This window comes from Pseudomonas sp. D1-1 (assembly GCF_051132225.1).
GTDB lineage: Bacteria > Pseudomonadota > Gammaproteobacteria > Pseudomonadales > Pseudomonadaceae > Aquipseudomonas.
The window spans coordinates 1925488-1983158 of record NZ_CP071676.1 but is presented as its reverse complement, the minus strand read 5'-3'; the positions used below and the strand labels follow the sequence as shown (position 1 = coordinate 1983158).

The 57671-nt window shown below is 62.6% G+C and carries 43 protein-coding genes and 1 pseudogene (2 of these 44 only partly in view); 20 read left to right on the top strand and 24 right to left on the bottom strand.

The window, feature by feature from the left end; translation table 11 throughout:
• From J3P86_RS08930 to J3P86_RS08905, 6 genes are all read right to left on the bottom strand, one after another.
• Positions 1 to 1206 carry the 5' portion of a methyl-accepting chemotaxis protein gene (locus tag J3P86_RS08930; RefSeq protein WP_305495854.1) on the bottom strand. The gene continues 474 nt to the left of window position 1, outside the view, so 1206 of the gene's 1680 nt are visible here — the first part of the coding sequence; it begins with the start codon at positions 1204 to 1206; its stop codon lies beyond the left edge, outside the window.
• Between the two features lie 228 nt (positions 1207 to 1434).
• Complete coding sequence (locus J3P86_RS08925; protein WP_434631417.1) at positions 1435 to 2751, bottom strand: Na+/H+ antiporter family protein; 1317 nt, start codon at positions 2749 to 2751, stop codon at positions 1435 to 1437.
• Positions 2752 to 2994: 243 nt separating this feature from the next.
• On the bottom strand, positions 2995 to 4308 hold the full coding sequence (locus J3P86_RS08920) for an ATP-binding protein (RefSeq protein WP_434569224.1): 1314 nt from the start codon (positions 4306 to 4308) through the stop codon (positions 2995 to 2997).
• Positions 4305 to 4973: a response regulator transcription factor gene (locus J3P86_RS08915; protein WP_305495857.1), complete on the bottom strand. Its 669-nt coding sequence runs from the start codon at positions 4971 to 4973 to the stop codon at positions 4305 to 4307. Before J3P86_RS08915 ends, J3P86_RS08920 begins: the two co-directional genes overlap by 4 nt.
• Positions 4973 to 5284, bottom strand: a complete 312-nt coding sequence (locus J3P86_RS08910; RefSeq protein ID WP_434624945.1) for a PepSY domain-containing protein — start codon at positions 5282 to 5284, stop codon at positions 4973 to 4975. Before J3P86_RS08910 ends, J3P86_RS08915 begins: the two co-directional genes overlap by 1 nt.
• Entirely contained in the window at positions 5284 to 5592 is a 309-nt protein-coding gene (locus tag J3P86_RS08905) for a PepSY domain-containing protein (protein WP_434569227.1), read from the bottom strand. The genes J3P86_RS08910 and J3P86_RS08905 overlap by 1 nt, the downstream gene beginning before the upstream one ends.
• A gap of 217 nt (positions 5593 to 5809) precedes the next feature.
• Here J3P86_RS08905 and J3P86_RS08900 point away from each other — a divergent pair, with 217 nt between their 5' ends.
• From J3P86_RS08900 to J3P86_RS08865, 8 genes are all read left to right on the top strand, one after another.
• Positions 5810 to 6889, top strand: a complete 1080-nt coding sequence (locus J3P86_RS08900; RefSeq protein ID WP_434624947.1) for a patatin-like phospholipase family protein — start codon at positions 5810 to 5812, stop codon at positions 6887 to 6889.
• Between the two features lie 85 nt (positions 6890 to 6974).
• Entirely contained in the window at positions 6975 to 7262 is a 288-nt protein-coding gene (locus tag J3P86_RS08895; RefSeq protein ID WP_434624949.1) for a type II toxin-antitoxin system Phd/YefM family antitoxin, read from the top strand.
• Positions 7252 to 7539 (top strand): type II toxin-antitoxin system RelE family toxin, encoded by a 288-nt coding sequence (locus J3P86_RS08890; protein WP_434699977.1) that lies wholly within the window; start codon positions 7252 to 7254, stop codon positions 7537 to 7539. The genes J3P86_RS08895 and J3P86_RS08890 overlap by 11 nt, the downstream gene beginning before the upstream one ends.
• Before the next feature lie 108 nt (positions 7540 to 7647).
• Positions 7648 to 8004 (top strand): 6-carboxytetrahydropterin synthase QueD, encoded by a 357-nt coding sequence (queD, locus tag J3P86_RS08885; protein ID WP_025212792.1) that lies wholly within the window; start codon positions 7648 to 7650, stop codon positions 8002 to 8004.
• A gap of 57 nt (positions 8005 to 8061) precedes the next feature.
• Positions 8062 to 8892, top strand: a complete 831-nt coding sequence (locus J3P86_RS08880; RefSeq protein WP_434699975.1) for an alpha/beta fold hydrolase — start codon at positions 8062 to 8064, stop codon at positions 8890 to 8892.
• A gap of 277 nt (positions 8893 to 9169) precedes the next feature.
• The gene (gene codB, locus J3P86_RS08875) at positions 9170 to 10441 is read left to right on the top strand and encodes a cytosine permease (protein WP_305495863.1); all 1272 of its coding nucleotides are present in this window, start codon (positions 9170 to 9172) and stop codon (positions 10439 to 10441) included.
• 12 nt (positions 10442 to 10453) lie between these two features.
• The gene (gene codA / locus J3P86_RS08870) at positions 10454 to 11701 is read left to right on the top strand and encodes a cytosine deaminase (protein WP_434624956.1); all 1248 of its coding nucleotides are present in this window, start codon (positions 10454 to 10456) and stop codon (positions 11699 to 11701) included.
• A 120-nt stretch (positions 11702 to 11821) separates the two neighbouring features.
• Positions 11822 to 13387 carry a glucan 1,4-alpha-maltotetraohydrolase domain-containing protein gene (locus J3P86_RS08865; protein WP_434624958.1) on the top strand — a complete coding sequence of 522 codons (1566 nt, stop codon included), beginning with the start codon at positions 11822 to 11824 and terminating at the stop codon, positions 13385 to 13387.
• Positions 13388 to 13439: 52 nt separating this feature from the next.
• On the opposite strand, the gene J3P86_RS08860 is transcribed toward J3P86_RS08865, so the two are convergent.
• Both J3P86_RS08860 and J3P86_RS08855 read right to left on the bottom strand, forming a co-directional pair.
• Positions 13440 to 14432, bottom strand: a complete 993-nt coding sequence (locus tag J3P86_RS08860) for a diaminopimelate epimerase (protein WP_434699974.1) — start codon at positions 14430 to 14432, stop codon at positions 13440 to 13442.
• Positions 14433 to 14536: 104 nt separating this feature from the next.
• Entirely contained in the window at positions 14537 to 15700 is a 1164-nt protein-coding gene (locus tag J3P86_RS08855; RefSeq protein ID WP_434699973.1) for an aromatic ring-hydroxylating oxygenase subunit alpha, read from the bottom strand.
• A 235-nt stretch (positions 15701 to 15935) separates the two neighbouring features.
• On the opposite strand from J3P86_RS08855, the gene J3P86_RS08850 reads away from it, so the two are divergent.
• Positions 15936 to 17087: an MFS transporter gene (locus tag J3P86_RS08850; RefSeq protein ID WP_434699972.1), complete on the top strand. Its 1152-nt coding sequence runs from the start codon at positions 15936 to 15938 to the stop codon at positions 17085 to 17087.
• A gap of 198 nt (positions 17088 to 17285) precedes the next feature.
• On the opposite strand, the gene J3P86_RS08845 is transcribed toward J3P86_RS08850, so the two are convergent.
• The 6 genes from J3P86_RS08845 to J3P86_RS08820 all read right to left on the bottom strand — a co-directional run bounded on the left by J3P86_RS08845 (position 17286) and on the right by J3P86_RS08820 (position 24375).
• Positions 17286 to 19724: a TonB-dependent siderophore receptor gene (locus J3P86_RS08845; RefSeq protein WP_434699971.1), complete on the bottom strand. Its 2439-nt coding sequence runs from the start codon at positions 19722 to 19724 to the stop codon at positions 17286 to 17288.
• A gap of 98 nt (positions 19725 to 19822) precedes the next feature.
• Entirely contained in the window at positions 19823 to 20794 is a 972-nt protein-coding gene (locus J3P86_RS08840; protein WP_434624964.1) for a FecR family protein, read from the bottom strand.
• A 38-nt stretch (positions 20795 to 20832) separates the two neighbouring features.
• Positions 20833 to 21333, bottom strand: coding sequence for a sigma-70 family RNA polymerase sigma factor (locus tag J3P86_RS08835; RefSeq protein ID WP_434624966.1), 501 nt, complete (start codon positions 21331 to 21333; stop codon positions 20833 to 20835).
• A 208-nt stretch (positions 21334 to 21541) separates the two neighbouring features.
• Positions 21542 to 22717: a hypothetical protein gene (locus J3P86_RS08830; RefSeq protein ID WP_434624968.1), complete on the bottom strand. Its 1176-nt coding sequence runs from the start codon at positions 22715 to 22717 to the stop codon at positions 21542 to 21544.
• A 12-nt stretch (positions 22718 to 22729) separates the two neighbouring features.
• Positions 22730 to 23152, bottom strand: coding sequence for an HPF/RaiA family ribosome-associated protein (locus tag J3P86_RS08825; protein ID WP_434569238.1), 423 nt, complete (start codon positions 23150 to 23152; stop codon positions 22730 to 22732).
• 65 nt (positions 23153 to 23217) lie between these two features.
• Positions 23218 to 24375, bottom strand: a complete 1158-nt coding sequence (locus tag J3P86_RS08820; RefSeq protein WP_434624970.1) for an MFS transporter — start codon at positions 24373 to 24375, stop codon at positions 23218 to 23220.
• A 98-nt stretch (positions 24376 to 24473) separates the two neighbouring features.
• On the opposite strand from J3P86_RS08820, the gene J3P86_RS08815 reads away from it, so the two are divergent.
• A complete protein-coding gene (locus J3P86_RS08815) occupies positions 24474 to 25238 on the top strand; it encodes an AraC family transcriptional regulator (protein ID WP_434624972.1) in 765 nt (254 codons plus the stop codon).
• Positions 25239 to 25250: 12 nt separating this feature from the next.
• Here J3P86_RS08815 and J3P86_RS08810 read toward each other — a convergent pair whose 3' ends face one another.
• The 3 genes from J3P86_RS08810 to J3P86_RS08800 all read right to left on the bottom strand — a co-directional run bounded on the left by J3P86_RS08810 (position 25251) and on the right by J3P86_RS08800 (position 28504).
• Positions 25251 to 25691, bottom strand: a complete 441-nt coding sequence (locus J3P86_RS08810; protein WP_434569239.1) for a carboxymuconolactone decarboxylase family protein — start codon at positions 25689 to 25691, stop codon at positions 25251 to 25253.
• A gap of 153 nt (positions 25692 to 25844) precedes the next feature.
• Positions 25845 to 27287: a mechanosensitive ion channel domain-containing protein gene (locus J3P86_RS08805; protein WP_434624975.1), complete on the bottom strand. Its 1443-nt coding sequence runs from the start codon at positions 27285 to 27287 to the stop codon at positions 25845 to 25847.
• Positions 27288 to 27637: 350 nt separating this feature from the next.
• Positions 27638 to 28504: a pirin family protein gene (locus tag J3P86_RS08800; RefSeq protein ID WP_434699969.1), complete on the bottom strand. Its 867-nt coding sequence runs from the start codon at positions 28502 to 28504 to the stop codon at positions 27638 to 27640.
• Between the two features lie 108 nt (positions 28505 to 28612).
• Here J3P86_RS08800 and J3P86_RS08795 point away from each other — a divergent pair, with 108 nt between their 5' ends.
• Entirely contained in the window at positions 28613 to 29518 is a 906-nt protein-coding gene (locus J3P86_RS08795) for a LysR family transcriptional regulator (protein ID WP_434631419.1), read from the top strand.
• Between the two features lie 30 nt (positions 29519 to 29548).
• On the opposite strand, the gene J3P86_RS08790 is transcribed toward J3P86_RS08795, so the two are convergent.
• The 5 genes from J3P86_RS08790 to J3P86_RS08770 form a co-directional block, all read right to left on the bottom strand.
• Positions 29549 to 30163 carry a response regulator gene (locus J3P86_RS08790; RefSeq protein ID WP_434603435.1) on the bottom strand — a complete coding sequence of 205 codons (615 nt, stop codon included), beginning with the start codon at positions 30161 to 30163 and terminating at the stop codon, positions 29549 to 29551.
• Positions 30164 to 30297: 134 nt separating this feature from the next.
• The gene (locus J3P86_RS08785) at positions 30298 to 30702 is read right to left on the bottom strand and encodes a response regulator (RefSeq protein ID WP_434699968.1); all 405 of its coding nucleotides are present in this window, start codon (positions 30700 to 30702) and stop codon (positions 30298 to 30300) included.
• 170 nt (positions 30703 to 30872) lie between these two features.
• Positions 30873 to 34517, bottom strand: a complete 3645-nt coding sequence (locus J3P86_RS08780; RefSeq protein WP_434699967.1) for a transporter substrate-binding domain-containing protein — start codon at positions 34515 to 34517, stop codon at positions 30873 to 30875.
• Positions 34518 to 34781: 264 nt separating this feature from the next.
• A complete protein-coding gene (locus J3P86_RS08775; RefSeq protein WP_434569245.1) occupies positions 34782 to 36116 on the bottom strand; it encodes a lysine N(6)-hydroxylase/L-ornithine N(5)-oxygenase family protein in 1335 nt (444 codons plus the stop codon).
• A gap of 142 nt (positions 36117 to 36258) precedes the next feature.
• The gene (locus tag J3P86_RS08770; protein ID WP_305495896.1) at positions 36259 to 36741 is read right to left on the bottom strand and encodes a sigma-70 family RNA polymerase sigma factor; all 483 of its coding nucleotides are present in this window, start codon (positions 36739 to 36741) and stop codon (positions 36259 to 36261) included.
• Positions 36742 to 37207: 466 nt separating this feature from the next.
• Between J3P86_RS08770 and J3P86_RS08765 the strand changes: the two genes are divergently transcribed.
• From J3P86_RS08765 to J3P86_RS08750, 4 genes and pseudogenes are all read left to right on the top strand, one after another.
• Positions 37208 to 38356, top strand: coding sequence for an efflux RND transporter periplasmic adaptor subunit (locus J3P86_RS08765; RefSeq protein ID WP_434624985.1), 1149 nt, complete (start codon positions 37208 to 37210; stop codon positions 38354 to 38356).
• Positions 38357 to 40327: a MacB family efflux pump subunit gene (locus J3P86_RS08760; RefSeq protein ID WP_434699966.1), complete on the top strand. Its 1971-nt coding sequence runs from the start codon at positions 38357 to 38359 to the stop codon at positions 40325 to 40327. It abuts the gene before it with no gap.
• 10 nt (positions 40328 to 40337) lie between these two features.
• Entirely contained in the window at positions 40338 to 41732 is a 1395-nt protein-coding gene (locus J3P86_RS08755) for an efflux transporter outer membrane subunit (protein ID WP_434699965.1), read from the top strand.
• Positions 41733 to 42323: 591 nt separating this feature from the next.
• Positions 42324 to 42530, top strand: a pseudogene (locus J3P86_RS08750) (DUF6124 family protein); the annotation flags it as partial.
• Between the two features lie 71 nt (positions 42531 to 42601).
• On the opposite strand, the gene pvdP reads toward J3P86_RS08750, so the two are convergent.
• Positions 42602 to 44218 (bottom strand): pyoverdine maturation tyrosinase PvdP, encoded by a 1617-nt coding sequence (pvdP, locus tag J3P86_RS08745; RefSeq protein ID WP_434699963.1) that lies wholly within the window; start codon positions 44216 to 44218, stop codon positions 42602 to 42604.
• A 471-nt stretch (positions 44219 to 44689) separates the two neighbouring features.
• Between pvdP and pvdM the strand changes: the two genes are divergently transcribed.
• The 5 genes from pvdM (at position 44690) to J3P86_RS08720 (ending at position 54375) form a co-directional block, all read left to right on the top strand.
• Positions 44690 to 46060 (top strand): pyoverdine-tailoring dipeptidase-like protein PvdM, encoded by a 1371-nt coding sequence (pvdM, locus tag J3P86_RS08740; protein WP_434699962.1) that lies wholly within the window; start codon positions 44690 to 44692, stop codon positions 46058 to 46060.
• Positions 46057 to 47337 carry a pyoverdine-tailoring periplasmic protein PvdN gene (gene pvdN / locus J3P86_RS08735; protein WP_434699961.1) on the top strand — a complete coding sequence of 427 codons (1281 nt, stop codon included), beginning with the start codon at positions 46057 to 46059 and terminating at the stop codon, positions 47335 to 47337. Before pvdM ends, pvdN begins: the two co-directional genes overlap by 4 nt.
• A gap of 20 nt (positions 47338 to 47357) precedes the next feature.
• Positions 47358 to 48233, top strand: a complete 876-nt coding sequence (locus tag J3P86_RS08730; protein ID WP_434699960.1) for a formylglycine-generating enzyme family protein — start codon at positions 47358 to 47360, stop codon at positions 48231 to 48233.
• A 324-nt stretch (positions 48234 to 48557) separates the two neighbouring features.
• Positions 48558 to 50216, top strand: a complete 1659-nt coding sequence (locus J3P86_RS08725; protein WP_434699959.1) for a cyclic peptide export ABC transporter — start codon at positions 48558 to 48560, stop codon at positions 50214 to 50216.
• Positions 50217 to 50253: 37 nt separating this feature from the next.
• Positions 50254 to 54375 (top strand): amino acid adenylation domain-containing protein, encoded by a 4122-nt coding sequence (locus J3P86_RS08720; RefSeq protein WP_434699958.1) that lies wholly within the window; start codon positions 50254 to 50256, stop codon positions 54373 to 54375.
• A gap of 1655 nt (positions 54376 to 56030) precedes the next feature.
• Here the strand turns inward: J3P86_RS08720 and J3P86_RS08715 are convergent.
• A protein-coding gene (locus tag J3P86_RS08715; RefSeq protein WP_434625004.1) for a TonB-dependent siderophore receptor crosses the window boundary here: on the bottom strand, positions 56031 to 57671 show its 3' portion. Its footprint extends 822 nt past the window's final position; the window shows 1641 of its 2463 coding nt (coding positions 823-2463); its start codon lies off the right edge, out of view — the gene reads right to left on this strand; the stop codon is at positions 56031 to 56033.

Below are 57671 nucleotides of genomic sequence, written 5' to 3'. Positions count from 1 at the left end.
CTGCTCGGCAATCGAACGGATCACACCGAGCACGCTGACAATCGAGGCCACATCCTGTTGCAGGCTGTCCAGGGACACGCCGCTGCTGCGGATATCGTTCACCAGCGCATGAATCTGCTGGATGCTGCCGGCCACCACGCGCTTGGCGGACTGGCCTTCTTCATCGGTCTGCTGGGCCGCGACGGCTGCGCCCTGGGCACTGCGGGCGACTTCCTGGGCGGCGGAGGACATTTCGTTGATCGCCGTGGCGACCTGGTCGGTCTCGTGGCGCTGGCGCTCCATGGCCTGCTCGGAACGCTGGGCCTGCTCGGACACCTGCGTCACCAGGCCGGTCAGTTGCGACGTCATGTCGGTGATCTGCCTTACCAGGCCGTGGATCTTGTCGACGAAGCGGTTGAAGGAACCGGCCAGTTGGCCCAGTTCGTCCTGGCTGGTAATCGCCAGGCGCCGGGTCAGGTCGCCCTCGCCCGCGGCGATGTCATCGAGGTTGTCCTTCATCAGGTGCAGCGGACGCAGGATGGTATTGGCGAGCACCAGGCCCACCACCGCGATCACCAGCAGTACCACCGCGGCGATCCCGACGATGCTCAGGATCACGCCTTGCAGGCGATCGTGGACCTTGGCTTCCACCAGCGCCACCTGACCTTCAATGCCGTCGAGGTTGACCGAGCTGCCGACCGCCAGGTCCCACTTGGCCAGGTATTCGGTGTAGCCGAGCTTGGGCACCAGGTCCTTGCTGCCGGGCAGCGGCGAGCTGTATTCCAGATAATGCGTGCCGTCCTTGGCGACCTTCACCAGGTCACGGTTGACGTAGACGCCGTTCGGGTCGCGGTTGTCCTTGAAACTCTTGCCCACGCCGTCGGGGCTGTTGGCCTTGAACAGGCGAATGGTCTCGGAGTCGTAGCCGAAGAAGTAGCCGTCCTTGCCGTAGCTGATGTTCGACAGCAACTTGATTGCCTGGGCGCGCGCCTCGTTATCGCCAGGCGCGGCGGCATCGTAGAGCGGCTTGATGGCGGTAAGGCCGACCGCGACGTAATTCTGCAGCGTGGCCTTGGCCTCGCTGAGCAGACGTTCGCGGGTTTGCTGGACTTCCTTGCTGGCCTGTTCCTTCAAGATGAACGCCGTGGTCAGGCTGATGATCACCGCGGACAGCAATACCGGCAGGATTGCCAGGGACAGGACTTTAGCCTTCAGGCTCAGGCGCATGCTGTTCACTCTTGTTGGTTTTATGGCGTGGTTAACTGGGTTAACGGCAGCGCACGATAAAACTGTAGGACAAGGTGGACAGTCGGTTGGCAGGGTCGGTGGACTCAAGGGTCCCATCGCGAGCAGGCTCGCTCCCGCAGGGTTTGGTGGTGTCCACAACTGCTGTGTTCACACCGATCCCCTGTGGGAGCGAGCCTGCTCGCGAAGAAAACAACCCGGTCTCTGAAGCTACAACACCATCGCCGCCACCCAACCAAACGCCAGCAATGGCAGGTTGTAGTGCAGGAAGGTCGGGACCACGGTGTCCCAGATGTGGTGATGCTGGCCGTCGATGTTCAGGCCGGAGGTCGGGCCGAGTGTCGAATCCGAGGCAGGCGAGCCGGCATCGCCCAGGGCGCCGGCGGTGCCGACGATGCAGACGATCGCCAGCGGGCTGAAGCCCAGTTGCAGGCACAGCGGCACAAAAATGGTCGCCAGGATCGGCACCGTGGAAAACGACGAGCCGATCCCCATCGTCACCAGCAGCCCGACCAGCAACATCAACAGCGCACCGATGCCCTTGTTGTGGCCGATCCAGGCCGCCGAGGTTTCCACCAGGCTTTGCACCTCACCGGTGGCCTTCATCACTTCGGCGAAGCCCGAGGCGGCGATCATGATGAAGCCGATCATCGCCATCATCTTCATGCCTTCGGTGAACAGGTCGTCCGTCTCGCGCCAGCGCACCACGCCCGACACCGAGAAAATCAGGAAACCGGCCAGGGCGCCGATGATCATCGAATCGAGCAGGAGCTGGATGGCGAATGCCGCTGCGATTGCCAACCCGGCGACCAACAGGCTGAGCGGGTTGTAGCGCACGGCCACCTGCTCGGCCCTGGCGATCTTTTTCAGATCGTAGACGCGTTTCTTCCGATAGCTGATAAACGACAGCACCAGCCCGAACACCATGCCCAGCGCCGGGATGCCCATCGCATGGGTGACGTTGATGCCACTGACATCGACACCGCTGCGGGCGATGTTGGCGAGCAGGATTTCGTTGAGGAAGATATTGCCGAAGCCCACCGGCAGGAACATGTAGGGGGTGATCAGGCCGAAAGTCATGACGCAAGCGATCAGCCGACGGTCCAGTTGCAGCTTGGTCAGCACATAAAGCAGTGGCGGCACCAGCAGCGGAATGAAGGCGATATGGATCGGCAGGATATTCTGCGAGGCCACCGCGACCGTACCCAGCAGGCCGATAAGCAGCCATTTGACGCCCGTGCCGCCGGCGGTGTCCTGGCGGTCGACCATGGCCAGGACCTTGTCGGCCAAGGCATGGGCCATGCCGGATTTGGCGATCGCGACCGCAAAGGCGCCCAGCAGAGCGTAGGACAACGCCACCGTCGCGCCGCCGCCAAGGCCCGCATTGAAGGCCTTGAGCGTTGCCTCGATCCCCAGGCCACCTACCAAGCCACCCACCAGCGCGCCGATAATCAGCGCGATCACCACATGCACGCGGGACAGGCTGAGTACCAGCATGACGCCAACCGCGGCAATTACTGCATTTATCATCGTTACCTCAAAGCACAGCGATGGAAAGCCACCGGACAAAAAGGTCGCGACTTTGCAGCAAGCGGCGGCAAGCTGCAAGGGTCATGCGGCGGGATTTGCAGTCACTCGCAGCGTTTGAGTCCACCACATTGCCCCTGTGGGAGCGAGCTTGCTCGCGATAGCGTCGGGTCAGTTACGAAAGTGTCGACTGACAAGCCGCTATCGCGAGCGAGCTCGCTCCCACAGGGGTTCGTGCGGATTTCAGCGCTTGGGCAGCTCAATCATTACTTTCAACCCGCCCCACTCGCTGTCGCCCAACGCTAATGTCCCGCCCCAGGTGTCGACGATGTCGCGCACGATGCCCAGCCCCAGGCCATGGCCATCGGTCTGCTCATCCAGGCGCGTGCCGCGGCTGAAGACCTGGTCGCGGCGATCCGGCGGGATGCCGGGGCCATCGTCTTCCACTGCCAGGTGGAAACCCACGAGCGTCTCGCTCACGGTCAGGCGCACTTCGGCGTCGGCCCATTTGCAAGCGTTGTCCAGCAGGTTGCCCAGCAGTTCCAGCAAGTCTTCGCGATCCCAGGGCAGGTGCAAGCCGGGCGGCGCGACATAAGCCAGGTGCAGATGCTCGCCGTGGATCATGTTCAGCGTCGCCAACAAACCCGGCAGTTCGGCGTCGCAATCCAGGTGCGCGCCGGGCAAGGCATCGCCGGACAGGCGCGCACGGTTGAGTTCGCGGTTCAGGCGCTGGCGAACCTGCTCGAGTTGATCCAGCAGCAACTTGCGCAACTCAGGATAAGGGTCGAGCTTTTCGTTCGACGCCAGGCTTTGCAGCACCGCCAGAGGCGTCTTCAAGGCATGGCCAAGGTTACCCAGGGCGTTGCGCGAACGCTTGAGGCTGTCTTCGGTATGGGCCAGCAAATGGTTGATCTGCGCTACCAGCGGCTCCAGTTCCCTGGGCACTTGTTCGTCGAGTTGTGAACGCTGGCCGCGTTGCAGCTGGGCAATCTGCTCCCGGGCCTTCTCCAACGGCCGCAAGGCGCGCTGCACCGTGAGCCGCTGCAACAGCAGGATCAGCAGCAACCCCGCCAACCCGAGGCCAAGGCCGACCTGCTGCATCCGCAGGAAACTGTCGCGCACCGGCGTGTAGTCCTGCGCCACGCTGATGGAAATTGCCTGGCCCAGGCGCCGGTAGTCCGTGCGCAGCACCAGCAGTTTCTGGCCTTCGGGGCCCAGTTGCAGGTTGCTGTGCAGCCCCGGATGGTCGAGCCGCGGCAGTTCCTGGTCCCAGAGGGAACGGGAGCGCCAATGCTCGTCGGCAAAATCGATGCGGAAATAATGCCCGGAGAACGGTCGCAGGTAAGCCGGCGACAAGCGTCGCTCGTCCAGTTGCAACCCTTGCGGGCCACGGACCAGGGCCACCAGCAGGTTCTCGCTGTCATTGCGCAACCCCGCTTCGAGGTAGCGCTGCAAACCCAACTCGAACAACCACAGGCTGGTCTGCGCGAGGACCAGGCCGACCACCACCATCACACCGATCAGGCCCAGGCTCAGGCGCCGCTGGATGGATCTCACTGCGCCTGTCCGCCGAACAGGTAGCCCTGGCCGCGACGGGTTTCGATCACGCTGCGTCCGAGCTTGCGCCGCAGGTGATTGACGTGGACTTCCAGCACATTCGAATCGCGCTCGGTTTCACCATCATAGAGGTGCTCGGCGAGGTGGCTTTTGGAAAGGATTTGCTCGGGGTGGAGCATGAAATAGCGCAGCAGCCTGAATTCGGCGGCGGTCAGCTGGATCTCGGCGCCGTCGCGAATCACGCATTGCCGGCCTTCGTCCAGGTGCAACCCCGCCGCTTGCAGCGTCGGCTGGTTGACCTGGCCGTGGGAGCGTCGCAACAGCGCCTGGATGCGCAGGTGCAGTTCTTCAGGGTGAAAGGGTTTGGTCAGGTAATCATCGGCCCCGGCCTTGAGTCCTTCGATGCGCTCGGCCCAGGAGCCACGCGCGGTGAGGATCAGTACCGGGGTGGTCAAGCCGCCAGCGCGCCATTGCGCCAGCACCTCGAGCCCCGGCACTCCTGGCAGCCCAAGGTCGAGAATGATCAGGTCGTAGGGCTCGCTGCTGCCCTGATACACCGCGTCGCGCCCGTCGGCGAGCCAATCGACCGCGTAGCCCTGCCGGGCGAGCCCGGCCATCAGTTCGTCGGCCAGGGGAACATGGTCTTCCACCAGTAGCAGGCGCATCAGTCTTCCTTATCTTTGAGTAAACGGCCGGTCGCGGCCTCGAGGTCCAGTTCGCGCACGACGCCGTCGGTGTCCAGCAGCTCGACTTCGTAGATGTAGACGCCGTGCTTTTCTTCCAGCTCGGCTTCCAGTAACTTGGCGCCGGGATGGCGATCCAGGGCCTGTTGCAGCAGGTGTTCCAAGGGCAGGATCACGCCCTGCTGACGCAGTTGCAGGGCCTCGTCCTGGTCCAGGTCGCGGGCCACGGCCACCGAACAACACACCAGCAGCGCCAGCGCCCAACGATTGCGGGCGCGCAGATTAAGCTTCATTACGTATCCTGATGATTCTTGAGCACCTCGCCAGTGACGGCGTCGAGTTCCAGATCCCACTCGATGCCCTTGGCATCACGCAGATCCACTTTGTAGCGGTACTTGCCGTATTCCTCTTCCAGCTCGGTATCGGTCACCGTGGCGCCAGTGTGTTTGGCCAGGGCAGCGGCGTTGAGCTGATCAAAAGGCAGGATGGTACCAGCGTCCAGTAATTTTTGGGCTTCAGTGGCATCGAGATCCCTGGCTTGAGCCGGACCTGTACCGATGACCATGAGCGCCGCGATGAAAAAGGCAGTGAGGCGGTTCACGGGTTATCTCCTTTTTATAATCTTCAGCGGGGAACTGTATCGGGACGAACTTAACTGAAACTGAATTGCCATCATTGAATCCAGGTCAATTTTGCTCGCGCCAGCGTCAGGTCAGTCATCAAAACTGACAACTGACACAGCGTCATCGCGAGCAAGCTCGCTCCCACAGGGTTTCTGTGTCGCTATAATCAGCCGCTTGCACGTATTCGAGACCGGTATGACCGCCATTCACATCAAGTTCCCCGCGCTGACTCTGAAGGCCGGCCCTCGCGCCTTCAAGCGCATCCGCCAGGCAGGCCTTCAGGCCGCCGATGTCGGCATCCTGCCGGGTGCCGCCGGAGGGCCGAAAGCCTTGGGTATCCAAGGGCTGGACCTGGCGCTGTTCGGCGAATGGCTGCCCGCCGCGCCGCGGGAGCGCTCGCTGATCGGTGCATCGGTCGGCTCCTGGCGCTTCGCCAGCGCCTGTCTGCCGGACGCCGCCGAGGGCATTCGCCGCCTGGGCATCCTGTACAACGAGCAGAGCTTCGCCAAAGGCGTGACCATGGCCGGGGTCAGCCAGAGCTCGCAGCGCATGCTCGACGACCTGCTTGAAGGACGCGACCTGACGATCCTCGACAATCCGCATTACCGGCTCAACATCATGGTAGTCCAGAGTCATGGCCTGTTGGCGCAGGACCATCGCGGCCGGCTGGGCCTGGGGCTGTCCTCGGTGATCGCCGACAACCTGCGCGGCCGGGCGCGGCTGTCGCGGCATTTCGAAAGGCTGATCATCCACGACCCGCGCCTGGCTCCCCCGCTCCATCCGTTGACGGACTTCCCCTCGCGCTTCGTGCCGCTGGAGGCCGGCAACCTGCGCCAGGCACTGCTGGCGTCGGGCTCGATCCCGATGATCATGGAAGGCGTGCGCGACCTGCCCGGCGCCGGCGCGGGCACCTACCGCGATGGCGGCCTGCTGGACTACCACCTTGACCTGCCCTATAGCGGCGAGGGCATCGTGCTCTATCCGCACTTCACCGATCGGGTCATTCCCGGCTGGTTCGACAAAGGCCTGCCATGGCGCCGAGGCGATACCTCGCGCTTGCAGGATGTGCTGCTGCTGGCGCCGTCCCGCGAATACCTGGCTCGCCTGCCCTACGGCAAACTGCCGGACCGCAACGACTTCAAGCGTTTCATGGGCGATGACCCGGCCCGCCGCAAATACTGGCGCACCGCAATGGACGAAAGCCGCCGGCTCGGCGACGAGTTCCTCGAACTGACCGCCAACGGTGGGCTGGGAGAGCGTTTGCTGACCCTTTAGTCAGCACGCCCGCGGGCCCGGATGGAGTGCTTGCCTGAACGCGCAAAAAAAGACCAAAATAAAGCACTTTTAAAGGAGCCTGGTCATGCAAATCGTCTTGGCTGATGTGGCTGTCAGCGTATCGGAACTGAAGAAAAATCCGTCCGCGGTCCTGAGTGGCGCGAACGGCTCACCTGTGGCAGTGCTGAACCATAACCGCGTGATGGGCTACATGGTACCGGCGGAGGTCTACGAAGCGATGATAGAGCGCCTGGACGAGTTGGAGCTGGCCCAAGTAGTCAAAGCGCGGATCGAGGCCAACGAATCGCGGGTACGCATATCGCTCGATGACCTTATTGGCGAGGCTGAAGCTGATATCGCCAATGGGCGTTGAATATGATGTCCAATGGGATCCGAAGGCCCTGAAAGAGCTGCGAAAACTGGACGGTGCGGTCCGTCTGCAGCTTTTGAAAAAACTCCAAGAGCGACAAGGGCACCCTCGCGTACCGGGTGATGCTCTTCACGGGATGAAGGATTGTTACAAGATCAAGTTACGCGGGGCTGGGTATCGACTCGTGTATCGCATAGAGGAGGAGCGGATCGTCATTCTGGTAATAGCGGTTGGCAAGCGAGAGCGCAGCGGCGTCTACGCTTCAGCCAGGACCCGGTAGGACAGCCAGGTTTGCTGACCCTTTAGTCAGCACGCTCGCGCAACGCGGGGATCAAACTGATAAACTGCGCCGCCTGCCTCGCGACCGTCCATTTAAAGAGCCAAATCTGTGGAAATCTTCAAAGAGTTCACCTTCGAATCCGCCCACCGCCTGCCCCACGTACCGGAAGGCCACAAGTGCGGACGCCTGCATGGTCACTCGTTCAAGGTGGCGATCCACCTCAGCGGCGACATCGACCCGCACACCGGCTGGATTCGCGACTTCTCGGAAATCAAGGCGATTTTCAAGCCGCTCTACGAGCGCCTGGACCACAACTACCTCAACGACATCCCCGGTCTGGAAAACCCCACCAGCGAAGTCCTGGCCAAGTGGATCTGGAACGAGTTGAAGCCGCTGCTGCCGGAACTCAGCGCCATCCGCATCCACGAGACCTGCACCAGCGGCTGCATCTACCACGGCGAATGAACCTGGCGGCCTTTGTGTCTATCCTCCTTGGTTCGGATCTACCAAGAGGACACCATCATGACCCACTGGCCGCTGGATCAGGAATACGACTTCAACGGGCACCCCATCCGCTACGCCATTCACGGCGACGGCGCGCCGTTGGTGTTTGTCCATGGCACGCCGTTCTCCTCTTATGTATGGCACCGGATCGCCCCGCTGTTTTTCGCCACGCACAAGGTTCATTACTTCGACCTGTTGGGTTATGGCCAATCCGCGCAACCCGATGCAGACGTGTCCCTCGGTGTTCAGAACCGGCTGCTTGCCCGACTGCTGGAGCATTGGAAGCTGGATTGCCCGGACGTCATCGCCCATGACTTTGGCGGCGCCACGGCCCTGCGCACCCATCTGCTCGATGGCAAGGATTACCGCAGCCTGACCCTGATCGACCCGGTAGCCTTGTCGCCTTGGGGCTCTGCGTTCGTGCAACACGTACGCCAGCACGAAGCGGCGTTCAGCGGCCTGCCCGACTACATCCAGCGGGCCATCGTGCCGACCTATATCCGTGGCGCGATCAAGCGCTGCATTACCGATGAAGAGCTCTCCCCGTACGTCCAGCCCTGGCTCGGCGAAACCGGCCAGGCCGCGCTCTACCGGCAGATTGCGCAGATGGACGAGCGTTACACCGACGAGGTCCAGGACCTTTATCCGAAGGTACGCTGCCCAACGCAGATCCTTTGGGGCGAGGATGACCAGTGGATCCCCATCGAACGCGGCCGGGCGTTGCACAAGATGATCCCGGGGGCGCTGTTCCATCCTGTACCGAATGCCGGGCATCTGGTCCAGGAGGACGCGCCGGAAGCGATCGTCGCGGCGGTGATGCGGTTCTTGCCGTCGCACTCGCCTGCCTGAGGGCCCCCCTACAACCTTTTGTGGGAGCGAGCCTGCTCGCGAAAGCGTCCGATCAGTCACATAGTCATCGACTGATCTACCGCATTCGCGAGCAGGCTCGCTCCCACAAGGTACTTCTGGGTAACACGATCCGTGTTCCAACTTGATCCACTCCCTGCACCGCTTTTGCTCCTCGAAGCCCACCCGACCCACCCGTTGGCTATAAATAACCGGCAATCACTCGTTTGGCACGGCCGCTGCACGCTTGCGGCATTCCCTCCTCTGCAAGGACCGCCACATGACTCAGAACGATCCCGGTAACGACTACCCCTTGAGCGAAGTCCCGATGCACGCCCGCAAGGGCCTCGCCTCCACGGCCATGGTGCTGCTGGGTTTCACTTTTTTCACCGCGACCATGTTTGCCGGCGGCAAGTTGGGCGTGGCGTTCGGTTTCGCCGAGATGCTCGGCGTGATTGTCATCGGCAACCTGCTGCTGGGGCTGTACGCGGCCAGCCTGGGTTACATCGCCTTCAAGAGCGGGCTCAATTCAGTGTTGATGGGCCGCTTCTGTTTTGGCGAGGTGGGCAGCAAGCTCAGCGACTTGATCCTGGGCTTCACCCAGATCGGCTGGTACGCCTGGGGCACGGCCACTGCGGCGGTGGTGCTGGGCAAGTATTTCGAATTGAGCCAGGGCACCGTTCTGGGGTTGATGGTGCTGTTCGGGCTGGGCTTCTGCGCCACGGCCTACATCGGCTATCGCGGGCTGGAAATCCTCTCGTACGTCGCCGTCCCGGCGATGATGCTGTTGCTGATCCTCTCGATGTGGGTTGCCACGCAGCAGGTCGGTGGCCTCGATGGCCTGCTCGCGGTAGTGCCCACCGGCAGCCTCGACTGGTCGACCGCGATCACGCTGGTGTTCGGCACGTTCGTCAGCGGCGCCACCCAGGCGACCAACTGGACGCGCTTTTCCCGTTCGGCAAAGGTCGCGGTGCTGGCCAGCCTGATCGGTTTTTTTCTCGGCAATGGCCTGATGGTGCTGATCGGCGCCTACGGAGCCATCGTCTACCAGCAGCCCGATGTGGTCGAAGTCTTGCTGCTGCAAGGTTTCGCCATGGCGGCGATGGCGATGCTTCTGCTCAACATCTGGAGCACCCAGGACAACACGATCTACAACTTTGCCGTGGCCGGCTGCAACCTGCTGCGCACCCGCCGACGCAAGACCGTCACACTGGCCGGCGCGGTGATCGGCACGCTGCTGGCGCTGCTGGGCATGTACGATTTGCTGGTGCCGTACCTGATCCTGCTCGGCACCGTGATCCCACCGATTGGCGGGGTGATCATGGCCGACTTCTTCTTCCGCTGGCGTGGTCGCTATCCGCGCCTGGCCGCGGCGCAACTGCCGGCCTTCAACTGGCCCGGGCTGTGTGCTTACGGCGTCGGCACGGTGGCCGCCTTCAATTCACCCTGGGTCGCGCCGCTGGTAGGAATCGCCACCGGCGCGCTAACGTATGTGCTATTGATCGGCGTGATGGGTATTCGCACCGCTGACGCGCCTCTACAAGACCTATAAAGGACTCGCTTGATGCACATCATCAACGCCCGCCTGCGCAACCGCGAAGGCTTGCATGAACTGCACCTGGAAAACGGCCTGATCGCCAGCATCGCCCGCCAGACCGAGGCCCCCAGCCTGGGCCCCGAAGACCTCGACGCCGGCGGCAACCTGGTGGTGCCGCCCTTCGTCGAGCCGCACATTCACCTGGACGCCACCCTGACTGCCGGCGAACCGCGCTGGAACATGAGCGGTACGCTGTTCGAAGGTATCGAGTGCTGGGGCGAACGCAAGGCCACCATCACCCACGAAGACACCAAAACCCGCGCCAGGAAGACGCTCCAGGCCCTCGCCGCCCATGGTATCCAGCATGTGCGCACCCACGTCGACGTGACCGACCCGACGCTCACCGCGCTCAAGGCAATGCTGGAAGTGCGCGAGGAAAGCCGTCATCTGGTCGACATGCAGATCGTCGCGTTTCCCCAGGAGGGCATCGAGTCCTACCGCAGCGGTCGCGAACTGATGGAAGAAGCCATCCGCATGGGCGCCGACGTGGTGGGCGGCATTCCGCATTTCGAGTACACCCGCGATCAAGGCGTCAGCTCGGTGAAATTCCTCATGGACCTGGCCGAGCGCACCGGTTGCCTGGTGGATGTGCATTGCGACGAAACCGACGACCCGCACTCGCGCTTCCTCGAGGTACTCGCCGAAGAGGCCCGCAGCCGCGACATGGGCGCCCGGGTCACCGCCAGCCACACCACGGCCATGGGCTCCTACGACAACGCCTACTGCGCCAAGCTGTTCCGCCTGCTCGGGCACTCGGGCATCAGCTTTGTATCGTGCCCCACCGAAAGCATTCACCTGCAAGGACGCTTCGACAACTTCCCCAAACGCCGTGGCGTCACCCGGGTCAATGAACTGCTCGAAGCCGGGATGAACGTCTGCTTCGGCCAGGACTCGATCGTCGACCCGTGGTATCCGTTGGGCAATGGCAACATCCTGCGCGTGCTCGAAGCCGGGCTGCACATCTGCCATATGCTCGGCTACCGCAACCTGCAAAGCGCTTTGGACCTGGTCACTGACAACAGCGCCAAGGCCATGGCCCTGGGCGAACGTTACGGACTGGAACCCGGACGCCCGGCGAACCTGCTGATCCTCTCGGCCGACAGCGACTACGAAGTGATCCGCAGCCAGGGCCTGCCGCTTTACTCGATTCGCAATGGTGAAGTGTTGATGAAGCGGCAGATGCCGGTGGTGGAGTTTCCCCCCCGGGCAGGTTGACGTAGCGGAACCAACGGCAACGACTCCAAGAAAAAAACCATCGACCTGTCAGGTCTGACAGGTGACCGCGCTCCGAGCCCGCCTCAAAGTGATCATCACCGATCACTTGAGGAAACGGCCATGAAAAGGACGTCACTGCCGGGCTTGCTGCTGGGCATTGTTTTAGCTTTGCCAGCGATGGCTGCAACCGATGCCGTGCGTAATGGCAGCGCAGAGGAAATCCTGCTGCAAGGCTTTCACTGGAACTCCAGCCGCAACACGGAAAAGTGGTACCCGGTGCTCTCGCGCATGGCCAACACGATTGGCGCCGACGGCTTTACCGCCATCTGGATGCCACCGCCATGGGCGGATCAATCAAGTTGGAACAACGGGACCGTTTCGGGGGGCGGCGAAGGTTACTTCTGGCACAGCTTCGAGAAGGACGGCCGCTACGGTACCGACGCACAGCTGCGTCAGGCAGCGGCCGCGCTGAACAAGGCCGGGGTCAAGGTCATCTACGACGTGGTGCCCAATCACATGGCTGAACGAGACGGCCCTTCGATGTTTGTTCGAGGCAGCGGGGAGTGGCGGCAGGACTGCCGCCCTGCATGCGATGAAGGCGACGCATTCGACGAGGGCGACCCGGATCTGAATACCGGCAACCAGCGAGTAGCTGAAACCTTCAAGAATGAGTTCATCAACCTGCGCGACAACTACGGCGCGCAAGGCCTGCGCTTCGACTTCGTCCGGGGTTACGCTCCCGAAACGGTGGATAAGTGGATGGAGGCCTTCGGCAGCCAACAGTTCTGTGTCGGCGAAAACTGGAAAAGCCCTAACGAGTATCCACCGAGTGACTGGCGGCACGGCGCAAGTTGGCAGGAAGTATTAAAAGACTGGTCGGATCGCTCACACTGCCCGGTGTTCGACTTCGCGCTCAAGGAGCGCATGCAGAACGGTCCGATCGCCGAATGGCGCCATGGCCTGAACGGCAATCCAGACCCGGCCTGGCGCCGAATCGCAGTCACCTTCGTCGATAACCACGACACCGGCTACTCACCCGGCGCCTATGGCGGCCAACATCACTGGCCGGTCGCCGATGCGTTGATCAACCAGGCCTACGCTTACATTCTCAGCAGCCCCGGTACGCCGACCGTGTATTGGGCTCACATGTACGACTGGCAACGGGATGAGCTGATTCGTCGGCTGATCAAATTGCGCAAGGACGCGGGTATTCGCGCCGACTCGCCAATCCGCTTCCACCCCAATTACTCGGGATTGGTGGCGACTACCAGCGGCAGCCGAAAAGCCCTGGTAATCGCCCTGCAGTCGGATCTCCAGCAGTTGCCTCAAGGTATGCAGGCAGCGGCACTGGAGTGGGACAACGGCGCCATCCGCATCTGGAGCATCCCTGCCGAACCGCCGCAGGTTTCGGTCAGCTTTCATTGCGACAACCCAGGCGCTCAGCACGGCGAAAGCGTTTACGCCGTTGGGTCGTCCCTGGAATTGGGGGCGTGGGATCCTCGCCACGCCGTGCCGCTGGAGGGCTCCAATAATCGCCGGAGCAGCGTTATCCAACTGCCTGCGCAGCAACAAGTGGAATGGAAGTGCATGGTTCGCCGCCAGGACTCTGCGGAGATTCGTTGGCAGCCAGGGCCGAACGTTTCATTCACCAGTGACACGGCCTACGAGACGACCGGGCGACTTTAAGCAGTACAGCAAAGTGGGACGAGGTTGCACCGGCCTTTACCGCCATCGACGCCTAACGCATGGCGCTGGCCGTGCCAAACAGGCTGACCCGTACCAACTCACCCTCCCGCTCTTGCAACAGGATTGGCGCAGTACCGCCGGGCATCATGACGCTCACCGTCCCGGCCTGCACCCAGCCCACCCACCACGCGGCACACGCGACGGCGCAAGCGCTGGTGCCGGAGGACGCGGTTGGGCCTTCGCCCCGCTCGAACACCCGGGCGGCGATTTGTCCGTCGGCGGCGCGCCAGGCCCATTGCAGGTTGACGCCCGCCGGACAAGGAATCCCCGCCCCGCCAGGCGCTGCATAGGCAATGTTGGTCAGGCTTTGCGCCAGCGCCTCGGCGCGCATCTGCGCAAGACCTGGCAACGCCTCCACGTCATCCACCAGCGTTACGCAATGAGGATTGCCGATGCGCACGAATTGGCTGTTGCCCCACGCCGGGTTCAAGCCATGCAGCGCAGGCACCCGGCTTACCGCGCATTGCTTGAAGGTCACCGCTGCTACACCTTGAGCGCCCACGGCAGCGGGCCCGAACAGCGGTGTCCCCAGGTCCAGCCAGAAGCCTGGGACCCCGCCCAGTTCAGCGGCGCGAACCGATGTCCGCAGCGGTGAGATACCGTCGGGTTTGTCGTGGTGAACCTGCAGTACGCAATCGTCATCGCCCACCAGCAACCCCCGCTCTTGCAGAACCAGGGAAAAAATCGTCAGGCCATTGCCGCTACGCTCGGCCAGCGTCCCGTCGGTATTGACGATCAGCAGGTCGAAGGGCGGCGTGTCCTGGAACGGGCCGACCAGCAGCCCATCACTGCGATGAGCCTTGGCATCCGGCGGCGCCTCCCCCGGCGCCCAGGCGCAGAAGGCCTGCACGGCGGCGCCGGCCCAGGATTGGCGTAACGAGGCCGCCTCGGCGGCGGACGACGGCAGGCCGATGCCCTGGGCACGCACCTGCTGCGGTGAGACGACTCCGTAGAGGTTGCCGCGTGCGTTGTAGAACTGCGTCATGAGAACAAATCCGGAGCGAGCAAGAAGGCGTCGATACTCTAGATCCTGACGCTATAAAACGCACTCAGGCAAGCCTATGGCGCTTGTTCGAAGCTCCGCCAATATCAGTCGGCCGGCGCCGGGGCCTCTTCCAAAGCCAGCCAGATCTGCCGATGAAAATGCTGCAGCGCCGGTTCATGACGGCCAAATGTGAGGTGTTCCTGGGCGCCGGAGCGCAAGCCGCCCTGGATACGCTCGCTAATTTCGAAATCTTCGCCGTCCACCGTTTCGAGCAAAAGCGCCATGTTTTTATCCCAGTATTCGCGTTCGCGAACCGACGTCGCGGCCTGCGGCGTATAAAGCGACACCTGAGCCGTGCATCGATTAACACGTTCTTGATCGGGAAAGACCTGCCAGGTTTCCAGATGATCGCCCTGCCAGAGCAAAAGGGTATTGGGAAACAGCCAATAGATGATCAGCGAATGTTTGAGCAGGCTCCATTGCTCAATGGGCTCGTCGCGCATCTGCAGGATGGAGCGGCGTGGCATGATCAAACGCCCGTGGCGACCAAATGCCTCGAACAGGCTGACCGAGGGCAAGAAAATTGGCAGTACCGTTCTGCGATGCACGAATGGGAAATGCCAGTTCTCCAGGAAGGTCTCTATGACCATTTTCCAGTTGAAAGCTTTATCGAGCTGAACGCGTCGATAAAGAGCAAATTTCTCGAAGTGATAATTGGCGATTTCCTGGGTCAGCGCTCCCATCGGCGCCAGCGGCTCGATGACGCGGCCAGGCACCGAGCTGACCCAGATAAGCCCGTGCTGCTCGTACACCGCCAGGCGCGTCAGGCTCCGCTCGGCACACGTCAAGCCTTGGAAACTCTCAGCGGGCGCCACCGTCCTCAGGTTGCCAGCCAGATCGTAGACCCAACCGTGATAGGGACAAACCATCGAGCCCGTCAACGTTCCTCGATCTTCCAGAACACGCGCGCCGCGATGGCGGCAAACGTTGACGAATGCACTGAGCCCGCCATCCGGGAGCCGGACGACAGCGATGGGCACGCCGCACCGATCATCGGTCAGGTAATCACCGGAGCCGGGTAATTCACAGGACAGGCCGACCATCAGCGGGACACCGCGAAAGAGCACGGCCTGCTCGCGCGCCAGATGCGCCACGCACGTGTAGCGGGTCACCGGGTTGAGAGAAAGCGACTCGGCCTGGCTGGTTTCATTGCAGTCAATGAGGCGCAGAAGTTCCCGGGTCAGCCTGAGTTGAGTCTGATGATCCATCTTCGCCTCCTGCGCTCCCGAGCCCACAGCTCACGAGCTTCAATGGTACGAAACCGTTTCGCATTGATAGGCACAAAGGAGCGAGCCGTAAACTGTCAGGTTCGACAGGTGCGGATAGGATCGACCGTATGCACGAAGAAGGCGTCGGCACCTTGGGGTCGCGGTGCGGTCAGTGGATATGCAAGCATAGGCCCCTGCCTGCATCACCGCACCGCACCAAAGCCAAGGACGTTTCATGACTGCCATAACACCCCCGCCCACTTTTGTTCCCGGACGCCTGGAACAGATGTCCACCCGCATCGCCTATCTCATTGCCGGAATCGGTATTGCCGCCTGGGCGCCGCTGGTGCCTTATGCCAAGGCGCGGGCGAACCTGGATGAAGGGACCCTCGGCTTGCTGCTGTTATGCCTTGGGGTCGGGTCGATCCTGGCGATGCCGATCTCCGGTGCGCTGGCGACGCGGTTCGGCTGCCGTCGGGTACTCAGTGGCGGTACGATCCTGATCTGCCTGGCGTTGCCGCTGCTGGCGTCGATGAGTTCCTTGCCCTGGTTGGTGGCGGCATTGTTCGTGTTTGGCGCCGGGCTCGGCACCGTCGATTCGACCGTGAACCTGCAAGCGGTGATCGTCGAGCGCGCCAGCGGCAAGACCATGATGTCGGGTTTCCACGGCATGTTCAGCCTCGGCGGAATCATCGGCGCGGCCGGCGTGAGCGCCCTGCTCGGCCTCGGGCTTTCGCCGCTGGCGGCAACCCTGGTGGTCAACGCGGTCTTGCTGGTGGCGTTGTTCAAGGCCGCACCGCACCTGTTGCCCTACGGCAGTGAAAGCTCGGGACCGGCGTTTGCCATTCCGCATGGCGTGGTGCTGTTCATCGGCATCCTCTGCTTTATCGTGTTCCTGGCCGAAGGCGCGGTACTGGACTGGAGCGCGGTGTTCCTGACCACCGAGCGTGCGGTGGATACCGCCTACGCCGGGTTGGGTTATGCCGCGTTTGCGCTGACCATGACCGTCGGCCGGTTGACAGGCGATTCGGTGGTGCATCGCCTGGGTGCCAAGCGCGTGATCATCTACGGCGGCTCGATCGCCGCAGCAGGTTTCTTCCTGGCGACCCTCGCACCGATGTGGCAAGCGGCGCTGCTGGGGTATGCGCTGGTCGGCGCCGGGTGTTCGAACATCGTGCCAGTGCTGTACACCGCCGTCGGCAAACAGACCCTGATGCCCGAAGCCATCGCCGTGCCGGCCATCACCACGATCGGTTATGCCGGCATCCTCGCGGGGCCGGCACTGATCGGCTTTGTCGCCCATGGCAGCAGCCTGGCCATTGCGTTCGGATTGATTGCGCTGTCGCTGGTGGCGGTGGCGGTCAGCGGGAAGGTGTTGAAGGTCTAAAGCCTCCGGTGGCAAAGAGCTGATTGTGGCGAGGGGATTTATCCCCGCTGGGCCGCGTAGCGGCCCCAAACCACAAGACTCGATCTACCTGATACATCAATGGGTTGATTTTAGGGCTGCTTTGCAGCCCAGCGGGGATAAATCCCCTCGCCACAGGTATCTCCTCGCCACAGGGGGTACCTCAGCCTTGGTACTGAATCAAAATCCGACACTCGCCTGCACGAAAAACGTACGCGGCGCGCCGACGTAGATACCCGAGTTGTTGTCGCTGGAACGCGTGTAGTACTGATGGTCGAACAGGTTCTTCACCCCCGCGCCGAGTTTCAGGTTCGACAGCTGCGAGCCGAAATCATAGCCGCCCCGAACGTTCCAGAGCATATAGCCCGGCATGTCGCCGTACTGCCCATCGGCGGTGCCGTCGGTGATGTAGTTATCGCTGAAACTGCCATCGGGGTTCACGCTGTTGCCCGGTGAACGTTGCCCGGACTGGGCGAAGCCATCGAGGTTGTAAGTCCAGCGATTGACTTCGTAGCGCAGGCCCAAGGTGGCAATCTGGCGCGAATAGAACGGCAGGTCACGGCCCTTGAAGCTCGGGATGTCCCCTTCATAGGTGGCCCGGGTATAGGTGAAACCAGCGCTGGCGGTCAGGCCGTCGAGGCGCGGGTCCAACGCGGCCATGTCGTAGTGCACCGACGCTTCCAGCCCCTGATGCTTGGTGGCGCCCATGTTGGTCCAGCCCACATCGTTGCTGATGTATTGCAACTCGTCGTCGAAGTCGATGTAGAACAGTGTCACTTCCCCGCCCCACACGTCATCGTTGTAGCGCGTACCGATCTCGTAGGTCTTGGCCTTTTCCGGGCTCAGGCCATTGGCGGTGTTGTTGCCGTCGCCGCCCTGGCCGAGTTGAAAATACTGCAGGCTGCCGAACGAGGTCTCGTAGTTGGCGAACAATTTCCAGGCGTCGGACAGGTGGTACATCACGCTCAAGGCCGGCAACGGTTCGTTGCTGTCGATGCTGCGGCGCTTTTCCTGCACCGGGCGGCCGGCGGTGTCGAGCACCGGGCGGTCGTGCCATTCGGTGCTGATGCTTTCGAAGCGGATGCCCGGAGTGATGGTCCACTTGCCCACGTCGATCTTGTCGTCGATGTAGACCGCATGAGCTTCGGTACCACCGGTCCGGTCCTGATAGACGTGACCGTCGGCGCCCGGACGCACCACCGGTTCGTTGTTGCGCAGCGCCAGGCGGCTGGCCTCCTCGTGCATGCCTTCCTTGAGGTAGCGATAACCGACGCTGGCCTCCTGGGTGGTCGGCCCGAGGTCGAACACATGGGACACCCGCGGCTCGATGCCAAAGGTGTAATAGCTACGCGGGTAGGACACCAGGTTGCGCTGGTCCCGCGAGGCGATGGTGCTGCCGCGGAAGCTGTCGGAGTAATAGGTCAACACTTCGGCCTGGGTGCGCTCGCCGATTTCGCGGATCCACTTGAACGACACGTCCTTGCGGCGGCCGCTGAAACTGTCCCAGTCGCGATCGGACTGGTACGGGTCGGCGTCGTATTGTGCCTGGGTCAGGCCGCCGGGCATGTCGGCCTCGGCGTCGTAGTAGTGGAAGTTCAGCGAGAAATCATCAACGTCGGTCGGCGCCCAGTGGGTCTTGAGAATCACGTCGTCGATGTCGTTATCGTTGTTGCTCTTGCGATATCCGTTGCCGTTGATGCCCGAATACAGCAGCGCCACGCCCAGCCCGTTATCGGCGGTACCGCCCAGGAACGCCGTATCGATGTGCTTCCAGCCGCCGTGCTTGGAGGTCTCCAGGGTGCTGCCGATTTCCCCGGTGGCTTTTTCCGGGATGGCACGGGTCACGAAGTTGATCACGCCGCCGACGTTCTGCGGTCCGTAGCGCACCGAGCCGGCACCGCGTACCACGTCGATGCTGTCCAGGTTGCCCGACGAGATCGGTGCCATGGACAGTTGCGGCTGGCCGTACGGCGCGAAGGCCGCCGGTACGCCGTCAATCAGTACCGTGGAGCGCGGCGACAGGCGCGAGGTCAGGCCGCGCACGCCGACGTTCAGGGCGATGTCGCTGCCACCGGTGCCGTTGGCGTCTTGCACCTGCACGCCCGGGACCCGCCGCAAGACATCGCCGACGTTCATGGCGCCCTGCTCGACCATCGCTTCGCGGCGGATCACCGTCCGCGCGCCGGCGTGGTTCTGTACCACTTCGGCGTTGGCGTCGCCAAGCCAGTCGCCGACCACTTGGATCTCGGTGGCGCCCAACTCCAGTGGGCCATCGGTAGACGTCGAAGGAGCCGGCAGTACAGTCACCGAGCCGTCATCGATCTGGTATTGCAAACCGCTGCCCTTGAGCAATTGACCCAGGGCCACCTCGGGAGACAGGTTGCCCTGCACCGCCGGGGCCTGTTTGCCGGCCACCAGCTCCGCGCTGAAAAACACCTGCAACGAGGTCTGCTGGCCAAGCTGGCTCAGCGCCTGGCCCAAGGGTTGCGCCTGGATGTGGATCGCCGTGACGGTCTGGTCGGCAAAAGCTTCGGGCAACGCGGCGCTGACCGCCAGGGTCAGCGCCAGCGGTAGCCAACGGGTGGCGGTACGTTTGTTGTTCTTGGCGGAAGTTTTCACGTCGAACCTTGTCCTGTCGAATCGCAAGAATACGCGTCTGTTAATGCAAACCAGTTGCAGTTGGACAAGAAGACGAAGAACTCGAAAAAAACCTGAATCTATTTCGCAATTATTTCCTGGCTGCCGTCGTCAAGTGTGCGCACGGCCACCGGCAGGATGTTCGGCAAGGCCTTGAGCAGCGCCTCGGGATTGTCCGAACGAAACACACTGGTCAGGCGCAGGTTGCCCACCGCGGCACTGGCAACCCGCAGGGGCCTGGCGCGATAACGGGAGACCTCCTCGGCGACTTCACTCAACGGCGCGTTGTTGAACACCAGCTTGCCGTTGCGCCACGCGGTGAGTTCATCGGCGTTGATCGGGTACGGTGACGCGACCTTGCCTTGAGCATCGATCCGGGTACCCAGGCCGGCCGTGAGATTGATGGGGAAATCACGCCCTTGGACCTTGACGCTACCCTCCTCCACCGCCACCCGGGTGCTGCCGGCATCGCGGCGCACGTCGAAGCGCGTCCCGGTCACCGTCACCTGGCCGTTGCCCGCGTCAACGGTGAACGGGCGCGCGGCATCATGCTCGACCCTGAACAGCGCCTCCCCCTCGACCAGCTCTACCCGACGTTGGCGATGTTCGAAGACAACACGCACATGGCTGCGGCTGTTGAGGTCGATCAGCGAGCCATCCGGCAGCGCGACATGTCGACGCTCACCGAGGGCAGTGGCGAATTCGCTGCGGTAATCGCTCGACGCACCCAGGCCACTGAACAGCCCCAGCCCGACCGCCACCGCCACCAATCCGGCGGCCACCGCATAGCGCAGCAAAGGCCTGCGTCTCGGGCGTTCGGCAGGCCGCTCGCACAGCGCTTGCAAGCGCTCCATGGACAGCAGGTCCGTTGCGCTCCAGATCCCTTGCAGCAATTGAATTTCATCGCGGTGGTTGGGGTGTTCGCCCAGCCAGGCCTCGAAACGCTGACGCTCGTCGAGGCTCATGACCGGGTCCTGCAGACGCACGAACCATTGCGCCGCCTCGTCGCGAACCCTGCTCTGCCCGCACGGGCAGTCACGGCTATCCATCATGGAAGGGTCCTGTGGCTCGGGTGGAAAAGGACGACCGCTCATTGATCCGGTCCGTCGAGGCGATCACGCAGATGGCGCAGGGTGCGGATCATATACTTTTCCACCATGTTTTTTGACAGGCCCAGGCGCTCGGCGATTTCCGCCTGGGTCAGGCCTTCGATCTTCTGCCAGACAAACACCGTGCGGCAATGGGCCGGCAGCTCGGCAAGCGCCCGTTCGATGGAGTCCGCCAGCTGGATCGCGTGCATGTAGTGCTCCGGGTCGCCCGCAAACGAATAACCAGGGTCAAGCGCCGCTTCCTCCATGGCGCCCCGTCGATCTTCACGCCGATAGCCGTCCACTGCAATATTGCGCGCTGTCTGGTGCAGATAGGCACGTGGCTGCTCGACCTGCGCCGAATCGGACTCGAGCACGCGCACGAAGGCGTCGTGGGCCAGGTCCTCGGCCTGCTCGCGGTTGCGCAGGCGGCGGGTCCAGGTGCCGATCAACTCTTCGTAATACTCGAAAAAGCCGGGTCTGCGAGGCAGCTTGGGAATCATCGCGGCGTGCTGTGGGGACGGGGCACGAATAGTAATCGTTCTTATTAATTGGAAGCAAACGCCGTCCGACCGCCTGGGCAGAAAAAATAAAATGTGGGAGCGAGCTTGCTCGCGATGGCGGTATATCAGTCAACATTTATGTTGAAGGTCAGTCCGCTATCGCGAGCAAGCTCGCTCCCACAGGGTTCGACACTGCCTCTGGGATTGCCTAGAACCGGCACACCGCCGCCGCCCCCGTATCGGTCGGCATGACATGCTCAGGCGGCACGACGATGACCTCGCCGCCCTGCCGGGTCACGGCCAGGATCAATTCGTCCAGCACGTCAGGCGCCTGTTCATCGCCGGTCTCGTCAATGATCAAGCGGCCCTTGTCTGCGTCGAGCTGGCCGGGCACCTGGCGCTCCGCCTCCACCAGCAACAGCGCAATGCGGCTTTCCCAAGCGGCCTTGGCGATCTCGGCGAGGTTGTCCAGCGCCCGTCCCTGGCCGACCGCGACGCCATAACGATTGAGGCTGTCGACGACCCGATCCGAATGGCTGTGGGCCATGACCTTGGAGCACTGGACGCGCAACTCCTCCACGCTCAACCTCGAAGGGTCCCCATCGATGCCCTGGGCCAACAACTGCGAGTTATGGCTGACCGCGCGAAACACCGCCTGGTTTTCCGGCAGGGCCACGAGGATCATCGGCAAGCCCGAAGGCTGCGAGTAATGTTCCAGGATGGCTTTGTCTACGGCGCGAAAAAAACGCTCGCGGTCGAGGTTGATTTCGTCCTGCTTACCGCCGCCGGCGGATTCATGCATCATCGGATCGCCGCGCTCACTGCTGCGGCTGAAGCCGTTGGGAAAACCCTGCTGGTCACCTGAAGTCAGTTCATCGCCGAGCGCCTCGTTCTGGTTGCGCGGCACCTCGTCGGCCAGCTCGACTTTTTCCAGTTGTTGGGAGGAGCCCTCGTACAACCACACCTCGTTACGGGTCAGGCACAGCACCTGATAACGTTCGGTCGACTGGACCAGACGCAACAATGGCTTCAGATAAGGATGGCTGTTGGCGAATGCGCATTGCGGCAGGCGCTGGTTCACCGCGATGACCTTGAAGTAGTCACGGGCGCCGAATACGGCGATGCCGTCCCGATTGGAGTTCCAGAAATCCTGGTCGTCCACCAGCGCATGAAAAGGCTCAAGCAACGGCGCGCAATCGACGCCCGGATGCTGTTGTTCCAGTTGCGTCTGCAGTTCGCGCACCAGGTTCTTGTAGCGGATCGGGTCCTGGCTGCGTTCGGGGAATGTACGGTGGGTAGGCATATACAACGAAAGGCTCGGCTGTTCGTCGAATGCCAGAAGCTCGGCCAATACCTGCCGGCTGAAGGGTTGATGAGCGGTCATGATCGTCTCCTTTTATTCTTTGCCACGAGCCTCTTGGTTTGCGAGGAAGTCTTCCTCCAGCATGGCGTCCACCAATTCCGGTGGCGCTTCATCCACCGGAGCGGTCACGCGCCCCATGGATTCGACGGCGGGGTTGAGCTTGCCAACCTGATGATCGAGCGCATGCAGCATTTTCTCGGCGGCGCCCTCGACCGCCAGCTCCAGGCTTTCGGCCTTGTGGCTTACGGAGATGGCCGCAACGCCTTGCAGGCGCGCCTCGATCTGGCAGCGTTTGTCAGCGGCGCCGCCCTTCTGGGCGTTCTCGTCGCTGACGTGGATTTCAACCCGGGCCAACTGGTCTTCGAAACGCTGTAGCGCGTCCACCACCGTACTGCCGACCCACTCCTGCAATCGGACACTGCCTTCGATATGGTTGCTGTTGACTTGAACTTGCATGATCGACTCCTCTGACAAAGGCGGCTTTGGGCCGCCTATTGTGGGTAGAAGAAATGTGATCGGGCTTAGTTCCCGGCACGGGATGACTGGCGTTTGGCACGCAGCAACTGGCGCACCGTCAAGCCCACCGCCAGCGTGCCGCAAAGGATCAAGGTCCAGCCCAGCGCCTGGAACCAGGCGGCGAGCATCAGCGCAGCGCCGATCAGCACGTAGTAGAACAGGCCGAACAGCGCGCCGGCCGTGCCCAGGCAATCCTTGTAATGTACGAGCGCCGCACCCAGGACGTTGGGGATCGCCATGCCGAACGCCAGCACTACCAGCAACATCGGTGCGACAAAGCTGCCGCTGTCGAGCAGGCCTTGCACGCCCGAACCGCCCACCAGCAGGACAATCGCCGCCAGGGCCGACAATTGATTGCCGTCGAATCCGCGTGCCAGCAGGCGTTTGTTGAGCCAGGCGCCCAAGCCTGAACCCAACGCCAGAACTACTCCGCTGTAACCGAACATGGCGGGACTCAAGCCGAGCCGTTCGAACTGGAACGGTGCGAGGTTGTAGTAGCTGAACAGCGCCACGTTGAACGCAGCCACCAGCCATGCCGAACGCCAGATGGCCGGGTCCACCAGCATGCGCCAGAGGATTTTCAACAGCGGCGGTGGAGGCAGTCGGACCGGCAAGGTTTCGGGCAAGGCACACACGCACCACAGCAGCAGGATCAACGACAGCAGCAAAAGTGCGCCGAGTACGCCTTGATACCCGAAGAGCTCCACCAGGCCCGCGCCGCTGAACAGACCGATAGCCGGACTGGCCGCCAATGCGATACCGATGATCGAGAAGACCTGGCCCAGTTCGGCGCCTTGGAAGCGGTCACGCAAAACCGTTTGGGTCACTACCGAACCGACTGCGGCGCCGAACGCGGCCAAGGCCTGAAAGGCCAGCAACGCGTCAAAGCTTGAGGCGTTCAAACCGAGCACGGTCGCAGCCCCGTACAACGCGAGGCCGGCCAGCATGACGGGCCGACGGCCCGCGCGATCGCAGAGGCGCCCCCATACCACCACTCCGAGAGCGAACCCCAGGAAAAACACCGAAAGCGTCTGCGCCGCCATTTGGGCGCTGACGGCAAAGGCCTGGCTGATGTCTGCCAATGCAGGGCTGTAAAGGGTCTGGGCGATCTGGGGAAACATGACCAGGGCGATCGCCAGATGAAGCAGGGGACGGGATGTCATGGAAAGTGCTCGCTGAAAGAATGGCGAGCAGTCTATAAACGCTATGGCTGTCGTATTATCCAAGGCCTGACAATAAATCGCTGAAATCGGACAAACTCATGGCTTGGCTCGACGCTCACGCCCGCTTCGACCCCGATCGCCATCACGCGCCGGTCGTTGGCATCGCCGCAACGCTGGGTCATCACGATTCTGGCTTGCACGCTCACCGGCGTGGGCAATTGCTGTTCACCTTTCACGGCTGCACGCGCATCACCTTGCAACGGCAACTTTGCCTGCTGCCCCCCTCACGAGCGGCCTGGATTCCACCGGGCACGCCGCATCGCGCAGTGATGCAACAGAGCGTGGAGTATCGATCAATCTACCTGACGCCGGCTTTGTGCGCCGATCTACCTTCGCAAGTGCGCATCATCGAGGTTTCGCCACTGCTGCGCGCCGTACTTGAACCGATCGCCCACGCTGCGTTTGACAGCGACTGGATGCAGGGCCGCAACGCGCATCTGCTGGGCCTGTGCGTGGAGGAAATCCGCCAGGCGGCACCACAGCCGATGCTGCTGCCGCTGCCTCAAGACAAGCGCCTGGCGCCGCTGCTCAAGACTCTGGAACAACTGCCACCGGCGCTGGCTGTGCTGGAGCAGCAGATCGGCGCGAGTGGCCGGACCATCGGGCGAATCCTGCAACGGGAAACCGGCATGAGCTATCAGCAGTGGCGTCAGCAATGGCGCTTGATGCGCGCCATTGAACTGCTCGCCACTGGCCGCAGCCTGAGCTATTGCGCTTTCGAACTGGGCTTTGCCAGCGACAGCGCCTTTATCGCTTTCTTCAAGCTCATGACCGGTCTCACGCCCAAGAACTACCTGAGGTAAGCAGGGCTCGAATCAAACCTCGGGCATTTTCCGAAAGCCCACTGCCAGCCGATTCCAGCCGTTGATGGCATTGATCGCCACGGTCAGATCGACCATCTCCTTGGGCGTGAAATGCTCGCTCAGCAGCGCGTAGTCCGCGTCTGGCGCATGGGTCTCGCTCAGGCGTGTCAGCGCTTCGGTCCAGGCCAACGCGGCGCGTTCACGGCCGGTAAAGAACGGTGCTTCGCGCCAGGCGGTCACCGCGTACAGGCGCCGCTCGGTCTCGCCGTCCTTGCGCGCATCGGCGGTGTGCATGTCGATGCAGAATGCGCAGCCGTTGATCTGCGAGGAACGCAGCTTGACCAACTCCAGCAGGGACTTTTCCAGGCCCAGTTTCGACACCGTGTTTTCCAGCGTCAGCATGGCTTTGTAGGCGTCGGGGGAAGCGGTGTAGAAATCGATACGCGGTTGCATGGTGAACTCCTGAAACAATTTGGTGTGGCGCTACGTTAGCCCTGCCCTGGCGCTGGACAAATAGCCAATTGTTGGGAAGTTCGGGTGGCCAATGGTCCGGAAATCAAAGAATACTTGTGGCGAGGGAGCTTGCTCCCTCGCCACAAGTACTACTCAGGCCCGGCTGCGCAACCACTGCAGAAAACGCTTCTTGGCCACCGGCTTGGGCACGTCGCGAGTCAGGTTCTGGGCCAGGTGCATGCGCACGTCCAGCAGGTTCTTCATCGCGTCGTTGATATCGCGACGGGCTTCGAGGCAGGGCTTGAGGTAGCTGTTCTCGATGCGATACAGCGTGCAGAAGGTCTTGGCAGAGAAGTTCGCCAGTGCGGCCTGTTCGGCGACGATTCCGGCTTCGCCGATAACTTCCCCCGGTCCCATGCGCCCGCCCTCCAGCGGCTGGCCTTTACGCATGAGCGTCACGCTGACCACCCCGGACTCGATGATGAACAGATGATCGCTGACCTCCCCGGCCGCCAGGATCACGTCGCCGGCGCGGAAGGTTTGCAAGGTCATGTTCTGGCTGAAGGTGTCTTTTTCATCCTGGCGCAGGGTCGAGAAAATGTTCGAGCTCTCCAGCAATGCCCGGGGCCGCGACACCACGGCGGGAGCCGCACTTTCACTAGTGGACAGCAGGCTCACGCCGGACGCCTGCAAATGCCGGAACGCCAGGTCGAACAACTGGTTGCGCACCCCGCGCTTCTGGCCCATCGAGGCAACGAACCCACTGATCTCGTATTCCGCCCCGCCACTGCCGGTGCTTTTCAGCGCCACGCAGGGCTCCGGGCTCGACAGCAACGCACGGCAGCCGACCATCGCCCGCTCCAGTGCGTCGATTACCGTTTGCGGCCGTGCGTGAGGGCTCACCTGGATGCTGATCGACAAGCCATGGACATCGCTGGGTCGGCTGAAATTGATGATCTTGGCCTTTGCCGCCAGCGAGTTGGGGATCACCGCCATGCTCCCTTGGGAGGTCTGCAGCCGTGTAGCCCGCCAATCGATGTCGGTGACCCGGCCTTCGGTGCCGTCGATGGAAATCCAGTCATCGACCTGATAGGGCTTTGTGGTATTGAGCACGATGCCGGAGAAAACATCGCTGAGGGTGCTCTGCAACGCCAGGCCGACGATGATTGCCATCGCGCCGGACGTCGCCAGCACGCCTTTGACAGGCAGGTCGAGCACGTAAGCCAACGCGGCGATCACCGCGACCAGGAAAATCACCGCACCGAGCAGGTCCTGCAATAGCCGCCCGGTATGGCCGACCCGTTGCATCATCACCGCACCGATCATCACCGTCAGAGTGCGCGCGGCGAACAACCACCAGCCAATCTGCAAGCCGGTCGCCGCGAGGTGCCGGGGCACGTCGTCGACCCACTGGGCTTTTTCCATGGGATTGAGGCCTTCGTTGAACAGCAGCACGCTGAACAACGAAAAGATCAGCAGCCGTACACCGATTTTCCAGTAGGTCCGGTCGGCGCTGACAAGCCGCCACAACACCAGATCGAGCACAAGCAGTGCCAGGGCACAGAGCAGCGGGTGGTCGGTGAACAGAGACAGCATCGGGACAGCTCCAGGAAGGCCATTGGCGAAGATTGGCACAGAATGAACACGCTGTAGAGGTCACCCCACGACAAATCCCAGGCACGCCCCAGCCCCCCTGTGGGAGCGAGCCTGCTCGCGAAGAGGCCAGTCCAATCGACAACTTTTTCGACTGTGATACCGCATTCGCGAGCAGGCTCGCTCCCACAGTGGCTCTGTGACGAACACAAAACCCAAGTACACCGCAAAACCATGTGGGAGCGAGCTTGCTCGCGAAGGCGGCCGCCCATTCAACATTGATGCAAGCTGAACCAGCGCTATCGCGAGCAAGCGCGCTCCCACAGGTGAGATCTACAGGGCTATGCGACCATTCAGCCGTCCATCCGGCCGAAGCGCCCGGAATGGAAATCCTCGAAGGCCTGGAGGATTTCCTGCTGGCTGTTCATCACGAACGGGCCATGGCCGACGATGGGTTCATCGATGGGCTCGCCACTGAGCAACAGGACCACCGCGTCATGGTCGGCTTGCAGGCTCAATTGGTCGCCGGCCCGTTCGAACAGGGCCAGTTGCCCTTGCTCGACGCGTTCACGGCCGTTGACCTGGACGGTACCGCGCAGCACAACCAGTGCGGTGTTGTAACCGTCATGCACGGCCACGGCCAGGTGCTTCCCGGCGTTCAGGCGGATGTCCCAGACGTCGATCGGGGTAAAGGTTTTCGCCGGGCCTTGATGCCCTTCGAAGGACCCGGCAATCAGGCGCAAGCTACCGGCTCCGTCCTTCAGAGCGATCTGTGGGATGTCGCCCTTGAGAATGGTCTGGTAGCCGGCCGGCGCCATCTTGTCCTTGGCGGGCAAGTTGACCCACAGCTGGACCATTTCCATGAACCCGCCCTGCCGGGCGAAGGCTTCGGAGTGGAACTCTTCGTGAATGATGCCGGACGCAGCGGTCATCCATTGCACGTCACCGGGGCCGATCTTGCCGCCGCTGCCAGTCGAATCACGATGTTCCAGTTCGCCCTGGTAGACGATGGTCACGGTTTCGAAACCACGATGAGGGTGCTGGCCTACGCCGCGTCGCTCGGTGGTCGGTGCGAATTCGCTGGGGGCCGCATGATCGAGCAGCAGGAACGGGCTGACATGTTTGCCCAGATTATCGTAGGAAAACAGCGTGCGAACCGGAAAGCCGTCGCCGACCCAATGAGGCCGCGGACTGGTATAGACGCCGGTGATGTTTTTCATGCTGAGTCTCCGATCGGGTGTTGCCATTCGATGGAACAGCTTAAAACCGCGCCCCTTGATGCGCTAGACTGCAAAAATCGGCCGTAGCGTTCCATCAGGAGAACGATCATCGAAGACCTCAACACCCTGTACTACTTCACCCAAGTTGTCGAACACGGCGGCTTCGCCCCCGCTGGCCGGGCGCTGGACATGCCCAAGTCCAAGCTCAGCCGGCGTATCGCCCAGCTGGAGGAGCGCCTGGGCGTCAGGCTGATCCATCGCACCAGCCGGCATTGTTCGTTGACGGAAATCGGCCAGGCCTATTACCAGCGCTGCCTGGCCATGCGGGTCGAGGCTGAAAGTGCCGCCGAAGTGATCGAACGCAACCGCTCAGAACCCCAGGGACTGGTGCGCATCAGTTGCCCGACGGCGCTGCTCAACAGCTGGGTCGGACCGATGCTGACCCGCTACATGGTCAAGTACCCGCGGGTGGAGCTGTTCATCGAGAGCACCAACCGCCGCGTCGACCTGCTCCACGAAGGGTTCGATATCGCGTTGCGGGTCCGTTTCCCCCCGTTGGAAAACACCGACATGGTCATGAAGGTGCTGAGCAACAGCACCCAGTGCCTGGTGGGAAGCCCGGTCTATCGTGAAGGCCTGTCGTCCCCCGCCTCGCCGGCGGACCTCAATGGCCTGCCCAGCCTCCACTGGGGTTCGGCGCAACGTGAATACCAATGGGAGCTGTTCGGCCCGGACGGCACCCGCGCGCTGATCCGCCACGCACCGCGCATGGTCACCGACGACCTGCTGGCCTTGCGTCATGCGGTGCTGGCAGGCATCGGCATCGCTCACCTGCCCACGGTCGTGGTACGCGAAGACCTGGCCGCCGGACGCCTGGTGGAACTGGTGCCGGGCTGGACACCGAAATGCGGGATCGTCCATGCGATATTCGCCTCACGCCGTGGCTTGCTGCCCTCGGTGCGAACCCTGATCGACTTCCTCGCCGAGGAGTTCAGCCAGAGCGACATGGCCTAGCGCATGCGGCAAGGCGCTCCCCACGGTGCCCTACAAGTGATTGCGCTTGGCGAAATCCGACAGGCCCACCAGGGTTTTCAAGCCAAGCTTCTCCAGCAGGCGGGTCTTGTAGGTGCTGACCGTCTTGGGGCTCAGGAACAAAGCTTCGGCGACGTCCTTGCCGCGCATGCCCATGGCCAGCATCCGCAGGATTGACAACTCGCGGATCGAGAGACTCTCCAGCGCCTGCTGTTCGGTGCGCTGCTGGAAATCCAGGCGGACGGACATCTGTGGGAAATAGGAATAACCGGACTTCAATGCATGAATGGCCTTGGTCAATTCCTTCAGGTCGCTTTTCTTGGTGACAAACCCTCGGGCCCCCGCCGAGATACAGCGATTGCAGAAATGCTGGGCATCCTGGGAGGTAAACACCAGCACCCCGCATGACGGGAACTCGGCCATGATCCAGCTCAACAGTTCAAGGCCGTCGAAACCGTTCATTACCAGGTCCAGGATCACCAGGTCGGGTATGCCTTCCTTGATCAAGGCCCTGGCTTGCGCCACGCTGCTGGCATCGCGGACCTGCGCAGCCCCTTCATTCTGGCAAATGAGCCGCAACGCTCCTCGAATGACAGGGTGGTCGTCCACGATCAACATGTCTTTCACGGCAACTCCCTGGGTAATTACAAACGACATTGGTGCCAGACGGCATCGAACTCTTGCACAAGCGATGGGCAGGATTCACCTGTCAGATCTGACAGGTGCGACCAGCGGTCATTGGCCCGGCGACAACCACCTCGTCAAGAGCGCGCCCGCTCGCTGATACACGCTCCCTCGGCACGAGCCATCAGGCAGGCCAGTGCAACAGGTTCGGGCAACGCGGCCTGGCTCAGTTGCACGTGAGACCGGCGCCCGCCTACCTGCGGCGACACGCCAGCCTGCGGCATGTTGTAGATCAACCCGTGAAGCACCTGGGGGTTGTCGACCAGGAAATCGGCTAACTCCACTCCGCCACTTGCCAGTCGGGCATTGGCGACGATCACGTCGAACGGCTCGCTGCCATACTCCACCAGCAGCAACAATTCCTCCATGTCGTTCACCGGCGCAATCCGGAAATAACCTTGCTGGTTGAACAGGCGCTCAAGCTTCATTCGATGAAAATGCTCTGAATCGGCGATCATGATACGTAATGCTTTGTTCGGCATGACGGGCATCCAATGGCAACGCGACGGGTACGGCGGCCCATGAACGTCAGGAGGCGTCAGGCTAGAGAAAGCTTCTAAAGGACGCTGTAGGAAAAATCTTAAAAACCGGGTAAATGGCGCCCATGGCGCCGTCCTGCGATCGATTCCCCTCATGTCGGCCAGCAACCACCTCAACCTGACCAGAGCGACGATGCACGCAGCCGCCCGGTCAAATGTTCGAGCGCCTGCTGCAAGTCACCCACCGCATCGGCCAACGACGACGCATCCCGCTCCCGGCAAGCGTCTTCCAGGGCATCGCACGCGCTAACCAGACCTTGCGCCCTGACCATCCGCGCCCCGCCCTTGATCCGATGCGCCAGGTCGGCGAGTCCGGGCAGATCATGCCGGGCGGACAAGTGCAGCAATTGCGCGGTGTCTTCGGTATTGCAGGTGACCAGTTCGCTGATCAGGCTGTTCAGCGCCTCCGTATCGCCGCCGGTCAACTGCGCCAGGCCGTCCAGGTCGAAATCATCCGCGGGCGCCTCGGCCTCCGTTCCAGGAAACCCTGCGGCCGGTTCCGGAAAAACCTGCGCCAGACGGGCACCGAGGACTTCGAGCCCGATGGGCTTGAACAGGCAGTCGTTCATTCCCGCGTCGATGCAACGCTGCTTTTCTTCTGGCTGGGCATTGGCGGTGAACCCGAGTATCAATATCGGCGACAGGCCTCGCGCGTGCTCCTCTTCACGAATGGCTCGGGTCAATGCGTAGCCATCCATCAAAGGCATGTTGCAGTCGGTAATGATCATGTCGAAGCGCCCGGCGCGCCACGCATGCAGGCCTTGCACACCCTCCGCAGCCTCCTCCACGCGGTGGCCCAGGTAACTCAGTTGCTGGCACAGCAACAGGCGATTGGCCGGATAGTCATCGACCACCAGAATGGCCAGCACCCGCATCGGCAACGGCGTCTTGCCCCCGGCAAGTGGGGCCTGGAGCAAGGCGTCGAGCAGCGGCAGATCCAGCCGGATCTCGACCTGCGTGCCCTCCCCCGGCAGGCTGCTCATCGTCAGGGTGCCGCCCATCATTTCGCACAAGGTCCGGCTGATGACCAACCCCAGCCCGGAGCCGCCGCGGGTCGACTCGCGGTTGTCGCCGACCTGGGTGAACGGCTGGAACAGCCGCTGCTGGTCTTCAAGGGAAATCCCGCTGCCGGTGTCTTCCACCCGCAAGCGAACAGCGAGTCGCTCGTCTTCACTGCCGGGGACGACCTCGGCGATCAAGCGCACCAAGCCCTGATCGGTGAACTTGATCGCGTTGCTGAGCAGGTTCGACAGCACCTGCTTGAAGTGCAACGGATCGATCAGCACGTCGCGGTCGAGCTCGTCGTCCAGGGCCAGCTGCAGGCCCAGGTGTTTCTGCCGGGCCAGGCCCTCGAAAACCCGCGCCACCGACTCGACCAGCTCCCGCAGGTTGGCGCGCTCCGGCGCCAGCGACATCCGCCCGGACTCGATACGGGCAACATCGAGGATGTCGCCGATCAGCGCCAGCAAGCCATGGGCGGCGCCCGAAGCGACCTCGATGGCCGCCCGATCGACAATGCCTTCTTCGGCCTTTTTCAGCGCCAGTTCGAGCATGCCGATCACCGCGTTCATCGGCGTGCGGATCTCGTGGCTCATCGTCGCCAGGAACGTGGTCTTGGCCCGGTTGGCGTCATCCGAACCGTCCTTGGCAATGCGCAATTGTTCGAGCAGGTACTGGCGTTCGCTGACGTCGATCCAGCCGCCGATCATGCCGCTGACCGCGCCGTCGCTGCCGCGATACGGCAGCATCCATTGATAAATAGTCAGCACCTCGCCGCTGGCCACAGTCAGGCCGCGGTCCTGGACCCGTGGCAAGCCCTCCTCCATGACCCTTAGATAGTCATGGTGGTAGAGCCGCGCTTCGACCGGATCCCCCGGCGCGCTTTCGAGCAGGGTCTTGCCGACAACGCTCTGCCGTTCGGCACCGAATACCTCAAGGTAGCCGCTGTTGCACAACACCAACCGCGCCTCGCGATCACGGACATAGATCGGATGCGGCGTACCATCGATCAATACCCGCATGAATTCCAGCTGGTCGTTGAGGGCGACTTCGGCCTGCCGACGCTTGCGTATCAGGTGGCGCAGATAGCCGATCCAGCCCAGCGCCAGGAACAACAGCAGTGCAGCGATGGCGAAGCCTTGGAGAACGGTGGCGCGGTGGCGCAGCCAATAACTGTCTTCCACAACGATTTCCGTACGCCAGCGGTTGGTCAGTTCGTCCATTTCCTCAGGAGCAACGCTGAGCAGCGCCTTGTCCAGGATCGAATGCAACTGCGGCGCGTCCCGGCGGGTGCCCAAGGCGATCAGCGCCGGCTCGGTGCCGACGGTGCAGGTGATCCGCAGCGTGTCGCGGTACTGACGGGAGATCATGTAGCTGGCACTGAGCAGCGGGCTGATCGCCGCGTCCACCGCGCCGGAAGCCACCATGGCCAGGGCATCGGCGGCGTTTTGCGCCGGCACCAGTTGGACCTCGGGAAATTGCTGCAGCAGGTAATCGCGCAGCCCATTTCCGCGCACCAGCGCCAGACGCTTGCCGGCCATCTGCTCCGGCGTGACGGGGGCCTGGGTATCCAGGGCGGCCACGAGCACGTAGGGATTGCTCAAATAAGGTCGGGTGGAACTCAGTTCATCGGCGTAGTCGGAACCCGGCGGGAACGCCGCCACGACGTCGGCCTCGCCGCCCTTGACCTGCGCGATCAGATCCTCAAGCGACTCACCGTGCTGGATATCGAATTTCAGCCCGGTGCGCAGGCTGATTTTCGCCAGCACATCGGCACTGATGCCGCGAAAGTGCCCCTGTTGGTCAATGAACGTGAGCGGCATGAAGTGATCATTGATCACCACCCTGATTCGCGGATGCGTGTCCAGCCAGCGTTGTTCGCTGACGCTGAAATGCAGCCGTTGGTGGCCGGGCATGCTTGTGCCACCGGCGCTCCAACGGCGCAGGATCGCCATGCGCTCGGTGCCGGGAATGGCTTGCAAGGCGCTGTTGATGATCCGCAGCAGGCGCGTGTTGTCACGCGCCAGGGCAAACGCGAACGGCTGCACTTCCAAGCGTGAAAAATCGGCCAACTGGACGTTGTTCAGGTAGTTCTTGGTGATCAGGTAATGGGCGCTGATCGAGTCCCCCAGATAGACGTCGGCCTGGCCGAAAGCCACGGCACCGATGGCGCTCAGCGTCGACGGGTACAGCTGCAGCGAAGCCTTGGGGTAAAAAGCCTTGACCGCTTCAGGGGGCAGATAGTGATAAAGCATCGCCACCCGCTTGCCCGCCAGGTCCGGCGCGAGCTTGCGATTGTCACCGGCACGGGTCACCAGGGTCGGCTGGTCATCGGCGTAGGCCTGGGACATCGCCAGTTCCGGATCGCCCGCCTCGAAGCCATTGGCGCTGCCGAGCATGTCGATTGCACCGCCGCGCAGGGCCTGCAGCGCCTCGGCCCGCGACGGGTACCGGCGCACCTGCACATCGACCTGCAACAACTGACCGAGCAACCCGGCGTAATCGGCGGTCAGGCCTTCGTATTCATGGCCATTGCCGGTGATACCGAACGGCGCATAATCCGGCGCCGAGGCGCCCAGCAGCAACGAGCCCTTGTCGCGCAGCCAGGCCCGGTCGGCTGCGTCCAGCGACACCGAATAACCGCTCACGGTGGAACGCCCAAGCACCTGCAGTAACTCGGGCGCAGCGACGACCTGCGGTGCCATGCTCAATAAACCCAGCGACAACGCCGCCAGGCTCATGCGTGAAAACACAATCATCGGATCAGAGGGTTTCGCCTGGCCTTGGCAGAGTTGGCGCGAAAGCGCCACCGAACCTGGGTGAAAATAAGGTTCTGCCTGCCAAAGCAAGGGAACAGCGAACCGTCAGCGTGCCTGTCGAAAATACAGCAAGCGTGACTGGAGTGTAGGAAGTTTCTGAGGAATTTCCTGATGTGTTATCGAGAAATAGCATCGCTCAGGCGCAGACGGTGATCCGTGGTATTGCGCCCAAGCGCAGCCCGGGATCGCCGCCTGCGGCACACCTTATGCCGTGGCCAGCAACTGTTCCCGTACCGATTGGCCCAGGCCGCGTTCCTTGCCGTGCTCATAGAGCGAGCCGGCGATTTCGTCGGCGCGCACCGGCAGGATCGACAGCAAGGTGTCGCTCAAACCATGGCTGGCCTGACAAAAGCCCTGCATGTAGATGGCGGCCTTGCAGCGCTCATCGGTGATCAGTTTGTAGTTGCGATCCACCTCGAAATCGCCGAGGTATTGCGCCAGCGGCTCGAGCAAGGTGCGGTGCATCTGGCGCTCGTAGCCGGTGGCGAGCACCACCGCGTCATAGCGCCGGTTTGTCAGCTCGCCGGTGGCGTTGTTGCGCATGGCCAACTCCACGCCATTCTCCGTGGCCGTGGCTTTTTCGATCGTGGTCAGGGTACGGAACGCATGGCGGGCGATGCCCGAGACTTTCTGGCGATAGAAAATCCCGTAGATGCGTTCGATGAGATCGATGTCCACCACCGAATAATTGGTGTTGTGGTATTCATTGACCAGCCGCTCGCGCTCGCTGTGGGGTTGCTGGAACACCAGGTCGGTGAACTCCGGCGAAAACACTTCGTTGACGAACGGGCTGTCGTCGGCCGGCTTGAGGGCCGAGCCGCGCAGGATCATGTCGACCTGTGCCGATGGGAAGCTGTCGTTGAGGTCGATGAAGGCTTCGGCTGCGCTCTGGCCGCCGCCGATGATCGCGATTTTCATTGGCTGGCCGCTCACGCACGGTTGGGTTGCCATGCGCTCCAGATACTGCGAGTGATGGAACACCCGCGCATCTTCCCTGAACCCCTTGAACGCCTCGGGAATGCGCGGCGTGCCGCCAGCGCTGACCACCACCGAACGCGTGGTGCGCACACACTCCTCGCCCCGTCCGTTGCGGGAAATCACCCGCAGTGCTTCAACCTGCTGGTTGTGCAGCACCGGCTCGATGCGCAGCACCTCTTCGCCGTAGCGGCTCTGGCCGGCGAACTGCGCCGCCACCCAGCGCAGGTAGTCGTTGTACTCCATGCGACACGGGTAGAAGGTGCCGAGGTTGATGAAATCCACCAGGCGGCCATGGTGCTTGAGGTAATTGACGAACGAGTACGGGCTGGTCGGGTTGCGCAGGGTCACCAGATCCTTGAGGAAGGAAATCTGCAATTCGCTCTGGGTCACCAGGGTATTGCCATGCCAGCGGTAGTCAGCCTGTTTGTCGAGGAACAACACATCCAGTTCGCCCTGGACCGGGCCACGTTCCTGAAGCGCGATGGCCAGCGCCAGGTTCGAAGGGCCGAAGCCGATGCCGATCAAATCGTGAACGGTGGGCGCTGCAATTGCCTGTGTCATGTCCAGTGTCCTCTGGAAAAGCCCCTCAACAGGGCGCGAAAGCCTGGGTGACTTGAGCGGCCCGCACTAGGCCGTCAGTCGTCTGTTGAGAGGAACGAGGACAACGAAGGAAAATTTACCACCGAGAATCAGCGAGGGTGAATCAGGACGCGTCCCACTGCCGTACGCGAATACGACAATGCTTCATGGCATTGACGATGTGTTTCTCCACCAGCGCCCTGGAAATACCCAGGCGCCCGGCGATCTGCGAGTGAGACAGGCCTTCGAGCTTGCGCAGCAGGAAACTCTCGCGGCACAGCGGCGGCAACTCGGCCAGGGCCCGTTGCAGCATGTCCAGGCGCTGGCCGTGGTCCAGGCTGGTATGGGGCGATGGGGTGAAGAACCGTTCTTCGCTGTCGAGCACATCAAGGGATTCGACCTGGCGCAGGGTATTGCGCCGATGCCCGTCGATCACCAGGTTCAGCGCGGTGCGATAAAGGAACGCCCGGGGCTGCTCGATGGGGGTATCGCTGGCGCGCTCCAGCACCCGCACGTAGGCGTCATGCACCACATCTTCGGCCGCCTGGCGGTTGCCTAGCCTGGCGTTGAGGAAACACACCAGTTCGCGATAGTAGTTTTCCAACATGACTCCCGTGCGCAGCGACTGCGACAGCTATCCCTGTGCCACTCGGCATGCCTGAAAAGGGCATGGCAGGATAGTGGCAGGCTCAATCGCGTAATTTATAGTAATTCTCATATAGATTTAAAGCGTTGGTTTGTATCAAGGCAGAATCGTTCAGTTCCAGTGGCGCCAGGTGTTGCTTTCGTGGCGAGGGGATTTATCCCCGCTGGGTTGCGAAGCAGCCCCAAACCAGCTCACTTAAAACATCTGACAGACCGAGGTGCAAGTTAAGAGGACTGCTTCGCAGTCCAGCGGGGATAAATCCCCTCGCCACAGATAAATCCCCCCACCTGCTATCGGGTGGGTGTTGTTTCAACTGTTACCCAGTATTTCCCCCGCTAAATTCCCGCCCGGAACGCTCGTTTACCAGAACAGCCCCCCGTCCCTGCTGCTCTTGCGACGGACCCGATATCACCGGCCGGAACCCTGCATGAAACGTCCCCGCCTCACCCGCCCCGCCTGGCTCCTGACTTTCGCCCTGTTACCGGCCGTGGCCTTCGCCGCCTGGCAAGCGGTTACGCCGGACCACGGCCCCGTCGCCACCGCGGCCGTCACCCGCGGCGATATCGAAAACAGCGTCACCGCCCTCGGCACATTGCAACCGCGGCGTTATGTAGACGTCGGCGCCCAGGCCTCCGGGCAGATCCAGAGGATCCATGTCGAGGCCGGCGACGAGGTTCGCGAAGGTCAGTTGCTGGTGGAAATCGACCCGTCCACGCAGAAAGCCCGGCTCGACGCCGGACGTTTTTCCATCGAAAACCTCAAGGCCCAACTCCAGGAACAACGCGCCCAGCACGACCTGGCGCAACAGAAATTCCGCCGTCAACAACAGCTCAAGGCCGGCGGAGCTACTCGCGAAGAGGATGTGCAGACGGCGCAGGCCGAGGTGCGGGCGACCCAGGCGCGCATCGACATGTTCCAGGCGCAGATCCGCCAGGCCCAGGCCAATCTGCGCAGCGATGAGGCCGAATTGGGCTATACCCGGATCTACGCGCCGATGAACGGCACCGTGGTTGCCGTCGGAGCACGAGAAGGCCAGACCCTCAACGCCCAGCAGCAAACCCCGCTAATCCTGCGCATCGCCCGGCTGTCACCGATGACGGTCTGGGCCGAAGTCTCGGAAGCCGACATCGGCCACGTCAAGCCGGGCATGACCGCCTACTTCACCACCCTGGCCGGCGGCAACCGGCGCTGGAGCAGCACCGTGCGACAGATCCTGCCGGTGCCGCCGCGTCCGCTGGAAGCCAGCCAGGGCGGCAGCCCCTCCGGCGGCCGCAGCGGCAGCGAACGGGTGGTGCTCTACACCGTGCTGCTGGACGTGGACAACGCCGACCGCGCCCTGATGACCGACATGACCGCCCAGGTATTTTTCGTCGCTGCCCAGGCCAAGGACGTGTTGACCGTGCCCATCGCCGCGTTGCAGGACGCAAGCCAGGTGCGGGTGCTGGCCGACAATGGCGACATCCAGCCAAGGACCGTTCGCACCGGCGTCAGCGACCGCTTGCGCACGCAGATCCTCGACGGCCTGAGCGAAGGCGATCGCGTGCTGATCGGCCCGGCCAGCGGCAGCGGAGGCTGAATGAGTACGCCCCTGATCGAACTGCGGGACATTCGCAAGGCCTACGGCGGTGGCGACAGCCCACGGGTGGAAGTGCTGCGGGGTATCGACCTGTCGATTCACGCTGGGGAGTTTTTGGCGATCGTCGGGGCGTCCGGCTCCGGCAAATCGACGCTGATGAACATCCTCGGCTGCCTCGACCGTCCCACCAGCGGCGAGTACCGCTTTGCCGGTGAGAACGTCGCCCGACTGGGCAGCGACGAACTGGCCTGGCTACGCCGGGAGGCGTTCGGGTTCGTGTTCCAGGGCTACCACCTGATCCCGTCCGGCACGGCCCAGGAAAACGTCGAGATGCCGGCCATCTATGCCGGCACCTCGGCCGCCGAGCGTCATGCCCGGGCCAGCGCCCTGCTCGAACGCCTGGGCCTGGCGAGCCGCACCGGCAATCGTCCCCACCAGCTGTCCGGCGGGCAGCAACAGCGAGTGTCGATTGCCCGGGCCTTGATGAACGGCGGCCACATCATCCTCGCCGACGAACCCACCGGCGCCCTCGACAGTCAGAGCGGCATTGAAGTCATGGCGCTGCTCGACGAACTGGCGAGCCAGGGCCACGTAGTGATCCTGATCACCCACGACCGCGAAGTGGCGGCCCGGGCCAAACGCATCATCGAAATCCGCGATGGGCTGATCATCAGCGACAGCGCCACCACCACAGCCAGCGCACCACAAGCCAACCCCAAGGCGTTGCAGGCGGTGGATCTGCGCCAGCGCCTGAGCGCCGGCAGCGAGCACAACGGCGCCTGGAAAGGCGAACTGGTGGACGCCGTCCAGGCCGCTTGGCGAGTGATGTGGATCAACCGTTTTCGCACCGCCCTGACCTTGCTCGGCATCGTCATCGGCGTGGCCTCAGTGGTGGTAATGCTGGCGGTGGGCGAAGGCAGCAAGCGCCAGGTCATGGCCCAGATGGGCGCCTTCGGCTCTAACATCATCTACCTAAACGGCACCGCGCCCAACCCGCGCGCCGCCAAGGGCATCATCAGCGAACAGGACATCGCCGCCCTCGCCGCCCTGCCCGAAGTGCAGCGCTTCATGCCGGTCAACGGCAACAACGCCAACGTGCGTTTCGGCAACCTCGACCACACCAGCTACGTGGGCGGCAACGACACGAATTTCCCGACCATCTTCAACTGGCCGGTGGCCCAGGGCAGCTACTTCAGTGACACCGATGAGCGCAGCGCGGCGGCGGTGGCGGTGATCGGCCACAAGGTCCGGCAGAAGCTGCTCAAGGACGTCGCCGATCCCATCGGCCGCTACATCCTGATCGAAAACGTGCCATTCCAGGTGGTCGGCGTACTCGCCGAAAAAGGCGCCAGCTCGGGGGATTCGGACGCCGACAACCGCATCGCCGTGCCCTACTCCGCCGCCAGCGTGCGTCTGTTTGGCAGCCGTCATCCTGAATACGTGGTGATCGCCGCTCGCGACGCGGCCAAGGTCAAGGAGGCCGAGCAGGCCGTTTCCCGTACCTTGCTGCGACTGCACAACGGCAAGCAGGATTTCGAGCTGACCAACAACGCCGCGATGATCCAAGCCGAGGCCCGCACCCAGGGCACGCTGTCGTTGATGCTCGGGGCCATTGCGGCAATCTCGCTGCTGGTGGGCGGCATCGGCGTGATGAACATCATGCTCATGACAGTGCGCGAGCGGACCCGGGAAATCGGCATCCGCATGGCCACCGGTGCCCGCCAGCGCGACATCCTGCGCCAGTTCCTGACCGAAGCGGTGATGCTCTCGGTGGTCGGTGGATTGGCCGGCATCGGCCTGGCCCTGCTGGTGGGCGGCGCGTTGCTGCTGGGCAAAATCGCCGTGGCGTTCGAATGGCTGGCGGTGTTCGGCGCCTTCGGTTGTGCGCTGGTCACCGGCGTCGTCTTCGGTTTCATGCCGGCCCGCAAGGCCGCTCGCCTCGACCCGGTCGCGGCCCTTACCAGTGAATGAACCCTTCTCTATGAAAGCGCACCTGACCCTCCTGGCCGCCAGCCTGCTGCTGGCGGCCTGCGGCACACCTTTGTCGACACCCGACAGCGGCATCGAGCCGCCGCAAGCCTGGCAAACTGTCGATACGCCCAATGCGCGTGTCGATAACCAACAATGGTGGAAGCAGTTCGGCAGCCGGCAACTCGATCGTTTGATCGAACAGGCGCGCCAAGGCAGCTTCGACCTCGCGGCCGCCATGGCCCGGGTTCGCCAGGCCCAGGCCAGCGCGGTGATCGCCGGCGCGCCGTTGCTGCCGGAAATCCGCGCCGGGCTCAACGGCAATCGCCAGGAGCTGCTGCGGGGCAAGGGCTATAGCCAGTTGGACGTGGATCGGAACAACCGCACCATCGACTACTACGATGCCCACCTCAGCGCCAGTTATGAAGTGGATTTCTGGGGCGGCAAGCGGGCTACCCGGGACAGTGCGCTGAGCGCGTTGTCGGCCAGCCGGTTTGACCGGGCGACCGTGGAATTGACCTTGCTCAGCGCTGTCGCCAACAGCTACACCCAGGCCTTGTCGCTGCGCGAACAACAGCGCATCGCCGAACTTAACCTGGCCAACGCGCAAAACGTGCTCGACCTGGTGCAGACCCGCTACGACGCCGGCAGCGCCACGGCGCTGGAACTGTCCCAGCAAAAAAGCCTGGTGGCGACGCAGCGGCGCCGATTGCCCCAGGTGCAACAACAGGCGCGCGAGGCGTTGATCACCCTGGCGGCGTTGCTGGGCCAGCCGGTGCAAGCGCTCAAGCTCGACGATGAAACCTTCGACGCCTTGCACTGGCCCGCCATCGACGCGGGCGTACCCAGTGACCTGCTGCGCCGTCGCCCCGACATCGCCGCCGCCGAAGCACGCCTCGCCGCCGCCCAGGCCGACATCAGCGTGGCCCGCGCCGCCCTGCTGCCCTCGGTCACCCTGGGCCTGAGCCTGGCCACCGGCGCCGACATTGCCGACCAGTTGCTGCGCAACAACGTCTACAACCTCAGCGCCGGCCTGGCCGCGCCAATCTTCAACAACGGACGCTTGCGGGCCGAACGGGACAGGGCCACCGCGCGCCAGGAAGAACTGCTGGAAACCTACCGCGCCGCGATCGTCAACGGTTTCGCCGACGTCGAGAAAGCCCTGAACGGCATCCAGGGTCTGGACCAGCAGCGACAATGGCAGAGCGAAGAGCTGCACCAGGCGCAAACCGCCTTCGACATCGCCCAAAGCCGCTACCAGGCCGGCGCAGAAGACTTGCTCACCGTACTCGAAACCCAACGCACGCTGTACGCCGCCCAGGACATGAACGTGCAATTGCGCCTGGCACGGGTGCAGGCGAGCGTGGCGTTGTACAAGGCGCTGGGTGGGGGTTGGCGGGTGATGTAGGCCTCGAGCACACGTCCAAGCCTGGTGAAATTTGTGGCGAGGGGATTTATCCCCGCTGGGTTGCGCAGCAACCCCAAAACCAGCTCACTCGACACATCTGACGCACCGAGGTACCGCTAATGGGGCTGCTTCGCAACCCAGCGGGGATAAATCCCCTCGCCACACAGGAATCTCTGTTCGCCAATAATAGTGTTCGGCTTTGGTTCTGTTTATCCGGCCATGTAAGCCGTCCGAGCGAGGCTACGTTGCCTTGCGTCATTGCCTACAACTACGCCAGAATCCGCCGACTTGTGCGCTTGGCTCGTGGCTTTTACTGTTTCCGGGTCGCTGATTGCAGTGATCGGGTTTGGTAGCCCGCGAGTCAACTAGGCGCAAGCGCCACCTTCTGCAGATGCTGTCTTGGCATCTGCTTCATGGTGGCCGTGCGCAGGGCGTCTTCGGGCGCGCCGGGTTCCTAGTGCTCCGGTCTACCAACCCGCGTACGGCCGCCCCCCAATCGTTTGGTAGCGATGGTGTCGGCTCCTGAAAATGCATACTAGGAGTTACATCATGTTCAAGCACACCCCCAATCCCCCCGAAGAATCCCCCAGCCCGTTATTCACCGTCGCACCAGACGCCGACATCGAATGCCTGCTCGCCAACCTCAGCGAAACCCTCGCCTCGGCGAACGCGATGGCCAGCGACCTTGCCTTCGCCCTGGAAGGCTCGCGACGGCATTTGGCGTTGGGGATCCAGCAGATGATCGAGCTCGGTGAGCTCCTGGCAAACCGCGCCCTGGACATTGCCGCGCCGCGCTAGCCACCTCAAGCCAAGTGAAATCCGTGGCGAGGGAGCTTGCTCCCTCGCCACAAAAGCAGCTGTCGCGTAAGTCAAACCGGCTTGGACTTCAGATTACGCGCGTACCACGGCCGTTGCGGCACGCGGCGCAACAGTCTGGAGAGTTTGTCGTCATCACTGCCAAAGGTGATGCGCAGCGCCAGTTTCATGGTTTCCGGGTCCATTTCCACCGAGCGGCCGACCTGCAGCCCCGGCGTGGTACTGCAACCATGGGTGTCCGGGCCCAGCCAGGGGTCGGCGATTTCCACCCAGCGGCCCGGGGCGAACCAGGGCACGCCGTTGACTTGCAGCCGGCTGACTTCGCCCGGATGGAAACGCTCGTGGGCGCGGAACCAGTCTTCGAGGCGATCGTCGATCCAGCCGTGGAAGGCCCAGAATACCGGGCTCACGTGAGAGGAAAACGGATCGCCCAGAAAATCGTTCTCCGGTTCGAACCAGCGCTGGGCGAAGTCCGCCTGATCACGGGCGAACGGCACCGGATGACCGTTGGACGGGTCCCTGGGCACCGAGGCCCAGCGCATGTGCAGCCAGTCATGCAGGCCCAGTTCCACCTCGGAACCGAACTGGCCCAAGGTCAGCTTCGACAGGTAGCGCGGATCGCGATAGCGCGACTCCCAGACCTGGAAATTGCTGTGGTAGGTCTCGGCGGTCTTGATGTCGCTGACCCATTGGGCGTACTGCTCGTCGCCACGGGCCAGCCATGTCGGCGGCAGTGCCGTGCCGTCGAGGTTATCGAAATACCGGGCAAAGCCTAGGCGATCGCGTTCCAGCTCCGGTTGCGGCAAGGGGAAACGCGGCCACGACGGTAACGGCTGGAACGAACGCGCCGTGCCGAGCATGTGCCGATGCATGAAAAAGAAATCCACCCCCGAGCCGTTGCGATCCTTGCGCGGCCCACGGGCGTCACGCTCGTTGTCTCGCGGCCCGGGCTGCCAGCCAAGGCCGCGCAGGGCGTTGCGTTTGTCTTCGTCGAGGGTGTGCCATTTGTCCCGCGAGGCGTGCCAGAGCTGGTGAAACAGACGGTGCTCGGGCGAGACCAGCCAGGCCAGGAGCTTCGGGCTCAGCGGTATGCGCTCCCTGGCTTCGGGAAAGCGCTGCTTGACGGCGATGAACTGGTTGTCGAGTTCCGGCTGTGCCAGCGGGCGGTCCAGGCGCAACACCCGGCCACTGAGGGTGGCGGTGCCGGCATTGCCGAAACCGGCCCAGACTTCGTCAACGGTCATGATGAACTCGTAATCCGGCGCGGCATGTTCGCTGCCGATCAGTCGCCAACTCAACTGCTTCGGGTCGCTGCCGGCCAGGTCGCCCAAGACCCGATAACGCGGTTCGTCCCCGGCACGCAGGCGTTCGCCGGTGTCCAGGCAGCCCACTAGGCCACGGCCCTTGTGGGCGATGTCGAGAAACACTTGCAGGCCGTCGCCGGGCATACCGTCGAGACCGGCATCGCGACCGGTGAAACGGATCGTCCAGATACCCCGCAGCGTGTTGGCCCGGCGCTGGCCCGCCACATCCGCCACATCGAACGACGCCTCGCCGGGAGTGATGGTGGGGTCCGGCCGGGTCAGTTCACGGTGCCCGTAATACACCGCAGGCACGGCGGCACCGGTCAGCGCCAGGCCTGCCATGAACCATCGTCGAGAAATCGTCATTGCCTTACCTGTGTTCGCCCTCGCACGGGCTTTATCCAAGCTAGGACGATGGCTGGGCGGACAAATTTATAGCGAGCTGTGAGGGCCTCATCGCGAGCAGGCTCGCTCCCACAATGGATCTGGGTACATTCGCAGAAGATAGGTTGGTTTCACGGCCGCCTTCGCGAGCAGGCTCGCTCCCACAATGGGTCTGGGTACATTCGCCGAATATAGGTGGGTTTCACGGCCGCCTTCGCGAGCAGGCTCGCTCCCACAATGGGTCTAGGTACATTCGCAGAAGATAGGTGGGTTTCACGGCCGCCTTCGCGAGCAGGCTCGCTCCCACAGGTGGATTGCATTTTAATGTGGGAGCGAGCCTGCTCGCGAAGAGGCCCTCGAGGGCGCCTAAATTTCCCCGCCGACCACTCGTTCCCCCCAGATAGCAAAGGCCCCGCGCCTGTCCTTCCAAGGCGAACCAGACTGAGATCGGCAATGACCACACCACGTTCGAAAAAGGCTCTTTTCACCGGCGTATCCCTGGCCCTGGCGCTGGTCGTCGGTGGTGGGCTCGCGGCCTGGGACCATTGGTGGCGGGACAATCCCGGCTACCCGGTGAAGGTGATGAAAGAAGCCCGGGAGTTGCACGAGCGCCTGTTGTCCTTCGACAGTCACATCACCGTGCCGCTGGATTTCGGCACCGCCGGCAATGAAGCGGACAAGGACGGCAACGGCCAGTTCGACCTGGTAAAAGCCAATCGCGGTCACCTCTCCGGCGCCGCGCTGACCATATTCGGCTGGCCCGAACTGTGGAACGGCCCCAACGCGCCGCACAAGCCCACCGCCGGCTTCGTCGAGGAAGCGCGCAACCAGCAGGAAGTGCGCTACAAGATCATCACCGGCATGGTCCGGGATTTCCCCAACCAGGTCGCCATCGCCTACACCCCCGACGACTTCCGTCGCCTGCACGGCGAAGGCAAGTTCGCGATTTTCATCAGCATGCTCAACGCCTATCCCCTCGGCCACGACCTGAGCCTGCTGGACCTGTGGACGGCGCGGGGCATGCGCATGTTCGGCTTCAGCTACATCGGCAACAACGACTGGGCCGATTCTTCGCGACCGCTGCCGTTTTTCAACGATTCGCCCGACGCCCTTGGCGGCCTCTCGGACATTGGCAAGCAAGCGGTGAAACGCCTGAACGACCTCGGCGTGATCATTGACGTATCGCAAATGTCGACCCTGGCCCTGGAGCAAGTCGCACAACTGAGCCGCACCCCATTGGTAGCTTCTCACTCGGCGCCACGGGCCATGGTGGACATCCCGCGCAACCTCAGCGACAAGGAAATGCAGTTGATCAAGGCCAGCGGCGGCGTGGTGCAGATTGTCGGTTTCTCCCAGTACCTGCGACCGCTGACGCAAAAGACCCAGGACAAACTCAACGACCTGCGCGAGCGCTTCGACCTGCCGCCGCTGCCCAACCTGGCGATGGCGCTGATGCCCGGCGATCCGATCATCGCCGCGTGGCCGGAACAGCGATTCGGCGAATACGCCGGCCAGCTCTACGCCATTCTCGAAGAGGAACCCAAGGCCAGCCTCAAGGACCTGGGCGATGCCATCGACTACGCCGTGCGCAAGATCGGTATCGACCATGTCGGCATCAGCTCGGACTTCAACGAAGGCGGCGGCGTTAAAGGCTGGGAAGACGTCGGCGACATCCGCAACGTGACCGCCGAACTGCTGACGCGCGGCTACTCCGAAGCCGACATCGCCAAGCTTTGGGGCGGCAACTTCCTGCGCGTCTGGGACCAGGTGCAGAAAGCCGCCCAGCCAGCGATTGCCGCGACGCAGAAGGCGGCCCAGCGATGAACGAGCGCCGTACCTTTCTCAAGCAAGCCGGGATCCTGACGGCCGGCCTGCCGTTTGCCGCCAGCCTGCCGTCCATCGCCGCTGCAGATCCATTGTCGCCGCTGCCCCGAGACAAATGGGCGCAACTGCGCTCGTTGTTCAACCAGGACCCGGACTACCTGCATTTCTCCAACTTCCTCATCACCACTCACCCGCGTCCGGTGCGCGAGGCCATCGAACGCCACCGCGCCGCCCTCGATAAAAACCCGGGATTGTTGATGGACTGGGACCTGGGCGTCATCGAAGAGCGCGAGGAAAACGTGCGGACCTGGGCCGGGCGCTACCTGCAAGCGACACCGAAACAGATCGCCCTGACCGGCAGCACCACCGAAGGCCTGGCGATGATTTATGGCGGCGTCCATGTACGGCCCGAACAGGAAATCCTCACCACCGCCCATGAACACTATGCCACCCACACCATCCTCGACTTGCGCAAGCAACGGGACGGCACCCGGGTGCGCAAGATCAAGCTGTTCGAAAACGCCCGCGACGCCAGCGAGGCGCAAATCCTCGCGGCCATCGACCGCAACATCCGCCCCGAGACCCGCGTACTGGGCATGACCTGGGTGCACTCGGGCAGCGGCGTGAAGCTGCCGATCGGCAAGATCGGCGCCCTGGTGGACAAGCACAACCAGGGCCGCGGCGATGAGCAGCGGATCGTGTATGTGGTGGACGGCGTGCACGGTTTCGGTGTCGAGGACCTGAATTTCCCGCAGATGAATTGCGACTTCTTCATCGCCGGCACCCACAAATGGATGTTCGGCCCCCGGGGCACCGGCGTGGTGTGCAGCCGCAGCGAAGAAGTCAGGTACGTCACGCCGATCATCCCGACCTTCTCCGAGGCGACGGCGTTTTCCACCACAATGACCCCGGGCGGCTACCACGCCTTTGAGCATCGCTGGGCGGCGGACGAGGCCTTCAAGCTGCATCTGCAATTGGGCAAGGCCGAGGTGCAGGCGCGCATTCACGCGCTGAACAGCTACCTGAAAAAACAATTGCTGGCGCTGCCGCAGATCGAGCTGGTCACGCCGCTGAGCCCGGAGCTGTCGGCCGGTTTCAGCTTCTTCCGGGTCAAGAATCGTAAAAGCGATGAGATCGCTGCCTACCTGATGCAAAACCGCGTCATCGCCGACGCCGTGCACCGCGATGCCGGGCCGGTGATCCGCACCGCGCCGGGGCTGCTCAACACCGAAGTCGAAATCGACCGCTTCATGGCGCTGTTGAGCAAAACACTCTGATGACTGATCGAGAGCAATCGATGAACCGATTTTTATTGAAGACGCTTCCGGCATTGGCCCTCACCGCCCTGCTGCCCTCCCATGCCCAGGCCTCGCAACCGGGCCAGGTATTTCGCGACTGCAAGGACTGCCCGGAAATGGTCGTGCTGCCCACCGGCACCTTCCAGATGGGCGCGCCGGACAACGAGGTCGGCCGCGAGCCCGACGAAGGCCCGATGCACCCGGTGACGTTCGACAAACCGGTGGCCATCAGCCGCTTCCAGGTGCTCAAAGGCGAGTGGTTCGCCTACCTGCGCGACAGCGGCTACGTGATGCCTGACGGCGACAAGCGCCCCGGCCGCGCGTGCCAGGCCGGCGTCCCGGATTACCAGGGTAGCGATCCGCGCAAGCAATACACCGACCGGCACCCGGCGGTGTGCATGGATTTCGCCGAGGCCAGCGCCTACGTGGCGTGGCTGTCGAAAAAAACCGGCAAGCCGTATCGGTTGGTCAGCGAGTCCCTGCGCGAATACGCAGCGCGCGGCGGCAGCGATGGCCCGTTTCCCTTCCCGTTCGATGAAGGCAAGGACTACAGCATCGCCCAGCACGCCAATACCTACGGCGCCGCCGACGGCTACAACTTCACCGCGCCGGCCGGCAGCTTCGCGCCCAATGCCTTCGGCGTGTACGACATGCACGGCAACGTCTACGAATGGACCGCCGATTGCTTCAACGAAAACTACCTCAATGCTCCAGGCGACGGCAGCGCCGCACTGACAGGCAACTGCAAAGTACGGCGCATCCGTGGCAACGACTGGGGCGAAGCACCGGTGTTCTCCCGTTCGGGCAACCGCAACGCGGTGTTTTCCGATGCCCGCGGTGATTGGCTGGGGTTCCGGGTCGCCCGGGATATGTAGATCAACCTGCCCACCCAAATACCTCTTTGGACATGGTGGCTCTGTGGCGAGGGGATTTATCCCCGCTGGGCTGCGAAGCGGCCCCCAAGCAGGCAACACCGATCAGCCAGAGATAACGCGGCGATTCCATTGGGGCTGCTTTGCAGCCCAGCGGGGATAAATCCCCTCGCCACAATATGTGTGTCAGGTGGTTCCTCGTTAAATCCCCTTTCCCTCCAATCGTTCCATAGGTGGGCGCGTCCCAACCGGCGTGCCGCCGTCCTCCAGCCCATGCGGTGAATGCCCCCGATGGCCTTCGCCCTTTTTATCTAGCAGGGAACCTCCATGAGCCAACCACAACGCGGGGTGATCAGTGAACTGTTCAGCCTGCTCAAACCCTTCCGGCTGATTGTCGTAGGCTCCATCCTCTTGGGCATGCTCGGTGGCCTGAGCATCACCGCCCTGCTGGCGACCATCAACGACGCGCTGAACGCCGATGCCGGGCCCTCGCCACACATGCTCGGCACCTTCGCCGGGCTTTGCGCGGCGGCGCTGCTGACCTCGATCCTGTCGGACATCGGCACCAACCATGTCGGCCAGAACATCATCGCCAGCCTGCGCAAATCCCTCGGCCAGAAAGTCCTGTTGGCACCGATCGAACAGATCGAGCGTTTTCGCAGTCATCGGCTCATCCCGATACTGACCCACGACGTCAACATGGTCAGCAACTTCGCTTTCTCCTTTGCGCCATTGGCCATTGCCTTCACCGTCACCCTCGGCTGCCTGGCCTACCTGGCCTACCTGTCATTGCCGATGTTTGCGCTGCTGCTGGTGGCATTGGTGATCGGCACGGTCATCCAGTACGTGGCGCGAGCCCGTGGCATTCGCGGTTTCGAAGCGGCCCGCGAGGCTGAAGACGCCCTGCAAAAGCACTACAGCGCGATCGCCGCCGGCGCCAAGGAACTGCGTATCCATCGGCCTCGTCGCCAACGCATGTTCAGCCAGCGCATCGAAGCCACCGCCGAGCAGATCTGCGATACCAACATCCGCTCGGTCAACACCTTCGTGGTCGCCAAGACCTTCGGCTCGATGCTGTTCTTTGTGGTCATCGGCCTGGTCCTGGCCCTGCAATCGCTGTGGCTGGGCATCGACAAGGCGGTGCTCAGCGGTTTTGTGCTGGTGCTGTTGTATATGAAAGGGCCGCTGGAATACCTGGTGATGACCTTGCCGGTGATCAGCCGCGCCAACATTGCATTCAAACGCATTGCGGAGTTGGCCGAGCAGTTCTCCTCGCCGGAGCCACACCTGCTGCTCAATGATAAGAGCGTGCCCAAGCCGACGATCCAACAGCTTGAATTGCGTGACGTGCACTACGCCTTCCCGGCGGTCGACGGCAGCCAGGCCTTCGCCCTCGGACCGGTCAACCTGTCCATCGCCCAAGGCGAGATCGTATTCATCGTCGGCGAGAACGGCGGGGGCAAGACCACGCTGATCAAATTGCTGCTGGGCCTCTATGCGCCCCAGGGCGGTGAAATTCTGCTCGATGGCAAGCCGGTGCTGGCTGCGCAGCGTGACGATTATCGCCAGTTGTTCACCACGATTTTTGCCGACTACTACCTGTTCGATGAACTGGTGCAAGGCGACCAGCAAGTGCCGGGGACCGCCAATCGCTACCTGGAGCGCCTGGAGATTGCCCACAAGGTCAGCATTCACGACGGTGTCTTCAGCACCACCGATCTCTCCACCGGCCAACGCAAGCGCCTGGCCCTGCTCAACGCCTGGCTGGAAGAACGCCCGGTGCTGGTCTTCGACGAATGGGCCGCCGACCAGGACCCGGTGTTCCGGCGGATCTTCTACACCGAGCTGCTGCCGGAGCTGAAGGCCCTGGGCAAGACCATCATCGTCATTTCCCACGACGACCGTTACTTCGACATCGCCGATCAGCTGGTGCGGATGCAGGCCGGTCAGGTCGTCACTGAAAAGGTCCCGGCAGCCTTCGCCTGAGCCTGCCCGACGCAATGCTGTCTACCGCGAGAACACCATGAACGAATTGCTAGATGATGATCTGCTGGCGCTGCTGCTCGATGACGCCGCCGACGATCTGCACGCGCGGTCCAACCGCAGCCGGCTGGACCGCGCGCCCTTGTCTTTCGCCCAGCAACGCTTGTGGCTGGAACAACAGCGCGACCCGACCCGGTCGGCCTACAACCTGCCACGTGCCCTGCGCCTGACGGGCGAGCTGAATGCCGATGCCCTGGAGCAAGCGCTGAATCGGGTCATCGACCGGCACGATATCCTCCGCACCGCGTTCATCGAAATCGACGGCGCCGCGACCCAGGTGGTTGAGCGCAACGCCTGCCTGGTCCTGCATCGCGAAGACCTCGCCGGGCTCGACCAGCCGACGCTTTCGCAGCGCATCGAGCAACACGCCCGGCGACCGTTCGATCTCACCCAGGCGCCGCTGATGCGGGCCACCCTGCTCAGGCTGAGCCCTGCGGAACATGTGCTGTTGCTGAATATGCATCACATCGTGTCCGATGCCTGGTCCAACACGATCCTCATGCAGGACATGACCCAGGCCTATGCCCAGGGCTTGCTGGGCGATCCGTCACCGCTGCCGCCGTTGCCCCTGCAATACGCCGACTACGCGAAGTGGCAACGCGGCGAGTACTTGCAGAGCCTGGCCTGCCGGCGCGGCGGCGAATACTGGAGCGAGTACCTGGGCCACGACCTGCCCACACTGGAACTGCCACAGGATTTTGCGCGCACCGCGAGCCAGACACACATGGCCGGCCGTGTGCAGGTGGCGCTGGCCCCGGCGATGGTCCATGCGCTCGACACGTTCTGCCAACGCCAGGGGCTGACGCCGTTCGTGGTAGCACTGGGTGCCTGGCAATTGCTGCTGGCCCGCTACAGCCGCCAGACCGACTTCACCGTCGGCGTTCCCAACGCCAACCGCAACAACCATGAAAGCCAGGACCTGGTAGGTTTTTTTGTCAGCAGCCAGGTGTACCGGGCGCGGATCGACTCGACCCGCAGCGCGCTGGATTTTCTCCGCGATCTGCGCGTGCAGTCCCTCGCCGCGCTGGAGCATGCCGATTACCCGCTGGAATTGATCCTCGATCAATTGGGCGCCAACCCGCTGTTTCAGGTCCTGTTCAACTGGCGCACCGGATCACAGGCGGCGTCGCTGCCAAGTCCGCATCAATTCATGCTGGAGTTTCTCGACACCGGCGAAAACCAGGCCAAGTTCGACGTGTCGCTGGATGTCGACTATTCACAACAGCAGACCGTGGCGACCTTCGAATACAGCCGTGACCTGTACCGCACACAAACCATCGAGCGCATGGCCGAGCATTGGCAGAACCTGCTGCGCGGCCTGATCGAAACGCCCGGCTGCGCCCTCGGCGAGCTACCGTTGTTGAGCGCCGATGAACAGCGGCTGACCCTGAACGACTGGAACCGTCGGCCGACCCGGTTGCGCCAGGAAGAGTGCCTGCACCAGGTGATCGAAACCCACGCCGCCAACACCGCAGAGGCGATAGCGCTGACGTTCGAAGGGCAGCACATAAGCTATGCCGAGCTCAATCGACACGCCAACCAATTGGCCCATCGTTTGATCGAACAAGGCGTCGGGCCCGACGTACTGGTCGGCATCGCCGTCGAACGCACGCCACGGATGATCATCGGCCTGCTGGCGATTCTCAAGGCCGGCGGCGCCTACGTACCACTGGACCCGGCCTACCCGGCCGATCGCCTGGCCTACATGATCGAGGACAGCGGCGTCAGGCAGATCCTGACCGAGGCCCACCTGCTTGATTCGCTGGCGCTGCCCGCCGGCGTCGACTGCCTGTTGCTGGATCCGGTCGATGCCGTCAGCACCTATCCCGAACACAATCCGCACGTGCCGATGGATCCGGACAACCTGGCCTATGTGATCTACACCTCCGGTTCCACCGGCAAACCCAAAGGCGCACTGCTCGCGCACCACAACGTCAGCCGATTGTTCCAGGCCACCGACCATTGGTTCGGTTTCGGCCAGCAGGACGTGTGGTGCCTGTTTCACTCCTACGCCTTCGATTTTTCCGTGTGGGAGATCTTCGGTGCCCTGCTGCACGGCGGTCGACTGGTCATCGTGCCCCACGCCGTGAGCCGGGCGCCCGAGGATTTCTACGCCCTCGTCTGCCAGGAAAAGGTCACGGTGCTCAACCAGACCCCATCGGCATTCAAGTCATTGCTGCAGGTGGCCTGCGAGGCTCAACAGACGCTCGTCCACCGGTTGCGACAAGTGATTTTCGGCGGTGAAGCGATTGATGTGCAGAGCCTGCGCCCCTGGTTCGAACGTTTCGGCGACCAGACACCACAATTGATCAACATGTACGGCATCACCGAAACCACGGTGCATGTCACCTGGAGGCCGCTGTCGTTGCAGGATTTGCATGGCGAGGCCGCCAGCCCCATCGGCGAGCCCATTGTCGATCTGTCCTGGTATTTGCTCGATGCGCACCTGAACCCGGTGCCCAAGGGTTGCATCGGCGAGCTGTACGTCGGTCGCGCGGGCCTGGCCCGCGGTTACCATCAGCGCGCCGTCCTGACCGCCAGCCGTTTCATTCCGGACCCGTTCGACCCACTGCCGGGCGGACGCCTGTACCGCACCGGGGACCTGGCCCGCTACCTCAGCGACGGCAGCATCGAATACATCGGACGCCTCGATCATCAGGTCAAGATCCGCGGCTTCCGCATCGAGTTGGGCGAGATCCAGGCGCGCCTGCAAATGCTCTCGGCGGTCCGCGATTGCGTGGTGTTGGCCCATGTAGGCCCAGGCGGCCTGCAATTGATCGCGTACGTCATCCCGACGCAACCGGCCTCGGCCGAGTTGCGCGAAGGCCTGCTGACTGCGCTGAAAACGCAGATGCCGGACTACATGGTGCCCAGCCATCTGTTATTCCTCGATCACCTGCCGCTCAATGCCAACGGCAAGCTCGATCGCAAGGCCTTGCCGGAACCGGACGCCGCCCTCCGGCATTCGACCTACGTGGCGCCCCGCACGCAGTTGGAACAGGCCCTGGTGCAACTCTGGCAACAGTCGCTGAAGGTCGAGCGCGTGGGTATCAGCGACAGTTTTTTTGAGCTGGGTGGGCATTCGATCCTGGCGATCGAGCTCATCGCCAACCTCAAGGCACGCCTGAACCACACGGTGCGCCTGCAAGAACTGCTGGCCAACCCGAGCATCGCCGAACTGGCCCGGTTCATTTCGCAAAAACACCGCGAGCAGACGCAGTGCCTCGTCGCCCTGAACAACGCGCCCGCCAGCGCACCGCAGCTGTTCTGCCTGCACCCCAGCGGGGGCATCGTCTTCTGCTACCAGCCACTGGCGCGCAAACTGCAAAATCGCGCACTCACCTTCGGCGTCATGCACCGCGGCTTCAGCGAACCCCATGCGGGCGCCGAGGCCTGGCACCAGATGATTGCCGACTACAGCCAGGAAATCGTCTCGGCTCAGCCAGAGGGTCCGTATTACCTGATGGGATGGTCCCTGGGCGGGGCGATTGCCCTGGACATCGCGGCAACCCTGGAAAGCCAGGGTCATACGGTGGGTTTCCTGGGGCTGGTGGACAGCACGATTCCCGAGCACCTGTATCCCGCGACGTTGCCGCGTCATCGGGAACTGCTTGCGGAGGAAAAAACCGACCCGACCTCGCAGGATCTGCATGAGGCAATCGAGTATTTCGATCTGCTGTTCCCTGCTCTTACGGAACGCACCGCGGCCTTTCGACGGGAACACCCTGACAGCTCGGTCAAGGCCTTCCACGAGTGGGCCGCCGGCCAGATCGAGCCTGAGCGAGGCGACTTGCTGTCGGTCGTGCAGAGCGTCAAGGAAGAGGTCATGAATGCCCAGGCGTTCTCGGTGCATGACCGGTTGCTGGAGGCCTTTGAAGGGTTCACTTTCAAGCCGGTACGGGTACGTCCCAGCTGCTGGTGGACCGAGGCGGAGAAAACACCGCAAGAGCTGGCGTTTTGCGAGGCGTTGGTCAGGGAACATAGCTTGACTGGCGAGTTGCAGTGCTCGGTGCATTCTCCGTTGCGCCATCGGGGCATGATCTTTGATGAGGGGTTGCTTGATTCGTTGGTTGAGGTGTTTTTGGGGGGCTTGGCGGGGTAGCGCTTGAGCGAATGCAGGGGATTCTTCGCGAGCAGGCTCGCTCCCACAGTGATTCCCTGTGGGCCGTGAAGTCTGTTCTGTCGAAAATTCAGTGTGGGAGCGAGCCTGCTCGCGAAGGCGGAGTGTCAGTCAATGAAGATGTTGAATGCGCCGGCCTCTTCGCGAGCAGGCTCGCTCCCACAGTGATTCCCTGTGGGCCGTGAGATCTGTATCCGTCGAAAATCCAATGTGGGAGCGAGCCTGCTCGCGAAGGCGGAGTGTCAGTCGATGAAGATGTTGGATGTGCCGGCCCCTTCGCGAGCAAGCTCGCTCCCACAGTGACTCCCTGTGGGCCGTGAGACCTGTATCTGTCGAAAATCCAATGTGGGAGCGAGCCTGCTCGCGAAGGCGGAGTATCAGTCAATGAAGATGTTGGATGTGCCGGCCTCTTCGCGAGCAGGCTCGCTCCCACAGTGATGCCCTGTGGGCCGTGAAATCAGTGTCTGTCGAAAATCCAATGTGGGAGCGAGCCTGCTCGCGAAGGCGGAGTGTCAGTCGATGAAGATGTTGGATGTGCCGGCCCCTTCGCGAGCAGGCTCGCTCCGGTGATTCCCTGTGGGCCGTGAGATCTGTATCCGTCGAAAATCCAATGTGGGAGCGAGCCTGCTCGCGAAGGCGGAGTGTCAGTCGATGAAGATGTTGGATGTGCCGGCCCCTTCGCGAGCAGGCTCGCTCCCACGGTGATTCCCTGTGGGCCGTGAGATCTGTATCCGTCGAAAATCCAATGTGGGAGCGAGCCTGCTCGCGAAGGCGGAGTGTCAGTCGATGAAGATGTTGGATGTGCCGGCCCCTTGCCGAGCAAGCTCCCACAGTGATTTCCTGTGGACCGTGAAATCCGTATCTGTTGAAAATCCAGTGTGGGAGCGAGCCTGCTCGCGAAGGCGGAGTGTCAGTCGATGAAGATGTTGGATGTGCCGGCCTCTTCGCGAGCAGGCTCGCTCCCACAGTGATTCCCTGTGGGCCGTGAAATCGGTGTCTGTCGAAAATCCAATGTGGGAGCGAGCTTGCTCGCGAAGGCGGAGTGTCAGTCGATGAAGATGTTGGATGTGCCGGCCTCTTCGCGAGCAGGCTCGCTCCCACAGTGACTCCCTGTGGGCCGTGAGACCTGTATCTGTCGAAAATCCAATGTGGGAGCGAGCCTGCTCGCGAAGGCGGTGGCACAGTCGAAGAAGATGTCGAATGGACCGGCCTCTTCGCGAGCAAGCTCGCTCCCACATGGGATCTGTGGTGTCGCTGTTTTTTTTATTCACTGGAGATCCAGTGTGGGAGCGAGCCTGCTCGCGAAGGCGGTGGCACAGTCGAAGAAGATGTCGATGGACCGGCCTCTTCGCGAGCAAGCTCGCTCCCACATGGGATCTGTGGTGTCGCTGGGTTTTTTATTCGCTGGAGATCCAATGTGGGAGCGAGCTTGCTCGCGAAGGCGCTGGGTCATCTTGCATCGACGGCGAATGTGCCCAGGCCTCCATCCCACAAGCAAATAGCCGCTGTCCCAAGGAAAAGACAACCCCGTGGCGAGGGAGCAAGCTCCCTCGCCACGGGGTTTGCGTTTCCAGCGAAATTAACCCCATAAAAAACGACCCGCGAAAGGCGGGTCGGTTTTTTGTTGCCGCCGAAAATCAAAACTGCGGCGTGTACTTCACGGTAAACATCAGATTCCTCGGATCGCCGAAGTTGTTGTTACCGTTGATCTGGTTGTAAGCCGGCGTTATATACGTCTTGTCGAACAGGTTGTTGGCATTGACCGCCAACCCGATCTCCGGCGTCAACTGATAGCCGACACGGGCATTCCACACGGTATAACCCGGAACGTCATAGTTGAGGTCGAAGACCTGCGTATGGCTTTGGGTGGTGAAGCCCAGGCCCGCATTGACACGGTTCCAGTCACCGGTGAACTGATAGTTGCCCCACACCCGCAGCATGTGTTTCGGCGTCCAGGTACTGAAGACACTGCCTTCGTTGGTCGGGTCTTCCAGGTACTTGGTGGTGTTGTAGGTGTAGCCCGCGAACAGCTGCAAGTTGTCTACCACTTCACCGCTGATCTCGGCCTCGATGCCCTGGCTGCGGACTTTCCCCGCGGCTTCGGAGCAGTTCAACCCGGTACAGCTGGGGATGTTGACGGCACGGTTCTCATGGTCGTAGCGAAAGACCGCCAGGGAGGTGTTGACCCGCCCGTCCATCAACTCACCCTTGAGGCCGATTTCGTAGTTGGTACCGACGATGGGCTTGAGTACCGAACCGTTCGGATCAACGTTGGTCTGCGGCTGGAACACGTCGGTGTAGCTGGCGTACACCGCCCACTCACGGCTCAGGTCATAGACGATACCGGCGTAGGGCGTGACCACCCCGGTTTCAGTCGCGGTACTTGGCGCGTTGCGGGTAATACCGGTTGCCCGTTCCGTTTTCGACTTGTAGCTGAAGTCATACCAGCTGACCCGGGAGCCGAGGATCAGCGTCAGGTCGTCCACCGGCTTGACGCGCCAGGTACCGTATATACCTTTCTGGCGAATGTCATATTTGCTCAGTGTGCCCATGCCACCCGGGCTGTTGATCAGACCCTCATAGCTGATGTCCGGACGGTTGTTGTCGAGGTCGAAGATATCGTCGGTGCTGCTGTTGAAGGTCCGGGCGTATTTGTCGTCCGTCTCCAGCTGGGAGTAGTTGCCGCCGAGCATGACCTCCTGCTCCATCGACAGGGCTTCGAACTTGCCGACCAGGTTCATGTCCAGACCCACTTTGGTGGACTGGAAGTCAGTCACGAAGTCGGCATATTGCACACGGCTGCCATCCGGTAGCAGGCCGCCAGGACTTTGCGTGCGCTGGTTTTTTGCCTGGTTGTCTTCGGTCATCTGCACTGCACCGACCTTGAACGCCCAATCCTCGTTGAAGCGATGCTCCAGGTCGGCGTACAGCGTGGTGACGTCGATATCGGAACGGTTCCAGCGCGCGCCGGTGTAGGTCGAGCGCGACACGTCCGGCATCGAGCCATCGGCGTAGCGTGGCAGGCCGCGGATGTTGCCACGCGACTCGCCGTTGGATTGGCTGGCCGCGAAGCCCAGGGTGGTGTCTTCGCTCAGGTCGATGTCCAGCGAGCCGTAGAGCGAGTGGGTCTTGTTCCAGGCATGATCGACGAAGGAATTGCTCTGGTCTTCATCGGCGACGATACGGCCGCGGATGTTGCCGGCCTCGTTCAGCGGGCCGCCGGCGTCCAGTTGCAGGCCGTAGTGGTCCCAGGAGCCGGCCTTGCCGGTCAGGGTCAC

Bases quoted from the DNA above. Each gene is read 5' to 3' on its own strand.
- J3P86_RS08915 (WP_305495857.1), bottom strand. From the start codon at position 4,973: ATGCGCCTGCTACTGGTGGAAGACCATGTTCCCCTGGCCGACGAACTG.
- J3P86_RS08910 (WP_434624945.1), bottom strand. From the start codon at position 5,284: ATGAAGCTTAATCTGCGCGCCCGCAATCGTTGGGCGCTGGCGCTGCTG.
- J3P86_RS08900 (WP_434624947.1), top strand. From the start codon at position 5,810: ATGACCGCCATTCACATCAAGTTCCCCGCGCTGACTCTGAAGGCCGGC.
- J3P86_RS08895 (WP_434624949.1), top strand. From the start codon at position 6,975: ATGCAAATCGTCTTGGCTGATGTGGCTGTCAGCGTATCGGAACTGAAG.
- J3P86_RS08890 (WP_434699977.1), top strand. From the start codon at position 7,252: ATGGGCGTTGAATATGATGTCCAATGGGATCCGAAGGCCCTGAAAGAG.
- J3P86_RS08880 (WP_434699975.1), top strand. From the start codon at position 8,062: ATGACCCACTGGCCGCTGGATCAGGAATACGACTTCAACGGGCACCCC.
- codB (WP_305495863.1), top strand. From the start codon at position 9,170: ATGACTCAGAACGATCCCGGTAACGACTACCCCTTGAGCGAAGTCCCG.
- codA (WP_434624956.1), top strand. From the start codon at position 10,454: ATGCACATCATCAACGCCCGCCTGCGCAACCGCGAAGGCTTGCATGAA.
- J3P86_RS08865 (WP_434624958.1), top strand. From the start codon at position 11,822: ATGAAAAGGACGTCACTGCCGGGCTTGCTGCTGGGCATTGTTTTAGCT.
- J3P86_RS08860 (WP_434699974.1), bottom strand. From the start codon at position 14,432: ATGACGCAGTTCTACAACGCACGCGGCAACCTCTACGGAGTCGTCTCA.
- J3P86_RS08855 (WP_434699973.1), bottom strand. From the start codon at position 15,700: ATGGATCATCAGACTCAACTCAGGCTGACCCGGGAACTTCTGCGCCTC.
- J3P86_RS08850 (WP_434699972.1), top strand. From the start codon at position 15,936: ATGACTGCCATAACACCCCCGCCCACTTTTGTTCCCGGACGCCTGGAA.
- J3P86_RS08840 (WP_434624964.1), bottom strand. From the start codon at position 20,794: ATGATGGATAGCCGTGACTGCCCGTGCGGGCAGAGCAGGGTTCGCGAC.
- J3P86_RS08835 (WP_434624966.1), bottom strand. From the start codon at position 21,333: ATGATTCCCAAGCTGCCTCGCAGACCCGGCTTTTTCGAGTATTACGAA.
- J3P86_RS08830 (WP_434624968.1), bottom strand. From the start codon at position 22,717: ATGACCGCTCATCAACCCTTCAGCCGGCAGGTATTGGCCGAGCTTCTG.
- J3P86_RS08825 (WP_434569238.1), bottom strand. From the start codon at position 23,152: ATGCAAGTTCAAGTCAACAGCAACCATATCGAAGGCAGTGTCCGATTG.
- J3P86_RS08820 (WP_434624970.1), bottom strand. From the start codon at position 24,375: ATGACATCCCGTCCCCTGCTTCATCTGGCGATCGCCCTGGTCATGTTT.
- J3P86_RS08815 (WP_434624972.1), top strand. From the start codon at position 24,474: ATGGCTTGGCTCGACGCTCACGCCCGCTTCGACCCCGATCGCCATCAC.
- J3P86_RS08810 (WP_434569239.1), bottom strand. From the start codon at position 25,691: ATGCAACCGCGTATCGATTTCTACACCGCTTCCCCCGACGCCTACAAA.
- J3P86_RS08805 (WP_434624975.1), bottom strand. From the start codon at position 27,287: ATGCTGTCTCTGTTCACCGACCACCCGCTGCTCTGTGCCCTGGCACTG.
- J3P86_RS08800 (WP_434699969.1), bottom strand. From the start codon at position 28,504: ATGAAAAACATCACCGGCGTCTATACCAGTCCGCGGCCTCATTGGGTC.
- J3P86_RS08785 (WP_434699968.1), bottom strand. From the start codon at position 30,702: ATGCCGAACAAAGCATTACGTATCATGATCGCCGATTCAGAGCATTTT.
- J3P86_RS08780 (WP_434699967.1), bottom strand. From the start codon at position 34,517: ATGATTGTGTTTTCACGCATGAGCCTGGCGGCGTTGTCGCTGGGTTTA.
- J3P86_RS08775 (WP_434569245.1), bottom strand. From the start codon at position 36,116: ATGACACAGGCAATTGCAGCGCCCACCGTTCACGATTTGATCGGCATC.
- J3P86_RS08770 (WP_305495896.1), bottom strand. From the start codon at position 36,741: ATGTTGGAAAACTACTATCGCGAACTGGTGTGTTTCCTCAACGCCAGG.
- J3P86_RS08765 (WP_434624985.1), top strand. From the start codon at position 37,208: ATGAAACGTCCCCGCCTCACCCGCCCCGCCTGGCTCCTGACTTTCGCC.
- J3P86_RS08760 (WP_434699966.1), top strand. From the start codon at position 38,357: ATGAGTACGCCCCTGATCGAACTGCGGGACATTCGCAAGGCCTACGGC.
- J3P86_RS08755 (WP_434699965.1), top strand. From the start codon at position 40,338: ATGAAAGCGCACCTGACCCTCCTGGCCGCCAGCCTGCTGCTGGCGGCC.
- pvdP (WP_434699963.1), bottom strand. From the start codon at position 44,218: ATGACGATTTCTCGACGATGGTTCATGGCAGGCCTGGCGCTGACCGGT.
- pvdM (WP_434699962.1), top strand. From the start codon at position 44,690: ATGACCACACCACGTTCGAAAAAGGCTCTTTTCACCGGCGTATCCCTG.
- pvdN (WP_434699961.1), top strand. From the start codon at position 46,057: ATGAACGAGCGCCGTACCTTTCTCAAGCAAGCCGGGATCCTGACGGCC.
- J3P86_RS08730 (WP_434699960.1), top strand. From the start codon at position 47,358: ATGAACCGATTTTTATTGAAGACGCTTCCGGCATTGGCCCTCACCGCC.
- J3P86_RS08725 (WP_434699959.1), top strand. From the start codon at position 48,558: ATGAGCCAACCACAACGCGGGGTGATCAGTGAACTGTTCAGCCTGCTC.
- J3P86_RS08720 (WP_434699958.1), top strand. From the start codon at position 50,254: ATGAACGAATTGCTAGATGATGATCTGCTGGCGCTGCTGCTCGATGAC.